This window comes from Xanthobacter sp. NM-59, from assembly GCF_021401125.1.
Taxonomy (GTDB): Bacteria; Pseudomonadota; Alphaproteobacteria; order Rhizobiales; family Xanthobacteraceae; genus Xanthobacter.
On sequence record NZ_JACBFQ010000014.1, the window covers coordinates 1 to 53449 of the forward strand.

The 53449-nt window shown below is 66.7% G+C and carries 65 protein-coding genes (1 of these 65 cut by a window edge); 43 read left to right on the forward strand and 22 right to left on the reverse strand.

Going from position 1 to position 53449, the window contains the following annotated elements; genetic code table 11:
• From L0966_RS19925 to L0966_RS19945, 5 genes are all read left to right on the forward strand, one after another.
• On the forward strand, positions 1 to 77 hold a 77-nt coding region (locus L0966_RS19925; RefSeq protein ID WP_234053936.1), incomplete at its 5' end, for a dinitrogenase reductase.
• Positions 78 to 792: 715 nt separating this feature from the next.
• Positions 793 to 1641, forward strand: coding sequence for an electron transfer flavoprotein subunit beta/FixA family protein (locus L0966_RS19930; RefSeq protein ID WP_234053795.1), 849 nt, complete (start codon positions 793 to 795; stop codon positions 1639 to 1641).
• 42 nt (positions 1642 to 1683) lie between these two features.
• Positions 1684 to 2793: an electron transfer flavoprotein subunit alpha/FixB family protein gene (locus L0966_RS19935; protein ID WP_234053796.1), complete on the forward strand. Its 1110-nt coding sequence runs from the start codon at positions 1684 to 1686 to the stop codon at positions 2791 to 2793.
• A gap of 10 nt (positions 2794 to 2803) precedes the next feature.
• Entirely contained in the window at positions 2804 to 4111 is a 1308-nt protein-coding gene (locus tag L0966_RS19940; protein ID WP_234053797.1) for an FAD-dependent oxidoreductase, read from the forward strand.
• Positions 4112 to 4285: 174 nt separating this feature from the next.
• Positions 4286 to 4585: a ferredoxin family protein gene (locus L0966_RS19945; protein ID WP_234053798.1), complete on the forward strand. Its 300-nt coding sequence runs from the start codon at positions 4286 to 4288 to the stop codon at positions 4583 to 4585.
• A 478-nt stretch (positions 4586 to 5063) separates the two neighbouring features.
• Here the strand turns inward: L0966_RS19945 and L0966_RS19950 are convergent, their stop codons facing one another.
• The 4 genes from L0966_RS19950 to L0966_RS19965 form a co-directional block, all read right to left on the reverse strand.
• Positions 5064 to 5381, reverse strand: a complete 318-nt coding sequence (locus L0966_RS19950) for a hypothetical protein (protein WP_234053799.1) — start codon at positions 5379 to 5381, stop codon at positions 5064 to 5066.
• 5 nt (positions 5382 to 5386) lie between these two features.
• Complete coding sequence (locus L0966_RS19955) at positions 5387 to 5650, reverse strand: hypothetical protein (protein ID WP_234053800.1); 264 nt, start codon at positions 5648 to 5650, stop codon at positions 5387 to 5389.
• A gap of 59 nt (positions 5651 to 5709) precedes the next feature.
• On the reverse strand, positions 5710 to 6564 hold the full coding sequence (locus tag L0966_RS19960; protein ID WP_234053801.1) for a sulfurtransferase: 855 nt from the start codon (positions 6562 to 6564) through the stop codon (positions 5710 to 5712).
• Positions 6565 to 6672: 108 nt separating this feature from the next.
• Positions 6673 to 7134 (reverse strand): hypothetical protein, encoded by a 462-nt coding sequence (locus L0966_RS19965; RefSeq protein ID WP_370640792.1) that lies wholly within the window; start codon positions 7132 to 7134, stop codon positions 6673 to 6675.
• A 390-nt stretch (positions 7135 to 7524) separates the two neighbouring features.
• On the opposite strand from L0966_RS19965, the gene L0966_RS19970 reads away from it, so the two are divergent.
• Positions 7525 to 9150: an FAD-dependent oxidoreductase gene (locus L0966_RS19970; protein WP_234053803.1), complete on the forward strand. Its 1626-nt coding sequence runs from the start codon at positions 7525 to 7527 to the stop codon at positions 9148 to 9150.
• Positions 9151 to 9202: 52 nt separating this feature from the next.
• A complete protein-coding gene (locus L0966_RS19975) occupies positions 9203 to 9667 on the forward strand; it encodes a Rieske 2Fe-2S domain-containing protein (RefSeq protein ID WP_234053937.1) in 465 nt (154 codons plus the stop codon).
• 357 nt (positions 9668 to 10024) lie between these two features.
• Here the strand turns inward: L0966_RS19975 and L0966_RS19980 are convergent, their stop codons facing one another.
• A complete protein-coding gene (locus tag L0966_RS19980) occupies positions 10025 to 10612 on the reverse strand; it encodes a hypothetical protein (RefSeq protein WP_234053804.1) in 588 nt (195 codons plus the stop codon).
• Between the two features lie 417 nt (positions 10613 to 11029).
• On the opposite strand from L0966_RS19980, the gene L0966_RS19985 reads away from it, so the two are divergent.
• From L0966_RS19985 to L0966_RS20080, 20 genes are all read left to right on the forward strand, one after another.
• Positions 11030 to 11350: an iron-sulfur cluster assembly accessory protein gene (locus L0966_RS19985; RefSeq protein ID WP_234053805.1), complete on the forward strand. Its 321-nt coding sequence runs from the start codon at positions 11030 to 11032 to the stop codon at positions 11348 to 11350.
• Positions 11351 to 11431: 81 nt separating this feature from the next.
• On the forward strand, positions 11432 to 11779 hold the full coding sequence (locus L0966_RS19990) for a NifU family protein (protein ID WP_234053806.1): 348 nt from the start codon (positions 11432 to 11434) through the stop codon (positions 11777 to 11779).
• A gap of 40 nt (positions 11780 to 11819) precedes the next feature.
• Positions 11820 to 13013 (forward strand): cysteine desulfurase NifS, encoded by a 1194-nt coding sequence (gene nifS, locus L0966_RS19995; protein ID WP_234053807.1) that lies wholly within the window; start codon positions 11820 to 11822, stop codon positions 13011 to 13013.
• A gap of 132 nt (positions 13014 to 13145) precedes the next feature.
• Positions 13146 to 13361, forward strand: a complete 216-nt coding sequence (gene nifT / locus L0966_RS20000; protein WP_234053808.1) for a putative nitrogen fixation protein NifT — start codon at positions 13146 to 13148, stop codon at positions 13359 to 13361.
• A gap of 5 nt (positions 13362 to 13366) precedes the next feature.
• Positions 13367 to 14242 (forward strand): SIR2 family protein, encoded by an 876-nt coding sequence (locus L0966_RS20005; RefSeq protein WP_234053809.1) that lies wholly within the window; start codon positions 13367 to 13369, stop codon positions 14240 to 14242.
• Between the two features lie 347 nt (positions 14243 to 14589).
• Positions 14590 to 16152 carry a nitrogenase cofactor biosynthesis protein NifB gene (nifB, locus tag L0966_RS20010; protein WP_234053810.1) on the forward strand — a complete coding sequence of 521 codons (1563 nt, stop codon included), beginning with the start codon at positions 14590 to 14592 and terminating at the stop codon, positions 16150 to 16152.
• 77 nt (positions 16153 to 16229) lie between these two features.
• A complete protein-coding gene (locus tag L0966_RS20015; RefSeq protein WP_234053811.1) occupies positions 16230 to 16454 on the forward strand; it encodes a 4Fe-4S binding protein in 225 nt (74 codons plus the stop codon).
• Between the two features lie 11 nt (positions 16455 to 16465).
• Positions 16466 to 16783 carry an iron-sulfur cluster assembly accessory protein gene (locus L0966_RS20020; protein ID WP_234053812.1) on the forward strand — a complete coding sequence of 106 codons (318 nt, stop codon included), beginning with the start codon at positions 16466 to 16468 and terminating at the stop codon, positions 16781 to 16783.
• A 34-nt stretch (positions 16784 to 16817) separates the two neighbouring features.
• A complete protein-coding gene (locus L0966_RS20025; RefSeq protein WP_234053813.1) occupies positions 16818 to 17369 on the forward strand; it encodes a hypothetical protein in 552 nt (183 codons plus the stop codon).
• Positions 17362 to 18135, forward strand: coding sequence for a 4Fe4S-binding leucine-rich repeat protein (locus tag L0966_RS20030; RefSeq protein ID WP_234053814.1), 774 nt, complete (start codon positions 17362 to 17364; stop codon positions 18133 to 18135). Before L0966_RS20025 ends, L0966_RS20030 begins: the two co-directional genes overlap by 8 nt.
• Positions 18132 to 18449 (forward strand): nitrogen fixation protein NifZ, encoded by a 318-nt coding sequence (locus L0966_RS20035; RefSeq protein ID WP_234053815.1) that lies wholly within the window; start codon positions 18132 to 18134, stop codon positions 18447 to 18449. The genes L0966_RS20030 and L0966_RS20035 overlap by 4 nt, the downstream gene beginning before the upstream one ends.
• The gene (locus L0966_RS20040) at positions 18449 to 18688 is read left to right on the forward strand and encodes a nitrogen fixation protein NifZ (protein ID WP_234053938.1); all 240 of its coding nucleotides are present in this window, start codon (positions 18449 to 18451) and stop codon (positions 18686 to 18688) included. Before L0966_RS20035 ends, L0966_RS20040 begins: the two co-directional genes overlap by 1 nt.
• A 49-nt stretch (positions 18689 to 18737) precedes the next feature.
• Positions 18738 to 19067: a hypothetical protein gene (locus L0966_RS20045; RefSeq protein WP_234053816.1), complete on the forward strand. Its 330-nt coding sequence runs from the start codon at positions 18738 to 18740 to the stop codon at positions 19065 to 19067.
• 55 nt (positions 19068 to 19122) lie between these two features.
• Positions 19123 to 19383 (forward strand): DUF6129 family protein, encoded by a 261-nt coding sequence (locus tag L0966_RS20050; RefSeq protein WP_234053817.1) that lies wholly within the window; start codon positions 19123 to 19125, stop codon positions 19381 to 19383.
• Between the two features lie 33 nt (positions 19384 to 19416).
• Positions 19417 to 20622: a DegT/DnrJ/EryC1/StrS family aminotransferase gene (locus L0966_RS20055; protein ID WP_370640791.1), complete on the forward strand. Its 1206-nt coding sequence runs from the start codon at positions 19417 to 19419 to the stop codon at positions 20620 to 20622.
• Positions 20623 to 20671: 49 nt separating this feature from the next.
• Entirely contained in the window at positions 20672 to 20989 is a 318-nt protein-coding gene (locus L0966_RS20060) for a ferredoxin (RefSeq protein WP_234053819.1), read from the forward strand.
• 636 nt (positions 20990 to 21625) lie between these two features.
• Entirely contained in the window at positions 21626 to 21850 is a 225-nt protein-coding gene (locus L0966_RS20065; RefSeq protein ID WP_234053820.1) for a hypothetical protein, read from the forward strand.
• Between the two features lie 244 nt (positions 21851 to 22094).
• Complete coding sequence (locus tag L0966_RS20070; RefSeq protein WP_234053821.1) at positions 22095 to 22862, forward strand: 4Fe4S-binding leucine-rich repeat protein; 768 nt, start codon at positions 22095 to 22097, stop codon at positions 22860 to 22862.
• Positions 22863 to 23060: 198 nt separating this feature from the next.
• Positions 23061 to 23813, forward strand: a complete 753-nt coding sequence (locus tag L0966_RS20075; RefSeq protein WP_234053822.1) for a dienelactone hydrolase family protein — start codon at positions 23061 to 23063, stop codon at positions 23811 to 23813.
• 239 nt (positions 23814 to 24052) lie between these two features.
• Entirely contained in the window at positions 24053 to 24376 is a 324-nt protein-coding gene (locus L0966_RS20080) for a hypothetical protein (protein ID WP_234053823.1), read from the forward strand.
• A 308-nt stretch (positions 24377 to 24684) separates the two neighbouring features.
• Here the strand turns inward: L0966_RS20080 and L0966_RS20085 are convergent, their stop codons facing one another.
• On the reverse strand, positions 24685 to 25176 hold the full coding sequence (locus L0966_RS20085) for a hypothetical protein (protein WP_234053824.1): 492 nt from the start codon (positions 25174 to 25176) through the stop codon (positions 24685 to 24687).
• Between the two features lie 228 nt (positions 25177 to 25404).
• Between L0966_RS20085 and L0966_RS20090 the strand changes: the two genes are divergently transcribed.
• On the forward strand, positions 25405 to 25650 hold the full coding sequence (locus L0966_RS20090; protein ID WP_234053825.1) for a hypothetical protein: 246 nt from the start codon (positions 25405 to 25407) through the stop codon (positions 25648 to 25650).
• 193 nt (positions 25651 to 25843) lie between these two features.
• A complete protein-coding gene (locus L0966_RS20095; RefSeq protein ID WP_234053826.1) occupies positions 25844 to 26083 on the forward strand; it encodes a hypothetical protein in 240 nt (79 codons plus the stop codon).
• Positions 26084 to 26124: 41 nt separating this feature from the next.
• Here the strand turns inward: L0966_RS20095 and L0966_RS20100 are convergent, their stop codons facing one another.
• From L0966_RS20100 to L0966_RS20115, 4 genes are all read right to left on the reverse strand, one after another.
• Entirely contained in the window at positions 26125 to 26559 is a 435-nt protein-coding gene (locus L0966_RS20100) for a group II truncated hemoglobin (RefSeq protein ID WP_234053827.1), read from the reverse strand.
• A 208-nt stretch (positions 26560 to 26767) separates the two neighbouring features.
• Complete coding sequence (locus L0966_RS20105) at positions 26768 to 26935, reverse strand: hypothetical protein (protein WP_234053828.1); 168 nt, start codon at positions 26933 to 26935, stop codon at positions 26768 to 26770.
• Between the two features lie 36 nt (positions 26936 to 26971).
• Positions 26972 to 27313, reverse strand: coding sequence for a DUF6156 family protein (locus L0966_RS20110; RefSeq protein ID WP_234053829.1), 342 nt, complete (start codon positions 27311 to 27313; stop codon positions 26972 to 26974).
• A 61-nt stretch (positions 27314 to 27374) separates the two neighbouring features.
• A complete protein-coding gene (locus L0966_RS20115) occupies positions 27375 to 27824 on the reverse strand; it encodes a Rieske 2Fe-2S domain-containing protein (protein WP_234053830.1) in 450 nt (149 codons plus the stop codon).
• 234 nt (positions 27825 to 28058) lie between these two features.
• On the opposite strand from L0966_RS20115, the gene L0966_RS20120 reads away from it, so the two are divergent.
• The 3 genes from L0966_RS20120 to L0966_RS20130 all read left to right on the forward strand — a co-directional run bounded on the left by L0966_RS20120 (position 28059) and on the right by L0966_RS20130 (position 29488).
• Positions 28059 to 28709 carry a glutathione S-transferase family protein gene (locus tag L0966_RS20120; RefSeq protein WP_234053939.1) on the forward strand — a complete coding sequence of 217 codons (651 nt, stop codon included), beginning with the start codon at positions 28059 to 28061 and terminating at the stop codon, positions 28707 to 28709.
• A 40-nt stretch (positions 28710 to 28749) separates the two neighbouring features.
• Complete coding sequence (locus L0966_RS20125) at positions 28750 to 29040, forward strand: aldehyde dehydrogenase (protein ID WP_234053832.1); 291 nt, start codon at positions 28750 to 28752, stop codon at positions 29038 to 29040.
• 118 nt (positions 29041 to 29158) lie between these two features.
• Complete coding sequence (locus tag L0966_RS20130; protein WP_234053833.1) at positions 29159 to 29488, forward strand: Rieske 2Fe-2S domain-containing protein; 330 nt, start codon at positions 29159 to 29161, stop codon at positions 29486 to 29488.
• 183 nt (positions 29489 to 29671) lie between these two features.
• Here L0966_RS20130 and L0966_RS20135 read toward each other — a convergent pair whose 3' ends face one another.
• The 3 genes from L0966_RS20135 to L0966_RS20145 form a co-directional block, all read right to left on the reverse strand.
• Positions 29672 to 30073 (reverse strand): DUF59 domain-containing protein, encoded by a 402-nt coding sequence (locus L0966_RS20135; protein ID WP_234053834.1) that lies wholly within the window; start codon positions 30071 to 30073, stop codon positions 29672 to 29674.
• A gap of 414 nt (positions 30074 to 30487) precedes the next feature.
• Complete coding sequence (locus L0966_RS20140; RefSeq protein WP_234053835.1) at positions 30488 to 30967, reverse strand: putative porin; 480 nt, start codon at positions 30965 to 30967, stop codon at positions 30488 to 30490.
• Positions 30968 to 31014: 47 nt separating this feature from the next.
• Positions 31015 to 31875, reverse strand: a complete 861-nt coding sequence (locus L0966_RS20145) for a xanthine dehydrogenase (protein WP_234053836.1) — start codon at positions 31873 to 31875, stop codon at positions 31015 to 31017.
• Positions 31876 to 32214: 339 nt separating this feature from the next.
• Between L0966_RS20145 and L0966_RS20150 the strand changes: the two genes are divergently transcribed.
• Together L0966_RS20150 and grxD are read left to right on the forward strand one after the other, a co-directional pair.
• A complete protein-coding gene (locus L0966_RS20150) occupies positions 32215 to 32448 on the forward strand; it encodes a BolA/IbaG family iron-sulfur metabolism protein (RefSeq protein WP_234053837.1) in 234 nt (77 codons plus the stop codon).
• Positions 32449 to 32557: 109 nt separating this feature from the next.
• On the forward strand, positions 32558 to 32890 hold the full coding sequence (gene grxD / locus L0966_RS20155; RefSeq protein WP_234053838.1) for a Grx4 family monothiol glutaredoxin: 333 nt from the start codon (positions 32558 to 32560) through the stop codon (positions 32888 to 32890).
• 634 nt (positions 32891 to 33524) lie between these two features.
• Here grxD and L0966_RS20160 read toward each other — a convergent pair.
• Positions 33525 to 34019, reverse strand: coding sequence for a hypothetical protein (locus L0966_RS20160; protein WP_234053840.1), 495 nt, complete (start codon positions 34017 to 34019; stop codon positions 33525 to 33527).
• A 219-nt stretch (positions 34020 to 34238) separates the two neighbouring features.
• Between L0966_RS20160 and L0966_RS20165 the strand changes: the two genes are divergently transcribed.
• On the forward strand, positions 34239 to 35189 hold the full coding sequence (locus L0966_RS20165; protein WP_234053841.1) for a glyoxylate/hydroxypyruvate reductase A: 951 nt from the start codon (positions 34239 to 34241) through the stop codon (positions 35187 to 35189).
• Between the two features lie 1395 nt (positions 35190 to 36584).
• Here L0966_RS20165 and lpxC read toward each other — a convergent pair.
• The 5 genes from lpxC to L0966_RS20190 form a co-directional block, all read right to left on the reverse strand.
• Complete coding sequence (lpxC, locus tag L0966_RS20170) at positions 36585 to 37517, reverse strand: UDP-3-O-acyl-N-acetylglucosamine deacetylase (RefSeq protein ID WP_234053842.1); 933 nt, start codon at positions 37515 to 37517, stop codon at positions 36585 to 36587.
• Positions 37518 to 37822: 305 nt separating this feature from the next.
• Positions 37823 to 39553: a cell division protein FtsZ gene (gene ftsZ, locus L0966_RS20175; protein WP_234053843.1), complete on the reverse strand. Its 1731-nt coding sequence runs from the start codon at positions 39551 to 39553 to the stop codon at positions 37823 to 37825.
• 89 nt (positions 39554 to 39642) lie between these two features.
• A complete protein-coding gene (gene ftsA / locus L0966_RS20180) occupies positions 39643 to 40968 on the reverse strand; it encodes a cell division protein FtsA (protein WP_234053844.1) in 1326 nt (441 codons plus the stop codon).
• The gene (locus tag L0966_RS20185; protein ID WP_234053846.1) at positions 40965 to 41951 is read right to left on the reverse strand and encodes a cell division protein FtsQ/DivIB; all 987 of its coding nucleotides are present in this window, start codon (positions 41949 to 41951) and stop codon (positions 40965 to 40967) included. The genes ftsA and L0966_RS20185 overlap by 4 nt, the downstream gene beginning before the upstream one ends.
• Entirely contained in the window at positions 41918 to 42838 is a 921-nt protein-coding gene (locus tag L0966_RS20190; RefSeq protein WP_234053847.1) for a D-alanine--D-alanine ligase, read from the reverse strand. The genes L0966_RS20185 and L0966_RS20190 overlap by 34 nt, the downstream gene beginning before the upstream one ends.
• Before the next feature lie 449 nt (positions 42839 to 43287).
• On the opposite strand from L0966_RS20190, the gene L0966_RS20195 reads away from it, so the two are divergent.
• Entirely contained in the window at positions 43288 to 44343 is a 1056-nt protein-coding gene (locus L0966_RS20195; protein WP_304945434.1) for a methyl-accepting chemotaxis protein, read from the forward strand.
• 51 nt (positions 44344 to 44394) lie between these two features.
• Here the strand turns inward: L0966_RS20195 and murB are convergent, their stop codons facing one another.
• Complete coding sequence (murB, locus tag L0966_RS20200; protein WP_234053853.1) at positions 44395 to 45375, reverse strand: UDP-N-acetylmuramate dehydrogenase; 981 nt, start codon at positions 45373 to 45375, stop codon at positions 44395 to 44397.
• Between the two features lie 264 nt (positions 45376 to 45639).
• Here murB and L0966_RS20205 point away from each other — a divergent pair, with 264 nt between their 5' ends.
• The 7 genes from L0966_RS20205 (at position 45640) to lpxK (ending at position 51610) form a co-directional block, all read left to right on the forward strand.
• Positions 45640 to 46128, forward strand: a complete 489-nt coding sequence (locus tag L0966_RS20205) for a hypothetical protein (RefSeq protein ID WP_234053856.1) — start codon at positions 45640 to 45642, stop codon at positions 46126 to 46128.
• Between the two features lie 29 nt (positions 46129 to 46157).
• Positions 46158 to 47102 carry a 4-hydroxybenzoate octaprenyltransferase gene (ubiA, locus tag L0966_RS20210; RefSeq protein WP_234053858.1) on the forward strand — a complete coding sequence of 315 codons (945 nt, stop codon included), beginning with the start codon at positions 46158 to 46160 and terminating at the stop codon, positions 47100 to 47102.
• Positions 47103 to 47281: 179 nt separating this feature from the next.
• The gene (locus L0966_RS20215; protein ID WP_234053860.1) at positions 47282 to 48148 is read left to right on the forward strand and encodes a 3'(2'),5'-bisphosphate nucleotidase CysQ; all 867 of its coding nucleotides are present in this window, start codon (positions 47282 to 47284) and stop codon (positions 48146 to 48148) included.
• A gap of 19 nt (positions 48149 to 48167) precedes the next feature.
• Positions 48168 to 48413 (forward strand): DUF4170 domain-containing protein, encoded by a 246-nt coding sequence (locus L0966_RS20220; protein WP_234053863.1) that lies wholly within the window; start codon positions 48168 to 48170, stop codon positions 48411 to 48413.
• A 154-nt stretch (positions 48414 to 48567) separates the two neighbouring features.
• A complete protein-coding gene (locus L0966_RS20225; protein WP_234053864.1) occupies positions 48568 to 49284 on the forward strand; it encodes a lysophospholipid acyltransferase family protein in 717 nt (238 codons plus the stop codon).
• Positions 49281 to 50579, forward strand: coding sequence for a 3-deoxy-D-manno-octulosonic acid transferase (locus L0966_RS20230; RefSeq protein WP_234053865.1), 1299 nt, complete (start codon positions 49281 to 49283; stop codon positions 50577 to 50579). Before L0966_RS20225 ends, L0966_RS20230 begins: the two co-directional genes overlap by 4 nt.
• Positions 50576 to 51610, forward strand: a complete 1035-nt coding sequence (lpxK, locus tag L0966_RS20235) for a tetraacyldisaccharide 4'-kinase (RefSeq protein WP_234053866.1) — start codon at positions 50576 to 50578, stop codon at positions 51608 to 51610. The genes L0966_RS20230 and lpxK overlap by 4 nt, the downstream gene beginning before the upstream one ends.
• Positions 51611 to 52604: 994 nt before the next feature.
• Here the strand turns inward: lpxK and L0966_RS20240 are convergent.
• Positions 52605 to 52832: a DUF2093 domain-containing protein gene (locus L0966_RS20240; protein WP_234053867.1), complete on the reverse strand. Its 228-nt coding sequence runs from the start codon at positions 52830 to 52832 to the stop codon at positions 52605 to 52607.
• A gap of 106 nt (positions 52833 to 52938) precedes the next feature.
• Positions 52939 to 53449, reverse strand: the final stretch of a protein-coding gene (gene xseA, locus L0966_RS20245; RefSeq protein ID WP_234053868.1) for an exodeoxyribonuclease VII large subunit. It continues 1121 nt past the right edge of the window; the window shows 511 of its 1632 coding nt (coding positions 1122-1632); the start codon falls outside the window, past its right edge — the gene reads right to left on this strand; the stop codon is at positions 52939 to 52941.

The following is a 53449-nucleotide window of genomic DNA, read 5'->3' on the forward strand; positions in this document are numbered from 1 at the left end:
TGCTCATGGAGCACGGCATCATGAAGGCCGTCGACGAGAGCCAGGTCGGCAAGACCGCCGCCGAGCTCACCGCCTGAGTGTGATGACGCCGGCCGGGACGCTCCGCGACCCGGCCGGGACGCTTATTTCAACCGGCCCCTGATATTCTTTTCCCCGTTACTCGGCTGGCCGGACTGTTCCAAAATTCTTCAAGACTTATTTCGCCTTTTCATCCGACCCCAGATTGATCCCTGGTCCCCCGCCGCGAGGCGGGGGACGTTTTTTGATCAGGGCGTTTCGGGTCACCCCCTCTGCGGCGATACCCGCAGCTGCGACGATGGGCTTTTTCCCGCCCTGCGTCGTCTCCACGACATCGCCCCTACCCCGCCATTGCACGGTGCGGTCCCGGTCCCCCTCGACAGGCCCGCTGCATCGAAATGTCAGTGCCCGCCGCGACACGACAAAGCATTGGACGCGCCCGAGCGTGTCGACCTCATTCCACGTGAAGACTTCGCGACACGGATCCTTCCGCCGGCGCACATCCACGGCCATGGTGGCGCCCCTGCCCCCCATCTTCTGTGCCGGGCCGCCAACCACGACTTGCCGCGCTCTTCCGCGGCCATGCGACAGGGCTTCTGCGAATCTGTCGCGTTCCCGACATGCCCTGTGCGCGCCCGTGGCCCTGGGGAATGGAAGATCCTTCAAAGCGCCTATCAGTTCATTGTTTTATTTCCAGAATCCGACGCGACACCACATTGGCACGGTGCTTGCTGATTGCTGTGCGGAGCCAAGGGAAGGGCTCGGAGCAATCTCATGCACATCGTCGTCTGCATCAAACAAGTCCCGGATTCGGCGCAGATCCGCGTCCATCCCGTCACCAACACGATCATGCGGCAAGGCGTGCCGACGATCATCAATCCGTACGATCTCTTCGCCCTCGAAGAAGCCATGCGCCTGCGCGACAAGTTCGGCGGCGAAGTGACCGTGCTGACCATGGGCCCGCCCTCCGCGGAAGACTCGCTGCGCAAGGCGCTCACCTTCGGCGCCGATCGCGCGGTGCTGCTCACGGACCGCTTCTTCGCCGGCTCCGACACGCTGGCGACCTCGTTCGCTCTCGCCACCGCCATCAAGAAGATCGGCGAGACGTGGGGCAAGCCCGAACTGGTCTTCACCGGCAAGCAGACCATCGACGGCGACACCGCCCAGGTCGGCCCCGGCATCGCCAAGCGGCTCGGCCTGATGCAGGTCACCTACGTCGCCAAGGTCGCCGAGTATGACGGCGCCGAAGGCACGGTGACCCTGGAGCGGCGCGCCGAGGGCGGCACGCAGGTGCTGAAGAGCAAGCTGCCGTGCCTCGTCGCCATGCTGGAAGGCACCAACGAGATCCGTCGCGGCACCATGGCTGACGCCCTGCGCGGCGCCCGCGCCGAGATCATCAAGTGGAGCGCCAAGGACGCTGGCGTCGAGGACCTCACCAAGTGCGGCCTCAAGGGCTCCCCCACCATCGTGAAGCGCGTGTTCGCGCCGAGCCCGCGCGCCGAGAAAGCCAAGTTCATCGAGGTCGCCGAGGGCGCTTCGCTGCCCGACGCGTTGATCGAAGAGATCTTCACCCGTCAGCCCGCTCTCGAGGCCGACCTGACAGAGCTCGCACGCGGGTTCTGAGGTTCCGGGACACCACGAGGCATCAAAAAGAAAGAAGCACCCATGAGTGAGCCGAAAAAAACCCCCGCCCCCGCCGCTGGCGGACGCGCAGCCACCAAGAAGGAGCTGCCGGAACACTTCAAGGCGTATAAGCACGTCTGGGTGTTCGTGGAGCAGGAACGTGGCCAGGTCCATCCCGTGTCCTGGGAGCTGATGGGCGCCGGCCGCCGGCTCGCCGACAAGCTCGGCGTCGAGCTCGCCGCCGTCGTGGTGGGTGCTGAAGGCGAGACCATCCGCAATGCGGTGGCCGAATCCTTCTGCTACGGCGCCGACCTCGCTTATGTGTGCGCCGACCCGGCTCTCACGGACTATCGCAACGAGGCCTATACGGCCGCGATGACGAACCTCGTCAACACCTACAAGCCGGAAATCCTGCTGCTGGGCGCCACCACCCTCGGCCGCGACCTCGCGGGTGCCGTCGCCACCACGCTGCTCACCGGCCTGACCGCGGACTCCACCGAGCTCGACGTGGACACCGACGGCTCACTGGCGGCGACCCGCCCGACCTTCGGCGGCTCCCTGCTCTGCACCATCTACACCCTGAACTATCGCCCGCAGATGGCCACCGTGCGCCCGCGCGTGATGCCCATGCCCGATCGCGTCGAGAAGCCGATGGGCAAGGTGATCGAGCTGCCGCTCGGCATCACCGAGGCCGACATCGTCACCAAGGTGCTGAACTTCATCCCCGATCGCGAGTCGTCCAAGTCCAACCTCGCTTATGCGGACGTGGTGGTGGCCGGCGGCATGGGCCTCGGCTCGCCCGAGAACTTCCAGCTGGTGCGCCAGCTGGCGCAGGCCATGGGCGCCGAATATGGCTGCTCCCGCCCGCTGGTGCAGAAGGGCTGGGTGACCTCCGACCGCCAGATCGGCCAGACCGGCAAGACCATTCGCCCGCGGCTCTACATCGCCGCCGGCATTTCGGGCGCCATCCAGCATCGCGTGGGCGTGGAGGGCGCGGACCTGATCGTCGCCATCAACACCGATAAGAACGCTCCGATTTTCGACTTCGCCCATGTGGGCATCGTGACCGACGCCATCCGCTTCCTGCCGGCGTTGACCGAAGCCTTCCGCAAGCGCCTTTCGGCGCACTCCCGTGACAAGCTGGCCAGCTGAGGATACTCCAATGATCGACGAAAAATTCGACGCGATCGTGGTTGGCGCCGGCATGGCCGGCAACGCCGCCGCGTACACCTTGGCCAAGCGCGGCCTCAAGGTGCTTCAACTGGAGCGCGGGGAGTATTCCGGCTCCAAGAACGTGCAGGGCGCCATTCTCTACGCCGACATGCTCGAGAAGATCGTGCCGGACTTCCGCGAGGACGCGCCCCTGGAGCGCCACCTCATCGAGCAGCGCTTCTGGATGATGGGCGACACCTCCCATGTGGGGCTGCACTATCGTTCCGATGAGTTCAACGAAGAAAAGCCGAACCGCTACACCATCATCCGCGCCCAGTTCGACAAGTGGTTCTCCTCCAAGGTCCGCGAAGCCGGCGCCCTGGTGGTGTGCGAAACCACCGTCACCGAGCTGGTGCAGGACGCCTATGGCAAGGTGATCGGCGTCAAGACCGATCGCGGCGGCGGCCAGATCCATGCCGATGTGGTGGTGCTGGCCGAAGGCGTGAGCGGCCTGCTCGGCACCCGCGCCGGCCTGCGCAAGATCCCCAAGCCCACCGATGTGGCGCTCGCGGTGAAGGAGATGCACTTCCTGCCGCAGGAAGTCATCGAGGAGCGCTTCAACATCAAGGGCAATGAAGGCGCGGTCATCGAGGCCGCCGGCACCATCTCCAAGGGGATGACCGGCATGGGCTTCATCTACACCAACCGGGAGTGCATCTCGCTCGGCATCGGCTGCCTGGTGTCGGACTTCCAGAAGGGCGGCGAAAGCCCCTATACCCTGCTGGAGAAGTTCAAGAAGCACCCGTCGGTGGCGCCCCTCATCGAAGGCTCCGAGGTGAAGGAATATGCCGCCCACCTCATTCCCGAGGGCGGCTACAAGGCGATCCCGCAGCTGTTCGGCGACGGCTGGGTGGTGGTGGGCGACGCGGCCCAGCTCAACAACGCGATCCACCGCGAGGGCTCGAACCTCGCCATGACCTCCGGCCGCATCGCCGCCGAGGCCATCTTCCAGGTCAAGTCCCGCAAGGACCCGATGACCGCAGCGAACCTCTCGCTGTACAAGAAGATGCTGGAAGAGTCCTTTGTCATGAAGGACCTCAAGAAGTACAAGGACATGCCGCAGCTTCTGCATGTCCAGTCGCAGAACTTCTTCCTCACCTATCCGCAGCTCGTCAACAAGGCGATGCAGAACTTCGTGCGCGTCGACGGCACGCCGAAGAAGGAGAAGGAGAAGCTGACGATGAAGTCGTTCACCTCCGCGCGGTCTTGGGCGGGCCTGTTTGGCGATGCCTTCAAGCTCGCCCGGGCGTGGCGCTGAGGCGGGGCTGATCGGTAAACCTGTCCGCGTCGGGCGAAACCCCCCGGCGCGGACGAGCTGGAACAGCCGGCGCTCAAACCGGTTCACGCCGGCGGCTCCAGCAGTTGTGACGACGCGTTTTCTTCTCGCGAACCGGTATCCACTTCGCTTGAAAACGCTTTAGGGGAGATGGACATGGCAAGCACGGAACCCGCGGTCCGCGTCGAGGACAAACTCTTCCAGAACCGCTATCTGGTGGACGCCGGACGCGCCCACATCAAGGTTCGGTCCCACACCGAGCCGACCCCGGCCCTGAAGGCGCTTCTGACCGCCTGCCCGGCCCGCTGCTACGAGCTGAACGACAAGGGGCAGGTGGAGATCACCGCCGACGGCTGCGTGGAATGCGGCACCTGCCGCATCATCGGCGAGCCCTCGGGCGACATCGAGTGGAACTATCCGCGCGGTGGCTACGGCGTTCTGTTCAAGTTTGGCTGACCCCGACACGGCCAGCCCCCCACAATTGCCAGACCACGCCGCGCGCCATTGAAACGTGCGGCGTGGCGTCGAGTTGCCCGATCCGCTCCTCACGGTGAGACGCCGTTATTTCAGTCTCAAACCGCAGCGGATCATATGAATTGCAATGAAACGTTCATGCATTGTTTCAGCCGCACCGGGCACCTCGCCGGGTGCGGCTGATTTTTTGCCCCCCAGGCGACGCCGAATGCGACGCCGAATGCGACGCCCAAGGCGAGACCAAAGACCACGCGGAAGACCTGGCCAAGGTGATGTTCCGCGCTCGACCATCGACGCCTTCCGCCCGCCGACACCGCGACAAACGAGACACGAAAATGCAAAGAGCTGCGACGACAAAGTCATCGCAGCTCTTTGCTGATGCAATCCCGGCCTGAAGGCCCCATGCCCGTGCGCGTCAGCGACGGCGGCCCGGCTCAGCGCACTCCGCCGCCAGCTGGCCTCACTCGATGCCTTCGGAGCGGGCGCGCCACATCATGGCGATGCGGAAGCGTTCATTGATGGCGGCGGGGCTCGCCAGAATCTCGGCTTCCGCCAGATCGAAAGCCGCCTTCACCTTGTCCGCCTCTTCCTGGGTCAGCGTCACCCGGCCGGCCATGTGGGTGGCGTCCGGCGAGACGTCCCAGATCTTGCGGCGATTGGGATGCAGCTTCACCTCCATGAGGTCGAAGGCTTCCAGGGTTCCATCCAGCATGATGGCGAGGCCGACGACCTCGAGCTTGCGTCCATCCGCAGTGGTCTTGATCAATGTAGTCGCCATGGTGATCACCCGTCTTGAATGGCCAGCCAGCTATAGCCCCCCTGGTCCCAGAGCTGAGCCAGCATCTGGTCACAGGTCCAATCTGGATATTGCGCCTTCACGGCATCAAAATCCGAACGAAAACGTTCCGCGTCCTCGCCCTCGATGGCCGCAGTCATCTGCTCCGCCTTAAAGCGAAGCACATAATGTGCCCCGTCGGCGCTGGCCTGAAGGGAATACTCCTCCCCTTCGCAAACCAGCTCCAAAGCATCACCTTGCTCGCCACTCATCTCAGCGCTCCCGGCTTGCCCATCGCTGGCTTGGATCGCGTCTTCCGTTGCCGGCGCCGTCAGGCGGCCGCCGGCGTGTCCTCGGCCAGGCCCCATTCGGCCCAGGAGCCGTCATAGACCGCTGCCGCCTTGCACCCGATCACGTACAGAGCGAGCGCCAGCACGCACGACACGGTCGCCGAGGCGCAGGTGACGACGATAGGCTTTGCCACATCGAGGCCCGCCGCCGCGAACCGCGCCGCAATGGCCTGCGGCGACACCAGCTCCCCGGTCTCGGGTACGATGAGGTCGCCCCATGGCAGATTCACGGCATTGGGAATGTGGCCGTGCTTCTTGGCCGGGAATAGATCTTCCTGGCTGCCGTCGAACTTGGCCGGGCCGCGCGCGTCCACCACCTGCTCGGTAACGGAGGCAAGGTTCGCGCGCATCTGCGCGATGGTGCGCACCAGCTCCGGCGAGAAGGTGGAGCTGAAGCTCTTGGGCTCCGGCCGCACCGGCGACATTTCGGTGGCCCGCTTCTCGGCGGTCCACTTGCCATAGCCGCCATCGAGCACGACGACCTTGTCGTAGCCGAACACGCGGAACATCCACCACACGCGCGCCGCGGCGGAACCGCCGCAATTGCGGTCATAGACCACCACGGTGTCTCCGTCGCCGATGCCCAGCAGCCCCACCTTCTTGGCGAAGTCGGCAGCCGAGGGCAGCATATGCGGCAGGCCCGTGGACTTGTCGGCCACATGGTCGATGTCGAAATGAACGGCGCCCGGCAGGTGGCGACCGCGATATTGGGTGCGGCCGTCGAGATTGGTACTCTCGTGGTGCCAGGTACAGTCGAGAATCTTGAGATCCGGGTCCGAAAGATGCTCGGTCAGCCATTCGGTGCTGACCAGGGCCCCGGGAAGTGTGGTGGTCATGAGATCACGGGCTCCTTCTCGGCGGGCCGGCACCGCGCCCTTCGCGCGCGCCGGAGATCACGACTGCAGCCGCGCCGGCCCCGAAGGGCGCGGCGCGGGACCTTGACCTCAGCGAACCTTCGGCATCTCGAAGCCGGGACGCGGATGGCTGTCATAGTAATCCGCGCGCTCCGGCCAGCCGCCTTCGGGGTTGAACTTGAAGCTCACCACCTTCACCGGCGCATTGGTGGAGACGGACACTTCGGTGAACTTGATCTCGCGCGGGCCCGGACCGCAGGAGAAATCGGCCACCACGGTGCCGTCGGCGGTGGTGGCGCGGGCGAAGCCGGGGGTGCCCACGTCATGGCCCGGAACCGGGTTGGCGACGAAGCTGGGAACCTCGGAGCCGTCCTCGGACGGGGTGTTGAAGGCCGGAGTGGCAAAGGTGAAGGTGGCGAGCTTGCCGCTGCGGTCCACCGCCATGTCGGCGGAAACGGGGCGGGCCACGGAATAGACCGTCAGGGTGCCGCCAGCCAGCAGCTCCTTGATCTCGTCCAGCGACTTCTGGGCGAATTGGGACGCGACGTTCATCTTGCTCTCCAAAGGCAAAAGGTTCGCCTTCAGATGATCAAATTCCATGCCAATTCGCCGTCGCCCCTCATGCCCACCGAGGCCGAACCAGCGCGAGCCCTTGCGCCGACAGGAGCGGACGAGGCGCGACCCGGGGCCATCGCCCGGCAGCCCCATGGCGCGGGCGCCGCGCCGGGCGCCGGAGCCATGTCGGGAAGCTGCCGCAATCCGTAAGAATACGACGTTGTCCGTGTCCGCTTGTCGCCCCTCGGCGCCCACATTGTCAGGAGCGCTCACCGGAGGCGACCTGTTTCCCTTTCGGGCGAAGGCTTTGCGCCGATTGTCCGGCCGCCGGCGCGGGTGAGCGCGAATCTTGCAAGGCTTCCAAGGACGCAATGCGAAGGACAGTCCATGCTCGACACAGCGATCATCGGCGGCGGACTTTGCGGCCTGGCCCTGGCCCGGCACCTGAAGCGGCAGAACCGCGATTTCGCCATCTACGAGGCGCGCCCCCGCCTTGGCGGTCGCATCCTCACCGTGGTTTCCGCCACCACGGGCGAGGCGCTCGATCTCGGCCCCACCTGGTTCTGGCCGGACACCCAGCCCCTTATCACCGCCTTCCTCTCGGACCTGGGCCTGCCCACCTTCGCCCAGCATGACGAGGGCGCGGTGCTGCACCTGGCCGAGGCCGACAAGGCCGCCCAGGCGCTCGCCACGCCGAACGTCCATGGCGGCGCCCGCCGCGTTGAGGGCGGCGTGAGCCGGCTCATTGCCACCCTGGCGGAGGACCTGCCCGAAGAGGCCATCCACCTTTCGCATGTGCTGGTGGCGGTGGCCGATGCCGGCGACCATGTGAAGCTCACCTTCCGCGCCAACGACGTGCTGATGGTGGTGGAGGCGCGCCATGTGGTGATCGCCCTGCCGCCGCGGCTGGTGGCGGAAACCGTGCGCTTCGAGCCCGAGCTCGATGCCGCCACCCGCGACGCCATGGGCGCCGCCCCCACCTGGATGGCCGCCCAGGCCAAGGTGGCCATCGCCTATAACAAGCCCCATTGGCGCGAGGCGGGCCAATCGGGCAACGCCTTCGTCACCCATGACCAGGCCGTGGTGGGCGAGATCTTCGACGCCTGCGATGCCAGCGGCACCAAGGCCGCCCTCGGCGGCTTCCTCTCCTTCCCCCCGGAGCTGCGCGAGACCTTCGCCGTGGGCCTGCCCATGCTCATGAAGAGCCAGATGGTGCAGGTGTTCGGCAGCACCCTCGACGGCGACGGCGAGCTGCACTTCCAGGACTGGGCGCGCGAGCCCTTCACCTGCAGTGCCCGCGACCGGGCCGAGCCGGCGGGCGAGCACGTGGCTTTCTCCAATCCCCTGCTGCGGCGCCCCCTGTGGGACGGCCGGCTGCTGCTCGGCGGATCGGAAACGGCGACCCAGGGCGCCGGCTATCTGGAAGGGGCAATCGAGGCCGCCCGGCGGATCGAGCGCTCATTGTCGCGCCTGCGCGCCGCGGAAGCGGAGGATGACGGATTGCCGACCGTCGGCGGCTCCGTCAATGCGGTCAGCCTCGCCCGGTTCGCCGCCTGGGTGGCGGGCCAGAACGATGCCGCCTTCGACGCTTATCGCGTCCGCCTCAACCGGGCGCTGGCGGCGCAGGAGCGCGACCAGCTGGCCCAGCGCGCCATCCTCGGCGCGGTCGAGGACATTTACGACCGCGCCCTCGACATGCTGGACACCCTGCCCCTCGACATGCGCGAGGTGAGCGTGGACAAGGGCCGCTCGGCGCTGATGCCGGACGTGCAGCAGCCGTTCCGCGATTTCATCCAGACCCTCATCGACGATGTGGTGGCGTTCAACCGCACCTCCTGCGCCCTGTCCAATTTCCCGGACGAGCACCACTTGTCGAAGGAGTACATGCAGACAATCTTGAGGGATATCGCCGCCGCATGGCGGGATTTCTCCCTCGCCGCCAATCGCCGCCTGCTGGCCAAGGCCGAAATGGGACGGACGGAACAGGCGGCGCGGCCGGAGCTGGCATCGTGACCCCCACGCGCCAGCACAGCCGCAAAGGATCGGAGCCGTGAACGAGGACGCAATGGAAACCGAAGTCGCACAGAACGAAGCCACAGGCGAAGTCGTCGCCTACGCCATCTGCAGCATGAGCGACATCCCGAGCCAGAGGGCGCGGGGGTTTCAACTGGTGCGCCTCGACGAGAACGGCCAGGAGCAGCCGTTCAACATCGTCGTGGTGCGCTGGGGCAAGCAGGTGTTCGGCTATGAGAACATCTGCCCCCACCAGCAGGTGAACCTGGACTGGGAGCGAAACCAGTTCATGGATCCGAACGGCATCCGCCTCATGTGCGGCAAGCACGGCGCCCTGTTCGAGATCGGCACCGGCACCTGCCTCGACGGCCCCTGCAAGGGCGAGGGCCTCACCCCCGTGCCCCTGGCGGTGCTCGACAACGACATCTGCGTGGTCGGCATCCCCCTCGCGGAGGACGTGGATGACGACGACGAGGAGGAAATCACCTCCTGCTCGGACGAGGGCGGCGGCGTCTGAGCGCCCGCGCGAACCGGATCCGGATGGGCCGCGCTCGTCCGGATCGAAGGCCTCGGCGAGGCCGTCCAGGCTGTTTCAGCGTTTCTATGAATACTGAAACCGTCGACTTTTTACCGCACTTCATTCCCGGCGCACCGGTTCCCACCTCGCTCGGAAGCATCCGCGGTCAATGTGATATCCGGCGCGAATGGCCTAAGGCCGGCCGGCATGACGGCGGCAGTGGCAGCGTCACTTCCGGTGCGGCCGCGGCCGACAGCACGCCCCTCTTTCCCAACCCCTTCGCGACACGCCGCCCAAAACGAAACGGGGGTGCCAGGCACCCCCGTCGTCCGCGTCGGAGACCGCTTTCGGCGTGGTTCAGACCGGCCGGTTCTCGTTGCGGTTCTTCACCGGCTCCATGACCGAGAGGCCCTGCTCATAGGTGATGGGCTCGAAATTGTCGCTCCAGGCCTGCGCGGCGGCCAGCACCACCTCGGTCTTGCCGGCGGTGTCGAGCTTCTTGGTGTCGTTCTTGTCGATGCTGAGGAGATCGGTCATCTCCTTCCACACGGTGGATTCATCGCACGGCAGCACATAAAACTTCTTATCGCCGACGGAAACGAGATACTTCTTCAGAAGGTCGATGTTGTTGGCGAAGATGAAGTACTTGCCGTCGGGGCCGAGCGCGTCGCCGAGCACATCGGCCACGTCCTTCAGGAAGGCGAAGTTCTGCAGGTAGCCGGCAAGCACCGGAATGGTGTCCTTGCCTTCCTCGCCCACGGTGATCACCTGCTCCATGACGGTTTCCGGCGGGCGCTTCTCATCGGCGAGCTGGGCCTGGAACTTCAGGGCGATGTCCCCACGGAAGCCGAAACGGCCCGGCTTCGTCTGCTGCTTCAGCACGGCGTTGAGCAGGCGGCCTTCCTTTTCCAGCCGGCCGAGGGGGGTTTCGTCGATCGCGGTCATGTCTGGTCTCCGAGTTGTCACGCACGACGCTTCTTGGCACAGGTGGCGCGGCGCACGGCCTGCGCGGACGCAAGCGCGATCCTCATGCAAGTGCTTTGCCGAAGCCGAATGTCGCAAAGACGAAAACGTCGCCCGCTCGCACCGGGCACCCCCTCAATCCCGCCGACGACACGGCACCACGCGGCCAACCCCTTGCCGGCTCGCGGTTTCGGGCCCGCCGCCGTCCGCGCACGGGCTGCGACATCGCGCCTCGCACGGACGCCGCGCCGCATCATCCCGGAGCTGTCCGAAACCCAACACGCGTCGGAAACGCAACAGCTGCGTTCCAAAAAATTGATATAAATCAGTTCATTGGCGAATGGCACGCGGTTTGCTTGACCTCAACCCAAAGCGTACCAAGCACCGAAGGTCGAGCCGATGATCAATTTGACCGACAGCGCACTGCATGCCGTCCGCGAGGCCATCAGCAGCGCCCCAGAACCCATGGGTGGTCTGCGCATCATGGTCGAGGCGGGCGGATGTGCCGGATACAAGTACATGATGGGCCTCGTCAATGACGGAGAGCCCGACGACACCGTGATCGAGCGCGAAGGCGTGAAGGTGTTCGTGGACATGAACAGTCACGACCTCCTGGCCGGCACCACCATCGACTTCGTGGTGGCCCTGGAAGGCTCGGGCTTCACCTTCGAAAACCCGAACGCCACCTCCAGCTGCTCCTGCGGCAAGTCTTTCGGCTGAGCCCGAACCGGCCGCCCGGCCCCGCCGGGCGCGTCCACCAGAGCCTGAACGAAACGAACCCCTTACGAAGAGGACAGTGCGATGTTGGCCGAGACCGAGGCGCTCAAGACCGAAGAGCACAAGACCAAGTCCGACCGTCAGGCCGAGCGCGAGGCGATCATCCGCGCCGTCATCGACGAGGTTCGCCCGAACTTGAAGCGCGATGGCGGCGACTGCGAGCTGGTCGAGATCGACGGCAACAAGGTCATGGTCAAGATGACCGGCGCCTGTGTCTTCTGCAAGCTGGCCAGTGAGACCATCGAGGGCATCCAGTCGAAGATCGTGGAGCGCCTGGGTGAGTTGGTGCGCCTTATCCCGGTGGCTGGCAGCCTGAACAAGCCGCTGGTGAACCTGAAGGCCCCCACCCCGGCCCCGACCCCGGCGCAGTGAGCTCCGGGCCGTCCACCGCAGGATCATGAGGGGAGTTGCCGTGTCGCCCGTCTATCTCGACAACAATGCGACGACCCGGACCGATCCGGCGGTGGTTCAGGCCATGCTGCCGTTCTTTTCGGAGCATTTCGGCAACGCCTCCTCCACCCACGTCTTCGGCGAGAAGGTGGGCGAGGCGCTGCGGGCCGCGCGCAAGCAGCTGCAGGCCCTGCTCGGCGCCGCCTATGATCACGAGATCATCTTCACCTCGGGCGGCACGGAATCCGACAATGCCGCCCTCCTCTCCGCCCTTGAGGGTCAGGAGGGGCGCGACGAGATCGTGACCACCAAGGTGGAGCACCAGGCCATCCTCGCCGTGGTGGCGCACCTGGAAAAGACGCGCGGCATCAAGGTCCACCAGATCGGCGTGGACCGCCAGGGCCGGCTGGACATGGACGCCTATGCGGCCGCCCTCGGCCCGCGCACAGCCCTTGCCTCGGTGATGTGGGCGAACAACGAGACCGGCACCCTCTTCCCCGTGAACGAGCTGGCCCAGATGGCCCATGCGGCTGGGGCACTGTTCCACAGCGACGCCGTGCAGGCCGTGGGCAAGGTGCCCATGGACCTCAAGTCCATGGAGATCGACATGCTGTCGCTCTCCGGACACAAGCTGCATGGTCCCAAGGGCATCGGCGCGCTCTATGTGAAGAAGGGCGTGAAGTTCAAGCCGCTCATCCGCGGCGGACATCAGGAACGCGGCCGGCGCGGCGGCACGGAGAATGTGCCGGGCATCATCGGCCTCGGCGCCGCGGCGGAACTGGCGCTGGCGCACTTGGAGGAAGAATCCACCCGGGTGAAGGCCCTGCGCGACCGGCTGGAACAGGGCGTGCTGCAGCAGATTCCGCACACTTTGCTCAATGGCGAACCCGGCAACCGCCTGCCCAACACCGCCAATATCGCCTTTGAATATCTGGATGGCGAAGCGGTCCTCACCCATCTCAACCGGGCCGGCATCGCCACCTCCACCGGCTCCGCCTGCACCTCCGGCTCGACCGAGCCTTCCCATGTGCTGCGGGCCATGGATCTGCCCGCCACCGCGCTCCACGGCGCCATCCGCTTCTCGCTGTCGCGCGAGAATTCGGGGGAGGATGTGGACCGCGTGCTGGAGGTGCTGCCGGACATCATCACCAAGCTTCGGGACATGTCCCCGGCATGGAAGAACCGGCAGGGCGAGCCTGCCTCCTCCCATGCCTGATCCCCTTTTCCCCTTCGCGCGCGGCCGTGCCTCCACGGGCACCGCGCGCTTCCGGAATGACCGCCAGGGGCGCGCCGCGCGCTCCGGCCATGGTCGCAGCGGCGAGTTGAACTCGATCCAGGAGCCCAACGTATGAAAATCATGATTCGCCGTTCCCCGGAGATGGGTCTGTCGATCTATGTCCCGAAGAAGGACCTCGAGGAGCCGATCGTGGAGAGCGAGCACGAAACCCTGTGGGGCGGCTGGATCAAGATCGCCAACGGCTGGGTGCTGGAGCTGCCCGAGATGGCGGCTGACACCTCCCTGCCGATCACCGTGAACGCCCGCAAACGCGGCGAAGACGAGTAAGCACCATGAACCTGCCCCTCCCCCCCGGGGACATCCTCAAGCTCGCCGATGCGGAAGCGGTTCTCGCGGACGTGGCGCGCGAGCTGCCTTCGGGCAACATCGTCCCCTATCTCGGCCCCGCCATCAGCGAGGGAGTCAATCCGGCCGTCCCCATGACTCCGGACGCCCTCGCGGCCTTCTTCGCCACCAAGGTGGCTCTGCCGAAGCGCGCCAAGGGCAACCCCTGGGCCTCGGCGCAGCACATCGAGGGCACGAAGCTCCGGGCCACCGTGGTCGCCTTGATGACGGAAGCCTTCACGCCGAAGGTGGAGCCCACCGCGCTCCATCGCCTTCTCGCGTCGCTGCCGCTGCCGGTCATCGTGGACACCTGGTATGACGGGACCATGCGCACGGCGCTCGCCGGGCGCTCGGACTGGGGTGAGGTGCAGGGCATCAGCCGCGCCGGCATCGGCGAGGACCGCTGGTATCGCTTCTACGATGCCGCCGGCGCCGAATCCAACCGCGATGCCGCCGAGAGCTGGAGCACCATTCTCTACACGCCCCACGGCAGCGTCGCGCCCGCCAAGAACTACCTCATCTCCGACGCGGACTATGTGGAAGTTCTGACCGAGATCGACATCCAGACGCCGATCCCCGACATCATCAAGCACCGCCGCACGGAACGGACCTTCCTGTTCCTCGGCTGTCGCTTCCACGACCAGATGCTGCGCAACTATGCGCGGCAGATTTCCAAGCGCTCGCGCACACCTCACTTCGCGCTGGTGAACCCGGACGAGCTCACCAAGAACGAATTGAAGTTCCTGCTGGAGTACGCCATTACGCCCATCGCCGTTCCCACGCCCCGCGCCATCGAGATCATCATCGAAAACGCCAAGGCCTGAACGCGAAGCTTCCATCGCGGGGCCCGTCTGCGCAGACGGGCCCCGCTTTCTTTTGGCGCCTGCCCTTCGGGCCCCGCCGGCCGCCTCCGTATTTTCCCGGAATGGCGGCGGGCCTTGCGATGAAGTAGAGGGTGCAGTGTCGTGCGCTCCGTTCACTTCCGACGCACGTGTAACTTTTCCAACATGTCATGACCGCCCTGCCCCGCTGTTTGGAACGCGACAGAGCCGCATTGACATAACCCACTGACAATTTAGACGAATTCTCCGCCGCCCAAGCTGGCACGCGAGTTGCTCCACAAGGCCCAGGATAAGTTTTTGGGATCCTGCTGAGAGCAAGGAGCAGAACCATGGACGCGACGACACAGCACGAGGGCGATGCCATTGGCATGTCCGACAAGCTCGCGGAGATCATGCAGTCGAAGGCCGAGCACCAGGGTTGCGGCACCTCCGGTGGTTCGGGCAAGGCCAGCTGCGGCTCGTCCGCCGGCCAGGGCGACCTGCCCACCGAGATCTGGGAGAAGGTGAAGAACCATCCCTGCTACTCGGAAGAGGCGCACCATCACTACGCCCGCATGCACGTTGCCGTGGCCCCCGCCTGCAACATCCAGTGCAACTACTGCAATCGCAAGTATGACTGCGCCAATGAGAGCCGCCCCGGCGTCGTCTCCGAGAAGCTGACCCCTGAGCAGGCCGCCAAGAAGGTGCTGGCCGTGGCCTCCACCATTCCGCAGATGACCGTGCTCGGCATCGCCGGCCCGGGCGACCCGCTCGCCAACCCGGAAAAGACCTTCAAGACCTTCGAGCTGATCAACAAGACCGCTCCGGACATCAAGCTCTGCCTCTCCACCAACGGTCTGGCCCTGCCTGACCATGTGGAGACCATCGCCGGCTTCAACGTCGACCATGTAACCATCACCATCAACATGGTGGACCCGGAAGTCGGCGCGAAGATCTATCCGTGGGTGTTCTGGAAGCACAAGCGCTATACCGGCTACGAGGCGGCCAAGATCCTCACCGATCGCCAGCTTCAGGGCCTGGAAATGCTCACCGAGCGTGGCATCCTGTGCAAGATCAACTCGGTCATGATCCCCGGCATCAACGACAACCACCTGGTTGAGGTGAACCGGGCCGTGAAGTCGCGCGGCGCCTTCCTGCACAACATCATGCCCCTCATCTCCTCGCCCGAGCACGGCACCGTGTTCGGCCTCAACGGCCAGCGCGGCCCGACCGCCCAGGAGCTCAAGGCGCTCCAGGACCGGTGCGAAGGCGAGATGAACATGATGCGTCACTGCCGCCAGTGCCGCGCCGACGCCGTGGGCCTCCTGGGCGAGGACCGCTCGGCCGAGTTCACCACCGACAAGATCATGGCCATGGAGGTCAATTACGACCTTGAGAGCCGCCAGGCCTACCAGGCCCTGGTGGAGGAAGAGCGCGTCGCCAAGGTGGCCGCCAAGCAGCAGGAGCTTGAGAGCCTCGCCGGCGAGCAGAGCGACATCAAGCTCCTGGTCGCGGTCGCCACCAAGGGCTCGGGACTGGTGAACGAGCACTTCGGCCACGCCAAGGAGTTCCAGGTGTGGGAGCTCTCCACCGCCGGTGCCAAGTTCGTCGGCCACCGCCGCGTGGACCTCTACTGCCAGGGCGGCTACGGCGAGGAAGACTCGCTGGAGACCATCATCCGCGCCATCAACGACTGCCACGCGGTGTTCGTGGCGAAGATCGGCGGATGCCCGAAGGCGGACCTCATCAAGGCCGGCATCGAGCCCGTGGACCAGTTCGCCCACGAATTCATCGAGAAGTCGGCCATCACCTGGTTCAAGGACTACCTGGCCAAGGTGAAGAGCGGCGAGATCGAGCACACCGTGCGCGGTGACGCCGAGATCCGCCAGGGCGCCCTCATCAGCGCCGCCTGAAGCTTCCCATCGGATCGGACCGGGGCATTCCGCGCGAATGCCCCGGCTCCAGCGCAAAGCCAACAGAGGACCAAGCCATGGCGCTGAAGATCGTCGCCTCGCAATGCACCAGCTGCTCGGCCTGCGAGCCGGAATGCCCCAACGTGGCCATCTTCGAGAAGAACGGCACGTTCGTGATCGATCCCGCGAAGTGCACCGAGTGCATCGGCCACTATGACGCGCCCCAGTGCGCCGCGGTGTGCCCCGTGGACGACACCTGCATCATCGACAATTCCTACCCCCGCTATCAGCCGCCCGCATAGGATCCGCGCCGATGAACTTCTCTCTCACGCCCGCCGCCAAGCGCTTCATCCGCCTCATGATCATGAGCGACGGCGGCCCCGGCGCCGGGTTCCGCATGGCGGTGTCGCCGGGCGGATGCTCGGGCCTCAATGCCGAGATCGCGGTGCTGCCGGAACCCACCCCGGGCGACGCCGTGGTGGAGCGCGAAGGCCTCAAATTCTTCCTGCCGGCCGAAAGCCGGCTGCTGCTGGACGGCGTGACGGTGGACTTCACCGACACCCCCGCCAAGACCGGCCTCGTGTTCCACGACCCGAAGGCCACCGGCACCTGCTCCTCGCACGCGCACTGAGCGCGGCGGGATCAGCGGATCGACGAGGATGGGGATGAAGGCGGCCGAGTTGGACGACGATCCGGACGCCCTCACCCCCGAGGCGCTGCTGGCCAGCGCCGTGATGGGTGGGGGTCTGCCCGCCGCGGCGCAGGAGCACCTGGAACAGGCCGGGCTCTCCTACCAGCACTCCGAGGTGGCGCTGCGCCATCTGATGGCGGCGCAGGACATCGCCCCGGATCATGCGGCGGTGCTCATCGGGCTCTACCGCTTCTATTTCTACAAGGGCCGGCTGCAGGAGTGCCTTGGCGTCGCCCGCCAATGCCTCGCCAAGGCTCAGCGCGAAACCAACCTGCCGGCCGACTGGCGCGACATTCGGCCGACGGACGCGGAGTTCAACCGGTATGACCGGCTGATGCCGCGCTTCTTCATGTTCACGTTGAAGGGCTACGCCTACCTCAACATGCGCCTGGGTGAGCTGGAGGAAGGTCGCGCGGCGGCCGAGAAGCTCCTGGAACTCGACCCTTCCGACAAGATCGGGGCCCGCCTGTTGATCGACGTGCTGAACCGGGCCGAAGCCGCCCGAGCGGAGCAGGACGATGACTGACGACATCGACGAGGCCAAGAACTGGCTCGGTGACGACATCGACTGCGCGCGCTGCGCCCATGTGGACATGGTGGCCACGGGCAAGTGCCGCCTGAAGCACGCCTGCGTCAATGACCGCTACGCCCGGCGCATCGACCGCTTCTTCAACTGGAACCCCGAGCTCGCCAACGGCTATGTCCGGCATGAGCATTTCGAGGTGCGCGCCATTTCCGCCAAGCATGCGGACGTGTTCGTGCTGCCGCCCTTGCTGGACGACCCCGAGGAGACGGTGCGCTGGAACGCCGCGCGACGTCTGCCCAAGCGCCTGATCCTACGCCTGCGCAACGATCCGCACCGCGAGGTGCGCATTCGCCTGGTGTCCCTGCTGGAAGATTCCGAGCTGATCCCCATGCTGGCGGATCCGGATTACTATGTGCGCCTGGTCGTGGCCCGCCGCGTCGCCCCGCCTCTGCTCTCGCGCCTCATCAATGACGAGGAGGAGCAGGTACGCAAGGTGGTCGCCCAGCGCCTGCCAGCCGAGTGGCTGCCGAACATGATGACGGACCCCAATCCCATGGTCCGTCTGGAAGTGGCCCAGCGCCTGCCGGCGGACCTTCTCTCCGGGCTGATCCGCGACCCCGATTGGCGGGTGCGCCATGAGGTGGCCAACCGCATCGGCCTCGACCACATCGAGCCGCTCCTGGAAGACCCCGACGATTTCGTTCGTGAAGTGGCCCGCACGCGCCAGGCCGGCGGGCAGCCACTGATGAAGGAGATGCCACGATGAGCAATATTGTTCGCGACAGCGACGTTGTGGAGATTTCCGAGCCGCCTTACTTCTCCTTCGGAGAGAAGGTCAAAGCCAAGCGGGTCATCCGCAACGACGGCACCTATGCCGGAAAGGAGATTGGCGAGATCCTCGCGCGGAAAGGCGAGATCGGCTACGTCGTCTCCATCGGCACATTTCTCCAGCAATTCTACATTTATGGCGTTGAATTCACCGAGAGCGGCAACCGCGTCGGCATGAAGCGCAAAGAGCTTGAGCCCACCACCCCGCGGGATGAAGAAGACATTCCCCTGCCCGGAGTACCCAGCGCATGATGTTCGACACCCGCCTTCCCAAGTATGACTGGGGCATGAAGGTCAAAACCCTCATCGAGCTGCGCAATGACGGTTCCTTCCCGGACGCCCCGGCGGATGCGCTGCTGGTGGGCCTTGGCTCCGTGGGCGAGATCGTCCAGGTGGGCAACCATACGGAAACCAACACGCCCATCTACCTGGTGGAGTTCAACGAGCACATGGTGATCGGCTGCCTTGAGGAAGAGATCGAGCCGGCGTGAGCGGCCGATCCCCTTAAGCGCACCGCGAGAGAGGCGCGAGAGTGCGGCCATGACGCAGTCCCCTCATCCCAACGATTTCGATCGCCGGAGGATCGAGCGGACGATCCAGGGCCGCAAGCGCTACCGCTATGTGGAACCGCGCGTGCTCGCCGTGGCCGAGGGCTACCGCATCGAGAGCGCCTGCTGCTCGCGCAACGTGGACCCGGAGGGCGGTGTCGTGGACATCGCCCTGCTCCGCTTCGATGCCGACAACGGCACTTGGCATCTTTTTCGCAAGAACCACCAAAGCAAGAGTTGGGAACTCGACAGCACCCATGCGCGGCTCATCGAGCTGCTCCAGCTCCTGAACGAAGATCGTGAGCGCAAGTTCTGGCAATAGGCGCGCCGCCTGTTGCCATCCGGCGGCTTTCCCCGCCACAGCGGAGTGTTGGGACATGGCAGTGAGCGACACCGATTTGTCGGAAATCGAAAAGGTGCTGACGGCGGAGGAGCTCACCGCGTCCGCCTTCTCCGAGCTGCGCCAGCGCCTGCCCAAGCTCTCCTGGACCCGCTGCGACGCCACCGACGTGACCGAGGAGCCGTTCCGCAGCTTCCCGGTCTACGACATCCACCTCATCGACACCGCCGACCATTGCGTGGTGCTCACCACCGATCCCAGCCGCGCCACCGGCGTCATCCTGGCCAAGAAGAACTGACAATAAAAACGGACAAAGGAGACCGGTGCGATGATGGACATGGACGACGATCTTGTCGCAGACCTGACGGACGACACCGAGGAGAGTGGCGCGGAAGCCGCCGCCATTCCGCTGTCGGACCCCGACATCACCGTTAGCGAGCTGGAGGCGGTCAATCTCGCGCTGCAGGCGCCGCGCCTGTCGTCCGGCCCCACGGTCGAGGCGTTCGAGCACGCCTTTTCCTCCTATCTCGGCCGCAAATATGCGGTGGCCGTGCCCAGCGGCACCATGGGCCTGCTGCTGACCCTGCACGCCTATGGGATCGGGCCCGGCGACGAGGTGATCGCCTCGCCCTATTCCTTCCGCGAGACCACCCACGCCATCAGCCTCGCCGGCGCGCGGCCCGTGTTCGCCGACATCGACTACTGGGCCGGCACCCTGGTTCCTGAAAAGGCCGCGGCGCGGATCACCGAGAAGACCAAGGCCATCGTCGCCTCCAACAATAACGGTCATCCTGCCGCGTGGGACGGGCTGAAGGAGCTCGCCAAGGCCAACCATCTCATCCTGATCGAGGATTCCACGGAGGCCATCGGCTCGCGCTACAAGGACGCGCTGGTGGGTACGTTCGGCGACACGTCGGTGTTCGATTTCTCCCAGCCCTCGCCCCTCATCTGCGGCGAAGGCGGAATGGTGGTGACCGACGACATCGACGTGGCGGTGGCCCTGCGGCGCTATCGCTCGCACCGCCTCGACGAGCGCTCCTCGGTGGTGGTGAGCATGACGGCGCCATACCAGGCGCCCATGAGCAACATCACCGCCGCCCTCGGCCTGGCCCAGCTCGAGCGCCTGGAAGAAATTCTGGAGCGGCGGCGCTATGTGGAGCACCTCTACTACAAGTATGTGCAGTCTTTCGAGGGCATCAAGCCGCCCTTTACCGCCCCCGAGGTGACCGAGGTGCATTGGTTCCTGTTCCTGGTGCACCTGGGAACGCGCTTTTCCAAGTCCAGCCGCGACGCCATCGTCGACGACCTGAAGGTCGAGAAGGTGGAATCCGCGGCTTATTCCAACCCGCTGCACCTCCAGCGCCACTATTTCGATCTCGGCTATCGCCGGGGTGACTTTCTCGTCACGGAAAAGGTCGCGGACCGCGCCATCGCGCTGCCGTTCCACACCCACCTCACCGAGGACGAAATCGAGTTCATCGTCGCAACGATGAAGGATGCCTCAATCAACGTAGGGGCGGGATCCGCCATCTACTAGGCACCAACAACACGCACCCAATAATATTTGGAAATGACAGGAGTCGTTGATGTCCAGCGTGAGCATTAAGGTTATGCCCCTCGGAAAGACGGTCGAAGCCACCGAAGGCGCGAACCTGTTCGAGATCCTCGCCACGGTCGAGCCGCGCCTGCTCGACCGCCAGAAGGATGACAAGGACGGCAGCTATTCTCACGTCTTCGTTCAGGAGGGCCGCAAGGGCCTCTCGAAGACCAGCCGCGAAGAAAATGAGAAGCTGGACACCATCGTTGGCGTCGGCTCCAAGTCTCGCCTCGCCTCGATGATCACCGTGCTCGGCACCGAGAATGTCACGGTGGAGCTGCTCGGCTTCGACTACGCCGGCCTTTGAGTCCGGCTCTCCGACAGGCCAGCCGGCGGACGCCGAAAGCGCCCCCGGCTGAGCCGGATGGCTCCCGATCGGGGCCGCACGCTACTTGACATGACCGCCTCGCGCCGCAGGCGCCCGGTATCCAGGAGCGGGACTCCTATGGGGCCCCAAGCTCCTGGCGCCGGACCACATCCGGAGTCGAGCCCCCCGGACAAACGTCGGCGCGCATTCAGCTTCGCCGCCATCGCCCTGGTCTAGATTTTGCTTGGAATTCTTCTGCGGGACCGACCGCTGCCCGTCCCTACGGGCCGTCGCATTGCTGCTTCACGAGTGAAACGAAGGTCGAGAGCGTTTTGCTTCAGCGCCCTTCGCGTCAGGAGCTTTGTTCGCGTCAGGAACTTGCTTCGCGTCAAGAACCTGAGACGTTCAGGAGGCGCAAACCCCGCGGCCGCGCCACGCATATTTTAAGACCGCGGACCGTCACCGGGATGCTTGCACCCGCCGGCCCATCTGAACCCCGGAGGCTTCCGAGCGGGCGTTTTTTGGAAAGCGCCGAAACCTGACAAGGCCTTGGCCGCATCGAGACAAACCACACCTCCGTACCGGAGGCATGTACCAAAGTCTACACCCGTCGAACCACCACCACGGAGACGACACATGGACAATCAGAAGGTCATCATCCACGCCCGCTTCAACCCGAGCGGCGTCGTCATCGAGATCAGCGAGCGCCCCGAGGCTCTCTCGCCGCAGGATTGGTTCAACTACCTCTCCGAGCACGCTGCCCTGAGCTATCAGGCCCTGGCCGGTGGCCGTGGCGTGTTCCGCCTGGATCCGGCGCAGCTTGCGGAATTCAAGTCCCCCTTCGACTCAAAGGCCGCGTGAGCGTACGCTCCGTTGTTACGGCACCCCCTTAGCCGAAACAATCCGGACAACTACGTAGGCTTCGCCCCGCCCCCAGGCGTGGGGCGAAGCCCACCATCACCGCCCCCGTCACGCTTTCGCGATCACATGCTGAGCCGGCAACCCTGGCGCTTTGACGAAACCGTGACTAGCTTTGCTGTGAGGAGGCCCGGATGCGGTCGCTCGCAGAAGGCGGCCCTCCGGAGTGACGGAGGAGGTTCCGGCGATGGTGGCCAGCAGCGAAATGCAGGTCGAGGCCCTGGATTGGCAAGGGCGGCCCTTGCGGTGCCAGGATTGCCCCCATGAGGATATTCGCGCCGAGGGACGATGCGACCTGGGCGTGGTGTGCGTGGCGGATCGACGCCACAAGCGCATCGACAATTTCTTCCGCCGCAACAACGAATTAGCCGCCCGCTATCTGACCCACCCCTATTTCGAGGTGCGGGTGCTGGCGGCCAAGCATGCCAGTGTCTTTGCCCTGCCCGCGCTTCTCGGCGACACCGAGCCTGATGTGCGCGCCATGGCAGCAAGCCGCCTGCCGGTGGCCCGCATCGCGCCCCTGAAGGCCGACCCCGACCCCGCCGTGCGCATCGCTGTGGCCCACCGGCTGGAAGGCGCGGCCCTGGTTCCATTTCTCTCTGATGAGGACTACCGGGTCCGCATGGCCGCCGCTCAGCGCGCGCCGCTGGACGCGTTGACCTTCTCGCTGCGCGATCCGGAAACGGAGGTGCGCCGCGAGATCGCCCGCCGCGTGGAAGAGCCCTCGCTTTCCCGCATGGCTGCGGACGAGGACCCCATGGTGCGCGTGATCGTGGCCGAGCGGCTGGCGCCCGCTCGCCTGCATCTGCTGCGTGATGATCCCGACATGCGCGTGCGCTTCGCCGTCGCGGAGCGTGCCGGCAACGCGGATCTCGAACACCTCAGCAAGGATCCCGTCCCCGAGATCGCGGAGCTGGCCCGCCTGCGGCTGGATGCACCGCAGGCTGAAGCGTAGCCATTCCAGACGTTTCATGCAGAAAAAGAAGATATTTTCCGTCTGACATATCTGAATACGTAACCACATCTTCACGGGAGCGCCCTGTCGGCGCTCCCGTCTTGCTTTGGCATCGTCTCTGCATCGGCACATCAGTGCTGAATGGCAGACCGAGCGGACCTGCCCCTTTCCCGATTCCGCTCGAGAAACGAGGATGCCATGATCCAACTCTCCGCCGGAGATGAGAGCTTCTCCGCCTATCGCGCCGACCCAGCCGGGCCGCCCAAGGGTGCCGTCATTGTTCTTCATGACGTGTTCGGCGTGGACGACCACATCCGCAAGATTGCCGATGACCTCGCGGCCGCCGGCTATGTGGCGATCGCCCCCGCTTTGTTCGACAAGGTGAAGGCCGACACCACCCTTTCCCCCGCGCAAGAAAACGATGGCCGCGCCCTCGCCGCGCAGGTGGGCACCGACTGGTCGCTGAGCGCCATCCAGGCCGCCGTCGATGCGGCGAAGGCCGCCGGCAAGGTGGCTGTGGTGGGCTATTCCTGGGGCGGCTATCTCGCCTATCACTGCGCGAACCGGGTGAAGGGCGTGGCCTGCGCCATCGGCTATTATGCGGACGGCGTGCTGGATGGCTCCCGCGAGAAGCGGCGGGTGCCGACGCTGCTGCACTTCGCGGAAGAGGACGCACTGCTTCCGGAAGGCGACATCGACCAGTTCCGCGCGGCGCGGCCGGATGTCTCCACCTATCTTTATCCCGGCACCACCCACGGCTTCTTCTTCGGCCCAGCTTATGATGCCGATGCCGCCCAGCTCGCCCAGGAGCGCACTCTGTTCTGGATTTCCCAGCACGTGGTGGGCCAGCCGCCGGTGCAGCTGAAGAATGCCGGGGCCTATGCCCAGTCGAAAACAGAACGCAAGGCCAAGAAAAGCGCAGGGGAGGATGTCGGCCCACCGGAATCCTGACGGCGAGCCCAGGACCACCCGCCCCTCTCCGCCCCCTCGGGGAGGGGCTTTCGGATGCACGAAGCCCGCGCGGGCCCTTTTGGCCACGCGGTCGCACCAATCATTGGCCGGCTTGATTTCGGCGGAACGCGATTTTACCGTGTCGGGCGTGCAACGCACAAGAACTGGCGCCCGCGTTCCCGGCGGCGGACAGTTGTCGCGTTCTGCTTTTCATTGGATGCGCTTCAGCGAGGCCTGACATGAGTGTGATCACGCATGACTTCGGCGCCGACAAGCGCCGCACCACGCGGCGGTTCCGCCAGCTTCTGAGCCTGGATGCCCTGCACGAGGCCAATGTGCAGGCCAATCCGCTACCTTATCTCGAGCGGGCGAGCGAGCGCATCTTCCAGCTGGAAAAGGCCCTCTTTGAAGCTGTCTTGGCAGGCCGCTCCGCCCCGGGTGAGACCCCGAGCGGCAAAACCATCACCGTCGATGCGGATGAATACCGGCGCCTGAAGGCCGCCATGGCGCTCGTCGAGGAGGCGCACGACCAGTTTTCCGGGACGGATGAGGAGAACGTCTGAGACCCCTTCGCAGGATGCGGCGATCTTTCGCGAAACCCGCGCGGCGCTCGAGCGCCGCCGTGGAACCGGTCGAGGAGCAAGGCCCATGGTCCGAATAAAAAGGCGGCGCGGAGCGCGATCGAGAGCTCCGCGCCGCGAGGTGCGCGCCACCTGGACGGCACCCCCGCCCAGGCATTGGATGAACAGAACTCCGGCGAACCGGAGCCGCGCGACATCCGGCTACGCCACAAACACATCCCGTCGTCCGCCGGCGAGGCGGAGCCGGCCGGCCACCGCCCGAACCCGGCGCGCGGTCATCGCCACAGCGCTCATTGCGCGGTGTCCTTCGCGGCGGACGGCGTCCATTGATAAAGGTCGCCCCAGCCGCTCAAGGCTGTGATTTCGTGGGTGAAGCCCTGCTCGCCCAGCGCCGCGGCAAAGCCCTGCTGCTCCCCCGCCTTCACGCTGGCGAAGACCGGCACCCGCCGCCCCTTCACCTCGCCAAGCAGGCGGGCGAAAAGGTCTGTTTGCCGGAAGCTCGGCGCCATGGCGGCATAGGCCACGTGGATCGCGGGGCTGTTGCGCAGCCCCCATTCCAGGTCGTCCCGCCGCGCCAGCAGCGCGCCGACGATCCCCCGCTCATTGTCGATGGCGATGGGCGAAAGCCCCGACGTGCAACACGCCATCAGCTCCGACAGGATGCTCTCCTGCTCGCCCTCATTGTCGGCGGCGAAGGGAACGTCCTGGCAGACCTGGCGCAGCAGGCCCCAAATGCCATTCACATCGGCGAGGCATGCCATGCGCTGAGTCAATTCAGCCATCACGCGCTCCCAACAATTCCAAAAAATAATGCACGCAAGCTAAGCCGCAGGCCACGCTCTTTCAAGATCAAAAATTTGATTTGTCGCAAATCAAAAGGTTTGATGTAGACTTTCCACCTGTGACGAAATGAACCGCGGCTCACCCTCTCCGTGCCCGCATATGGCAAGAACCTTGCTCCGCTCCGCAGATCCGGCCCGCGGGTGCGGGCATTTTTCTGGAGAAGGTGCATGTCGAACCCGGAAGGCTTCTTTGTGGATTGGGACGGCAATGTCCGCAGCACCGTGGACCCGGGCGGCGGCTATCTGTGCGAAACAGACACCGTGGCCCGCTATGTGGCCATCACCACCAAGACCGGCACGCTGGTGCACGAAGCCACCTTCTACAAGAGCCTGGGCGATGTGGAGAAGGCCGGCATCCGCGCCACTCTGGTGCCCGGCTCGCACCCCTGGGGCAAGCGCGAGGATGGATTCTAGCCCCCTGCGGGCAAAACGGAATTCCGATTCCCGAAGCCCGCGCGCCTGAAAGCGGCGCGTGACATTATCCGCCTCCCGGTCGGCGCCAGCGAAAGCTTCGCACCGGGAGGCACGGCACAATGGAGGAGATGCGGCGGATCAGCCCCGCTTGCGCCCTTCACGCGGCGAAAGCCGCCCAGCACAGAGGTGATCGATGCTCCCGACGACCATTCTCATCGACGAAGCGCCCCGGTGCGTCGTGCGCCCCAACGACATGAAGGCCCTCAACCGCTTCATCAAAAACGGCCGAACCTTCCTGCTCGCGGAGAAGCCCGACGGCAAGATCACCCACCGCAGCGCCTCCGAGCCGGAAATGGCCAAGTGGCAGGAGGCATTCGCACTGCATAAGGCCTGGGGCGGCGAGGATGAGGACTTCTTCGGCGTGCCCCTGTAGCGCACGCCCCAGCCGCCGGCCCGCCCCATCCCGGCGCGGCGTCAGGGATGCGCGGCGTGGCCCACGGTGTCGTGCGGATTGCCTTCCTGGTTCCGCATCCAGTCGGCCAGTTTGGCAATGGCGCCATACAGTTCGTCACGCGCGCGCGTGTCGGCCACGGTCTCGTCCAGTGCGCCGCGCATGCACAGCAGCCAGGCATCACGCTCGGCATTGCCGATGGGAATGTGCATGTGGCGCTGGCGCATGCGGGGGTGGCCCTTGTGGGGCGAATACAGCTTGGGGCCGCCGGTCCATTCGGTGAGATACTGCTTCAGGTCCACCTTCAGCGGACCCAGGTCCGGAGCGTGCAGCCGGCGGATGTCGCGGGCCTCGGGCAGCCGGTCCATGCGTGCGTAGAATTCCTCCACCAGGCGGTCGATGGCGACCGCGCCGCCGATGCGCTCGAACATGGTGGGGGTCGCGACAGCTTCGGACATCTTGCTCCTCGACCTTTGGGCGGGGACCAGCCCCGGTTGGCATGACGAAACCAGCTCCCGCGCCAAGGCGCAACTCCGGCGCAACTCCGGCGCCAGCGGCCCGGCGACGCAGCGGCGCGCGGCCGCGTCTCGACCGTTTCAGCTTTTCGCGGGCACGCCGAAACAATCTATCACTTTGCTTTTGCGACATCTTTCACGCGCAAGCGCTCTATTCTTCCATATTGGGCAGCAGGATCACTTCCGCCGGCGCGCCCGGCCCCTGCCCGTCCACGAAATCCAGGGCGCTAACGAGGGAGAGGCCCCCATCCGCCTCCATGAGCACCACCGCCTCGGCCGGCATCCTGGCCAGGGCCTCGATGAGCTGCGCAACCGTCATGGCCAACTCCCTGGCTTGTCCCGCTGCCCCTCCCTCTCAGGCGGAGAGGGGCGCGCCCGCTTCGTCGAAAGCGAGGATCACCGTCTCCTCGTCCATGGTCACCTCGGCGCGGCGCAGGACCCCATTGGGGTGGTAGTCATAGCGGTGCGCCAGCTCCACCTCGCCATACACCATCTTGTCGAAGCCGCTCAGCTGGCCCGCCGCATCAAAATAGGCGCGGATGAAAGTGTTGCGATGGGTGAGATGCTCCTCGGCTATGGGTTCCACCAGCTTGAAGGGCAACTTCACGCCAGTATAGGTGATGAAATAGCGGCAGGTGGGCTCGCCGCCCGCCGTCTCCTCCGGCGCATCGGGCGCCGTCGCGTCGCGTGAAGTCATGAATACCTGCATCGCCAGTTGAAGTTCCAAAACGCGCGCGTCGCGCGCCGCGGCAGCGCCTTCAATCGGGCGAGATCATGATCTCCATGGTGTCGTCCAGCTCGTCATAGGGGAAGGGACGGTTCTCTTCCTCCACCAGCGCCACGCCGCACAGGCAGACATCGTCGCCCACCACCACCAGCGCGATCGGCTCCAGAGCCTGGTCCTTGCACGGCCCCTCGGTGCAGGCGCCGCTTTCGATGTCGAACAGGGCGCCGTGCCGGCCGCAGCGCAGCATCGTGCCATCCTTGTTGAAGAACTCGCCGCTGCCGACATTGAGCCAGGTGCCCTGGTGGGGGCATGCGTTCACATAGCCCACCACCTCCTTGGCGCCGGTGCGCACCACCACGATGCGGAAGGGCCGCGCCTCCCCATCCTCGCCCACGCGGGACAGGTTGAAGGCTTTCGCCTCGCCCGGGTCGATATCCTCGACCTCGCAGATGGCATAGACCTCGATTTCATCAGCCGACATGGTGCCCGTCCTGCTGTTCTTCTTGTCCGCGAGACAGAACTTCCGCACCCGATCCCGTGGCGATGGCTGCGGCAATCTTGTCGTGAATGGAACAGCGATGTCGGGTTGTGATCCCGACAAGCTGCGGAAACTCCGAATTGCCCCGATATTTGCATGAACCATGCCGCCGGACAGGAGCGGCGGCCGCGGCCGCCTTCGCCCCCGGATGAAAGCAGGACAGGCCCCATGGCGAATATGAAGTTCTACATGACCCCCGGATCATGCTCGACGGCGATCCACATCATCCTCGAGGAGCTGGAGGAGGTGTTCGAGGCCCATATCGTCAACCTGCCGGCGGGGGACCATTTCAAGCCGGACTATGTCGCCATCAACCCCAAGTCGACCATTCCCACTTTGGTGCGGCGCGACGGCAGCGTGCTCACGGAGATGGTGGCCATCGGCTTCTGGCTGGGCAAGAGCCAGCCGCGCGCCGCCCTTTGGCCGGCCGACCTGGAGGCCGAAACACGCGCCCTCGAAACCATGGCCTATGTGGTGAATACCGTGCACGGCCAGGGCTTTGCCCGCATCTTCGCAACCCCCAGTTTCGCTGGCACCACCACCGACCAGGACCGCATGAAGGCGCTCGGGCGCGACATCGTCACCCAGGGCTTCGGCATTCTCGACAAGGTGCTGGAGGGCCGGGACTATGTGGCCGACACCTTCTCGGTGGCGGACCCGTTTTTGTTCTATGTGGAGTTCTGGGCCGACAAGACCCAGATCCCCCTGCCCCCCAACGTCGCCGCCCATTATCGCCGGCTGCTGGAGCGGCGTGCCGTGCAGCAGGTGCTGCGCGAGGAAGGCTACAACACCGCCAATTTGGGCGCCGCCGCCCGCGTGCTCAACTGAGCCCGGCGAAGCCCATTCACCGCAGCAAGGATAGCCCACCATGCCACAAGCCGAACTTCTGGTGGTCGACGACGCCAACCGGGACGACCTCTCCCGCAAGGCCGGGATCTTCCTCTACATCGACACCCAGCTGTGGCTGGAGGACGGGGTGGTGCATCGCGCCGATGGCCGCGCCCTCCTCTCACCCGACGGGGTCGAGCGCTGGTACCTGCACGGCAGGGAGCTGACGCGCGCGGTGAAGACGCTGTTCAGCCAGCAGGGCTGGCCGCTCGCCTGCGGGCTCGACACGGCGGCAAAGCAGAGCGCCTTCAACGCCCATTTCGCCCTGTGACGCCAAAGGCCTGTGACGTGAGCTCGTGAGTCTTTCGCCCCCCTGCGCGGGGTTCGAGCCCGCCCATTGACAGCCGGCCGAAGACCGAGAGTGATGGCCCGACCCGAATGAGGCCCTGATGTATGTGAAGCTGTGTGATCTGGCGGACCTGGAAGAGGGGGCCATGCTGCCGGTGGGCATCGGCTACACGCTGGTGCTGGCGGTGTGGCCCCTGGGCGGAGAACCCCGCGCGCTGCAGGGCATCTGCCCCCATGCCGGCCATCTGCTGATGGACGCGCGCTTCGACGGCCGTCACCTCACCTGCCGCGCCCATGACTGGGTGTTCGATTCCACCAACGGCCTGTGTACCGTGGGCGGGCTGTGTACGCTGGTGGAGTATCCCTCGCAGGTCCGCAACGGCGAGCTGCACGCGGACCTCGATGTCCACCCCAACCGCCTCTATCGCTGAGGTTCGCGCGCCCGGCGCAAGGCCGAGCAAGCGGCCGCCGCCCCTGCGGCGGGGCACACCTAAGGGGGAGACTGCCCCGAGCGTCATCCGGCACAGTGGCGCCGTATCGCGCGAAGGCATGCGGTCAACGTGGTGAGCCAAAGCATTTCCCCATTGGCGTGCAACGGGGCGATGCTCCCCCTGTCAGAGCAGGCCGAGTTCCAGCTGCACTTCCTCGGACATGCGCGACTTGTCCCATGGCGGATCGAACACCAGGTTCATCGTCACGCCGCTCACACCCTCGACCTTGCTCACAGCGTCCTGCACCCAGCCCGTGAGCGTGCCGGCCACCGGGCAGCCGGGGGCGGTCAGCGTCATGTCGATTTCCACCATGCCGTCCGCCTTCAGGTTGATGCGGTAGACGAGGCCGAGATCGTAGATATTCACCGGGATTTCCGGATCGTTGACCGTGCGCAGCGCGCTGACGATGCCCTCCAGGCGTGTCGCGTCCGTCGGCGCGAAATCAACATAGGCTTTCGCCTCTCCCTCCGCATACAGCGCCGGAGCGGAAGGGGCCTCGAAGCCGTAATCAATGTTCTCCGTCATCTGACAGTCGCCTCCAGCAACCAATCCAGTCACGGGCCTGCATCATCCCTGCTGATGTAGGCTTTCACGCATAGCTGCGACAGAGGCCCGCCCCGCCACATCGCGCATTTGCATTCCCAATGCCGCGAGGGTGCGCCCACCCACGGCCAAGCCGGTCATTGCGGACGCACGCGCCCTTGCCGCCTCAAGGTCCACGACCTGAGGCCGCCCGCCGCATCGCCCGCTCGTGAAGCCGCCCCCGGGCCGGCAGCGCGCCTGCCGAAGGCAAATGGAATCCTCTTATCTCTGCGCCGCTTCGCTAATGCGACGCAATCGTCATACGACTTTGCGCACAATTTGCGACCCTCGGGCCATGGGAGAGCCTTACGGCGGCCCTCCCCTTCAGCCGTGCAAGCGCGGTGCCAATGGCGGATATCAGGCAAGGCCCTCGGCCAGGGCCGCCACCACCGGCCAGCCCACGGCACCGCTCGGGTCCAGAACCTTCAGGGCCTCGAGCTTCTCGGCGGCGGCCGACGGCAGGTTCTGCCGCAAGTGGATGAAGGCGAGCGCTTTCAAAGTATAGAGCGCGAAGCGGCCGGCCCCGTCCGGAAACGGATCTTCCGGAACCCAATTGTGCCAGTCCGTATCCCAGCCGGCCTGGATGGCGGCTTCCTTCAGCCCGCCTTCGGCGGCGCGCTGGGCCTCATCCAGATTCCCCTGGTAGGTGTGGATCTTGTAGAGGCAGAAATAGGTGGGCAGCTCGTGCGGCGCCGCCGCCAGGGCCTGGCGAAACAGCTGGTCCGCCCGCTCCCGATCCCGCCGATAGGCAATCACGCCTTGCTGAAGCAGGGCATTGATGCCGGGGGGAAGGTCACCAAAATTGATGACGTCGGTGTTGGGAAACAATTCGATCATGAACGACGGCCTCTGTGGCGACCGACGGACACAGAGACGAAGGCCCCTCACTTCACGGGAAGCGAAGCCCCCCTCTCCGCCGGCTTGACTTTACGGAAGGACAAGGCCCGCGTGACCGCCTTCGCGATGATGAGCGCGCGGGCATCGAGACCCGTCCAATTGGCGTTGCGGCCGCGCGGATCCAGCTCCAGCAGCTTCACCCCCGCGGGCACCTCGGTTCCGTCGCGCACCACGCCGCGCACCACGCCGTCGAACGGCGCGCGCACCGTCTCTCCGCCGAGCTGCCCGACGAGGAAATCCTTATAGACACGGGTGCCGATCTCGATGGCCGTGTGCCAGCGGCCCGGCACTTCCGCATGCACGAAGCGCTCGGAGCGGCTGTTGCCGAGGGGGCGCGCCACGCCGTCCGGCGCGTCGGTCGGGCCATGCTGGATGATCCGCCCCTCCTTGCCCGGCCGCGTCTCGATGGCAAGGTCGCAATTGGCGCCGCCGCTGAAGCCCGGACCAAGGCCGATGGTGACACCGGCGAGACGGCGCAGATCGGGCGTGACTTGATACTTGTTCATCCGCGCATCCACCAGCAGGTCGATGCTACCGATAACGATGAGATCCAGCAGGCCGAGATTGGTGACCATCACGCCGTCGCGGCGCGCAAGGCCGCTGCGGATGGACATGGAGCTATCCGCCAGCGTCGCAAAGACGCCATCCACCTCCACCAGATCGTCGAAGAGGGCATCGTGAAAGGCCATCTTGCGGCGAATGACGGGCGGGACGGGATCGTGAGACAAAACAACGCCGTAGCCGGAGCGATGCAGATGCACCGCCACCGCCGAGGCAATCTCATTGGTCCCGAGGATGACCGCGAAATGCGGTGTCCGGCGAGGGCCCTCGTGTCGTGTTTCGCTCATGATCCGTCTCTCATCACGGAAGCTGAGACTGGTAAGCAAGAGCTGGGCCGATTTCAACGAACCGCCACATTTTCCCCACCACATCCGCAACGGGCACCATGAGCACCTGGGAACACCCGCGCACCGGCGCGAGCGGCTTCGTCCGTTGAAATCCCGGCCCGGCGACCCAGCGACGCGGCCTGTCGCAAAGGTGACAGGATGGTTGGCGCGAACGCGCCGGTTCACCCCCCTTCACTCCGTCCATCTCCCGCAGCCGCGCGGACGAAACTCCTGTGAACACGAGCCGACGCCACTTGGTGCCGACCTTGCATGAGGGCCTGCGAAAGAGGAGCACAGACCATGGCCATGGACGGAGCCGAAATCGAACGGCTGGTGAAAGTCGCCCTTCCGGACGCCCACGTTGTGATCGTGGACCTTGCCGGAGACGGCGACCATTACGCCGCCCGCGTCACGTCCGAAGCATTCAAGGGCAAGAGCCGCGTGCAGCAGCACCAGATGGTTTACGCCGCCCTTCAGGGACAGATGGGCGGGGTGCTCCACGCTCTCGCGCTCGAGACCATCGTTCCGAAATAAGCCGTTCCCCGCGCCCACCGCCGCCCCTTCCCCGGCCCGGCGCAGCCCCAAAGGCGGGACCGCCCGCCCTCTCCCCTGTCAACGCCTGATCACCGCAAGGATCGCCCCGATGGCCAACACCGCCGAACGCATCAAGGATCTCATCGAGAATAACGACGTCGTGCTCTTCATGAAGGGCGTGCCGCAGGCGCCGCAGTGCGGCTTTTCCTCTGCCGTGGTGCAGGTGCTGGCCCAGGTCGGCGTGCCCTACGCCGCCGTGAACGTGCTGGAGGATCCCTTCATCCGCGAGGGCATCAAGGCCTATTCCAACTGGCCGACCATTCCCCAGCTCTACGTCAAGGGCGAATTCGTCGGTGGCTGTGACATCGTGCGCGAGATGTTCCAGGCGGGCGAGCTGGCCACGCTGCTCAGCGAAAAGGGCATCCTCGCCCCGGCCTCCTGAGCCCCCTCGCGCCCGGCACCCGGCGCGCACAGGCCAACCAAACCCGCGCGCCCAGCACGCGGGCCGCAGGGCTAGACCGCTTCAACTCCGTGTAGAAACACGGAAGCGGTCTAGCCTTTTGTTTTTACACATTTCCTTCACCCGCATGGCCCCCGCTCCGCCGGGAAACGCTCCAGCCGTGTGCCCGCCTAGTGACGCGCGTCGAGGGGAATGCAGCGCACCGAAAGCGGTCGCCGCTCCAGGGAAGCGAACAGCCCCGTAGAAACAGCATTCATTCAATGATTTAAGCAGTTGCCAGGTTCTACGGAACAGGCGCAGGCGCCCTTGGCCCGCAGCCACCGCCGTCTCTGCACCGAAAGCGCGCGCCCGCGCGTGCCCGGGCCCATACGCCCTTGCGGCATGCCGAAGTCGGAAGAAGCTCAGGCGGTCCGCGCCTGCGATCCGCCACGCTTTCGCACAAGGGCCTGCCCCACGGCGGACGCCTTGATCCCTGCGAAAAGGTGGGGCCACGCGCCGAGCCTCACCCGGTGAAATTGCTTCACCGGGCGCCCGACAATCGCCCGCTTTCACATCGCCAGCCCGCCAAGGGGTTGGCGATGTCTCTGCGACGCACGATCTCAGTTCGCGCGAAAGCTCACTTCGCCTGGGCGGCGGTGGTGACCACGCCGGCCAGCCATTCCTGCTGGCTCACGCCACCGGCGCGGGCCTTGGCATTCACCGCGTCCACGACCGACGGCGGCAGCGTCACGTCGAGAATGATCTTGTCGGCGGATTCCAGCGCATAGACCAGACGCACGGTGCGGGCGGCGAAGGCCTGCATGCGGGCGGTCTTCTGCTCGTCCGTATAGGAGGCGCTGGCCGCCACGGTGGGGCAGTAGGCGCTCATGAGCCCATCGATGATGAGGGCCGGACGCAGGCCGCTGGCCTTGAGCTTGTCCACCGCGGCGTTGAGCACCGGCGGGTTATCGAGGGGATCGCCCGCCGCGAGAAGGGCGGCCACCTCGGCAGACGGCTTCTGCCCGGCCGGCAGCCAGGCGCATTCGAATTTTCCGGTCTGCGCCAGACCCATGCGGGGCATCGCACAGAGCGCGAGCGCGGCGACGGCAGCGAACAAAGACGCTTTCTTCATGACGAATCCTGCCCATGGAAGCCAATCGGCCAAATCGGGCAAAGCTCTGGCACGCCGCACTCACGAATGCAACGCGGCGGATGCGCTCGCCACCGCGCGGAACGCCGACGAACCGCGTGCAACACCGCCCGAAGCGGGCTGCGGCCCGGTCCGGTTTGTGACAATGTGGCCGGCCTCGCGGCGGCTCAGACGGCCCCGCCTTCATTTTCGGGATTCCCTATGGCCCCTTCGTCCGCCACCCCCGTCATGCTCTGGGCCTGCACCGACATTGACCCTGCACCGTGGCTCGCGGTTTTCGCTCAGGAGATGCCTGAGCTGGACATCCGCCAATGGCCGGACATGGGGCGGGTGGAGGACATCACCTATGCCTTCGTATGGAAGGTTGCGCCGGGCGTGCTCGCGGGCCTGCCGAATCTCAAGGCGGTGTTCTCACTCGGCGCCGGAGTGGATCGGCTGGTCGCGCCCCAAGTGGTGCCGCCCCACCTGCCACTGGTGCGCATGGCCGATCCGGGTCTGAAGGCGGGCATGAGTGAATTCGTGCTCATGCAGGCGCTTCACTATCATCGTGCCATGCCGAGCTTCGCCGCGCAGCAGGCCCGGCGCGAATGGCGCGAGCTGGCGGTGCCCCTGGCGCGCCATCGGGTGGTGGGCCTGATGGGCCTGGGCGAGCTGGGGCGGGCCTGCGCGGAGCATCTGCTGCGCCTCGGCTTTTCGGTGCGCGGCTGGTCCCGCTCCGCCCGCGCGCTGCCGGGCGTCACCGGCTTCCACGGCAGCGAGGGCTTCGGCCCCTTCCTTTCGCAAACCGAGATCCTGGTCTGCCTGCTGCCGCTGACCCCGGATACGCGCGGCATCCTGAACGCCCACACCTTCGCGCAAATGCCGAAGGGCGCTCACATCATCAATGTGGCGCGCGGCGGCCATCTGGTTGACGAGGATCTGCTGGCGGCCCTGGCGAGCGGCCAGATCGCAGGCGCCAGCCTCGACGTCTTTCATGAAGAGCCGCTGCCGCCGGAGCACCCGTTCTGGGCCCATCCGCGCATCATCGTCACCCCCCACGTCGCGGCGCCCACATACCCGGAAACGGCGGCGCCCATGGTGATCGAGGGCATCCGCCGCCACCGCGCCGGCCTGCCGCTGTTGAACGTGGTGGATCGCGCCACCGGCTATTGACGATCCGCCGGGCGCCGTTGCCCTGGCTTCGGCCCCGCGGGGCACAAGGCGACGCAAGCCAGGCTCCGACGCAGCCTCGCCAAGCATCCGGTGGAACCCGGCCCTCAGCCGCCGCCGCCCGCACATCGGAAAGCCGAGCCGGGAATCGGCGGCAGGTGCACCGATGCATTCAGGCGACGACGACAGCCGCAGATCCTTTGCGAGAGAGCAACTGATCCCACGCCTCGCTCGCCGTGGGATCAATAGACATTCGAGAGACACGGGTGCCCCGCTGGGCTCGTTCCCTCGCCCGCGAGCGGGAGGGCGGAGGAGCCGTTCGTGCCTCTCAGATGCAGGATCTCGCCTCGTTCCCTCGCCCGCGAGCGGGAGGGCGGAGGCGTGGCGAGAACCGCCCTTGTGTGCGGAAAGCGGCTTCAAGGCGCCGGCCTTCCCGCGGAGGACCCTTCAGCGCCGCTGCAGAATCCCCAGGCTCAATATTCGTCCTCCCCCGCAAGTGGGAACGGGGCGGCACCAGCACCCCGGTGGCGGAACATGGGCCGCGCTCCATGCGCTGAATGGCGATGAACCTTGGAGCGTTTTCGAACGAGCCGGAGACCGGCAGGCGAACAAAAAGCGACTCAGCTCCGGGGACTAGGAGCTACCGACATCCAGCGCACGGGGCGCGGATATACCCCACCACCGTGGTCCTCATGGCGCGGCCCCATCTCCCGCTTGGGGGGGATGGCTGGGGTGGGGGCAAAATGTCGGGTAGGTGGCCCCGGCAGCGCAGCGAAGGGCAACGCCTCGAAAGGCTCAAAAGCCTTGCATCCCCTGGCTCTGCACCACTGGGCGGTGCTGGCCCAGCTGCGGTCCCGGCCCAGCTGCGGTCCGGGCCAAGGTTCGGTCCGGGCCAAGGCGGCCCTGCCTGCCCCCTCACCCTCCCCCGCAGGCCGGAGAAGGACCGAGTCGCCGGCAAACCGTGCCTCTTAAATGTCGATCGGGCGTCGAGCGTGTTCCTGCTCCCAGGCGGGAGGAGTCGTCTCAAAACAGAAGTACCGACGGCCCGGACAGGGCACGCAGTTGCGTTGCCCTGTTGATTGGCATTCCGCGGGGCGCGCTCACGCGCCGCCGTGCGCCGTGGTGCGAGGTGGCCGGTGTCGTGAATAAAGGAAACACGCCCGAATGGGCTCGGGCCTTTGCCGCCCTATTGCGCGGGGCATTCCGGCCCCTCGCGGCAAGTCCTTTGGCACACGCCACGGTGTCCGATGCCGCAGCCAGCCGTGGACGACCACGTGCCACAGACCGACAGCACACCGCGCAAAACACAAAGCCCGGCAAAGCGCTTGCGCCAGCCGGGCCATGGCAAAATCTCGATTTCAGCTCGGCCCGAAACAAGCGCTCCGGGTCGCGAAAGCCTCACAGATCGGGAGCGAACACCGGCACCGGGGTGGCACCGGCGATTTCGGCGCCCACGGTCTCGCGCACCGGGCGGGCCTCGTCCACCACCGCATAGGCGGAGCGGTCGGCCAGCAAAGCGTTGACCATCTGGAAATTCAGCTTGTGGCCGCCGCGGAAGGAGCGATAGCGGGCCAGCAGCGGCAGGCCGGCGAGGGCGAGATCACCCACCGCGTCGAGGGCCTTATGGCGCACGAACTCGTCGGAGAAGCGCAGGCCGTCCGGATTGATGACGCCACCCTCATCCAGGCACACGGTGTTTTCCAGCGCGGCGCCACGGGCATAGCCGGCGGCGCGCAGGCGCTCCACATCCTTCAGGAAGCCGAAGGTGCGGGCCTTGGCCAGCTCGCGGCGGAACACCGAGGGGGACATGGTGGCGGCGAAGCGCTGGCGGCCGATGGCCTCGTGGGTGAAGTCGATTTCCACTTCCAGGCGGAAGCCGGCGTCATAGGGCAGCAGCTCGCCGAAGGCAGCGCCATTTTCCACCCGCACGGGCTTCAGAATCTTGAGATACTTGCGACGGCCATTGAGGGTGGAGATGCCGGCGGCGTCGATGGCCGCGACGAATTCCACCGCGCTGCCGTCAAGGATCGGCACTTCCGGCCCGTCAATCTCCACCACAGCGTTGTCGACACCGAGGCCGTTGAAGGTGGCCAGCAGGTGTTCCACCGTCGAGACCAGCGCGCCGGAGCGGTCGCCGAGCACGGTGGCGAGGTCGGTAGCCTGCACGGACTTATGGGAAACGGTGGCCTTGCGAGGGGCGCTGTCGGCGAAGGAACGAACGAAGACGATTCCAGTGTTCGCGGCTGCCGGCTTCAGAGTGAGGGTCGCCTCGACCCCGGCGTGAACGCCGGCCCCCTTCAGGGCAATCTCGCGAGCCAGAGTGGTCTGCATAATCGGTGTCGTCCCATGCGCGGGGGCGCGGACCACGAAACGGTCCCCAACCTTCCCCCAAAGCTCCACCTTGCCTTCCCACTTTCGCCGCGGTTGTCCAAAGAAACTGTCAACGCGCAGCGTGTGGGTCGATCAGGATTGGGGGCACCCTAGTCCCCGCGCGTGGCTGCGCCAAATCACGCTTGCTTACCGCCTGTTACTGTCCTGAAATAGGTTATTTTCCTTATTTAACAAAAGCTTAAGGCCGGCCATGACGGCCGGCCTTAAGGCTCTTGTTACAGGGTCGGAGCGCGTTCCGGCGCGACTCAGTTGGCCTGGCGGCGCAGGAAGGCGGGGATTTCGAGGTGATCGTCCTCATCCCCACGCTGCGGCGCGGGACGGGTGGGCACCTCCATCACGGGCCGGCTCTGCGGGCGCTTGGCGAACTCGGAAACCGCCTCGCCGGGATGACCGCCGACCACGGGGCGCTGGTCCTGGTAGCCGCGCGGCTGATCCTGGTAGCGGGGCTCCGCGGGGCGACGCTCGGGAGCGCGCATGCTGGGCTGGTCACGACGCACCGGCTCGGGTTCCGGCTCCTCGCGGCGGCCCACATGGGCGAGACGCTGAAGCAGGGTCATGCGCTTCTTGTCGGGCTGGGCCTGCTCCACCGGCGGCTCGCCGCGCTGGGCGCGGATCTGGTTCTGGGCGGGCAGCGGCAGCTCGTCCACGCGCGGCATGCGGGTGGTGCGCACGCGCTGGCTCGGCGGCGGGATATAGGGGGCGAAGTCGTCCTCTTCCTGCACCTGGGCGGGCGCGGGAGCCGGCTCCGGCTCGGCCAGATAGGACTGGCGCGGCGCGGCGGCGCGAATGGTCACCTCGTCGATGGCCACGGGCTCTTCCGGCATCGGCGCGGGCGCCGGCTGCTGGGAAACGGGGGCGAAATCCTCGAGGCCGATGAGGTCCTCGGCGGAGATGGAGGCCACCGCCGAATGGATCTGCGCCTCACGGGCGGCTTCCACGGCCACGCGGCCGGCATTGGACATCTTGCGCCCGCCGAGATCGGCCGGCGGCTGGATCTGGTCCGGGATGGAGAGCGGATCGATGCCGGTGGCCACCACGGACACGCGGATGATGCCGTCCAGCATCTCGTCGAAGGTGGCGCCGAGGATGATGTTGGCGTCGGGGTCCACTTCCTCGCGGATGCGGGTCGCCGCTTCGTCCACCTCGAACAAGGTCATGTCCTTGCCGCCGGTGATGGAGATGAGGAGGCCGCGGGCCCCCTGCATGGAGGTTTCGTCCAGCAGCGGGTTGGCGATGGCGGCCTCGGCGGCCTGCAGCGCGCGCTTCTCGCCCGATGCCTCGCCGGTGCCCATCATCGCCTTGCCCATGTCGCGCATCACGGCGCGCACGTCGGCGAAGTCGAGATTGATGAGGCCTTCCTTCACCATCAAATCGGTGATGCAGGCCACGCCCGAATAGAGCACCTGGTCGGCCATCGCGAACGCGTCGGCGAAGGTGGTCTTCTCATTGGCCACCCGGAACAGGTTCTGGTTCGGGATGACGATGAGGGTGTCGACGCTCTTCTGGAGCTCGGTGATGCCGTGCTCGGCCACGCGCATGCGGCGCAGGCCCTCGAAGTGGAAGGGCTTGGTCACCACGCCCACGGTGAGGATGCCGAGCTCGCGGGCGGCGCGGGCCACCACGGCGGCAGCGCCGGTGCCGGTACCGCCGCCCATGCCGGCGGTGATGAACACCATGTGCGAGCCGGACAGGTGGTCACGGATCTCGTCGATGACCTCTTCCGCGGCGGCGCGGCCGACTTCCGGCTGGGAGCCGGCGCCGAGGCCTTCCGTCACCGCCACACCCATCTGCACCACGCGCTCGGCCTTGGTGAGGGTGAGGGCCTGGGCGTCGGTGTTCGCAACCACGAACTCCACGCCGCTCAGCCCCGAGGCGATCATGTTGTTGACAGCGTTGCCACCGGCACCGCCCACACCGAACACCGTGATCCGCGGACGGAGCTCACGAATGTCGGGCATCTGAAGGTTGATCGTCATGTTTTAGCTCCGTCGAACCCGCTCGGCTCAGACCGCCTGTCGATGAATCCCGTTGACCACTTTGTTACTGCTGATTTGGTTAACCATGTCTAAAAGCTGTCCTTCAGCCAGCGCCCAACGCGGCCGAAATAACCCTGGGGCTCGGCGCCCACGGCCTGCCGCCGGCGCGGCTCGAAGTGTTCAAGGCCAGCGGCTTGCGGGTAGACGAGCAGGCCCGCCGTGACCGCAAACGCCGCCCCGCGCGCCGCTTCCGGCAGGCGCGAAACTCCTAACGGACGGCCGATGCGCACCTGCGGCCCGATCACCCGCGCCACCAGGTCCGCGAGCCCCTGCAGCTGCGCCGCGCCGCCGGTGAGGACGATGCGCCGGCCGGCATCCCCGGCATGACCGGAAGACTTCAGTCGCTCGCGAATCAATTCCACGATTTCTTCCGCGCGCGGACGCACGATGGTGACGAGGCGCGATTTGGGCACCATCTGCGCCTGGTCGCGGGAATCTCCCGAGAGCGGCGGCACGGTGAGCATGTCGTGCTCGTCGGAGGAGACGGCCACCACCGCCCCGTGCAGGGCCTTCAGGCGCTCCGCGTCGGCCAGGCGCGCCGGCAGGCCGCGCGCGACATCGTTGGTGATGTGGTGGCCGCCGAGGGCGACCCCGTCCACATAGACGCAGTGCCCGCCATCCACGATGGCGAAGGTGGTGGTGCCGGCCCCCATGTCGATGAGGGTGACGCCCAGCTCCATCTCATCATCGGTGAGGGAGGAGAGCGCGGCCGCGTAGGGCGCGGCCACCATGGCCTCGATGGAGAGGTGGCAGCGCTCCACGCACAGCACCAGATTCTTCAGCGCCGTGAGGTCGGCGGTGATGACGTGCATGTCGGCGCCAAGCTCGCGGCCCAGCATGCCGCACGGCTCGCCGATGCCCGAGCGCCCGTCCAGGGAATAGCCCACCGGCAGCGCGTGCATCACGGCCCGCCCGTCGCCCACCGCATAGGTGGACGCGGCCTCCAGCACGCGGCGGATGTCGAATTCCTCCACCGCCGGCGCGGTCAGGCGCACCGCCGCTTCATAATGTTGCGAGGCGAGCCGGCCGCCGGAAACGCCCACCACCACCGAGGCGATCTGCACGCCGGAGGCGCGCTCCGCCATGTCCACGGCTTGGCGGATGGCGAGCTCGGCCTTGGCCATGTCCACCACCGCGCCGCCCTTGATGCCATAGGCGCGGGTGTGGCCGATGCCGAGAACGTCGATGGAATGGGTGCGCCGGCTCAGCACGTCCGACGCGCCACGGGGCTTCAGCTTGGCGATGGCGCACACCACCTTGCTGGTGCCGATGTCGAGCACGCCGACAATGCCACCCTTGCGCGGCGGCAACGGACGCATCTTCGGCGCGAACCCCTGGGCGAGCCGGGACCTCATGCGGGGCCTCCTTTTTTGGCCTTGGCCTTCGCCTTCAGCATTTCATCGCGGGCGGCGGCGGCGGCGTCCGACAGGCGCACCGCCACCCGATCGGGCAGGCGCATGTCGATGATGGTGATGTCTCGGGTGAGCAGCTTCTTGTCCCGATCAAGGGCGACCAGCTGCGTCAGCGCGCCTTCCATGCCCTTTTCGGGCAGGCGCACGTCGATGCCGTTGTGCATCTTCAGGGTCCAGCGGCGCTCGGCCACCAGGATGGCGGCGCGCACCTGGGCCTTCAGGTCCGGCAGGCGGGCCAAGGCGTCGACGATCTCGCCCACATGCTTCTGCGCGCCCTCGCCCACCACGATGGGCAGCTCCACATAGCGCGGATCGTCCGAATAGGGGGCGATGGGCGTGCCGTCACGGGAGATCACCTTGATCTCGCCATTCACCTGCCAGAGGGCGAAAGCCTGGCGCTCGACGACGGCGATGTCGATGCGGTCGGGAAACTGCTTGCGCACGCTCGCCGACTGAATCCAGGGCAGCTCCTCCAGCTTCACGCGCATCTCGTCCGCGTTCACGAACAGGATGGAGGTGGAGCCCTTGATGCCCGCCGCATCTAGGATCTGCTGCGGCGTGACGTGATTATGACCCGAGAGATTGACCTCGCGGATCTTGAAGCCGGCCACGTTGGCGGCGGCGTCGGCGAGGTCCATGCCCACGCCTTTCGCCTCTTCCATGTGGCCGCCGAGGGCGATGCCGTAGGCGGAGAAGCCGCCGATGACCACCGCCGTCAGCACCCCCGCGCCATGCCGGCCCAGCCGCGAGGCGCCGAGGCGCACCGTGAGCCGCCGCAGCAGGATGGCGGTGCGGCTCGCCGGGCGCGGCTCGACGGGCAGGCGCTTGTGCCGGCCGGGCGGCGGCGCGACCTTGGGCGTCGCACCATGCGGCGCCGTCCCCTTGCGGGGCCCTACCGATCCAGCGACGCGTCCTCCACCATCCATGTCACAAGCTCGCCGAATGAAATGCCCGCGTGGGCCGCCATGTCGGGCACCAGGGACGTCTCGGTCATGCCAGGCTGGGTGTTCACTTCCAGGCAGACGAGCCCGGAGGCATCGCCCTTGGAAACATCGAAGCGGAAATCCGCGCGAGACACCCCCCGGCAGCCGAGAGCTCGGTGCGCCGTTAGGCTTAACATCTGCACCTGCTCGTAAATTTCAGGTAAAATCCGGGCCGGAAGAATGTGACGGGAGCCGCCGGGCGCATACTTGCTTTCGTAGTCGTAAAACGGCTGCACCGCCTCGACCTCAATGACTCCCAAGGCTTTGTCGCCCATCACGCCGCATGTCAGTTCCATGCCGGGGATGAATTCTTCCGCCAAAAGGGTCTCGCCGAAGGCCCAATCTTCCCTGTGGAGTTCCTGGGGTGGATGGGCCTGCCCCTCGCGCACGATGAACACGCCGATGCTGGACCCGCCGACCACGTGCTTCAAAACATAAGGCGGCTCCATCACATGGGCCTTGGCCGCCTCCGCGCGGCTCACGCTGCGCCCCTTCGCCACCGGCACGCCGGCCGCCGCCAGCATCACCCGCGCCTGGGCCTTGTCCATGGCCAGTGCGGAGGAGAGCACGCCCGAATGGCTGTAGGGAATGCGCAGGATCTCCAGCACGCCCTGAATGGTGCCGTCCTCGCCGGGATGGCCATGGAGCACGTTGAGCGCCGCATCCGGCTGCAGCCGCGCCAGCACCTCGGCCACGTCCCGCTGCACATCAACCCGGGTGACGCGATAGCCCGCGCCCTCCAGCGCCGCCGCGCAGGCAGCGCCCGAACGCAGCGAAACCTCCCGCTCGGACGACCAGCCGCCCATCAGCACCGCCACATGTTTCGCCATGATCGCTCACTGCTCCTGAAACCCCGCCCGGAGCGGCGGGGTGTAGCAAAAATCCGGTCGCCGGCGCCAGGGTTCGCGCCTGCCGCACAGCGCGGCCAGTGAAGACCGGCTTCGGTGTGCAATTCCCTAAAGCCATGCCCATTCTTTCAGCACCTGCCGCAGGATTGTCCTGCAAAGACGCCGCCCCGCCGCCGCCCGCGCGCCTGCCACCCGCCTAAGGCGACCCCCGCAGACTGCCTCCTCCATGGGTTGCCGCGACTTCGGCCGGCCCGCCGCAATGCGAAAGAGTCCTGTGGTGGTAAGGACATAAGCTTAAGCCTCACCGTCTCAAAACCGTAGCGGTATGGGGTTAACTCCGTGCCCCCAGGGGTCCGCCTGCCCCCTCGCCGAGATCTGGCCCGGCTCTTGCTGGCGATCAATTCGTCAGCCTCCCTTACTGAGGTGGTCAAATGAGCGCAGAACCGGAACGGGTGGTGATGCTCTCCGAGCACATCGGCACCATTGCTCACGAGAAGATCGCTCTTATCAACGGCGTCACGCGGGAAACGCGAACCCTGGCTCTCAACGCGCTGATCGAGGCGGCGCGGGCGGGGGATGCGGGGCGCGGCTTCTCGGTGGTCGCCAACGAGGTAAAAGCGGTTTCGCAGCGGATCCAGGACATTTCCAGCGCCTTGTCCAGCGACCTTTCCCAGTCCATCGTCGAACTCACCGAGATCGGCCGCCGCATGGCCGAGCAGGTGCGCGGCCAGCGGCTGGCGGACCAGGCGCTGAACATGATCGAGATCATCGATCGCAACCTCTATGAACGCTCCTGCGACGTGCGCTGGTGGGCCACCGACAAAGCCGTGGTGGACTGCCTGGAAGCACCAAGCCCCGAGAACAGCCGCCACGCGGCCGAACGGCTCGGCGTGATCCTGCAGAGCTACACCGTCTATCTTGACCTCTGGATCGTCGACGCCGAAGGCCGGGTGGTGGCCAATGGGCGGCCAAAGCACTATCCCGGCGTGGTCGGCACCGACGTATCGCGGACCGAATGGTTCCGCGCCGCCATGGCCACCCGCTCCGGCGAGGACTTCTCGGTGGCGGACGTGGACACGGCGGGCCCGCTCGATCGTGCCCAGGCCGCGGTCTACAGCGCGGCGGTGCGCGCCGGCGGCGCGGTGAACGGCCGCCCGCTGGGCGCGCTCGGCATCTTCTTCGATTGGCGCCCCCAGGCCGCGGCCGTGGTGGGCGGGGGGCGGCGCAGCGACGATGAGCGCTCGCGCACCCGCTGCCTGCTGCTCGATTCCCATTACCGGGTGATCGCCGCCTCGGACAATGTGGGCATTCTCTCGGAAACCTTTCCCTTGCGGGCATCCGGCGAGAGTGGCCATTACACCGACGAAAACGGCGCCATGGTGGGCTTCGCCCTGACGCCGGGATACGAGACCTATCGCGGCCTCGGCTGGTACGGCGTCATCGTCCAGAACCGTGCCGGCCCGCGCAAGGACGCTGCCAGTCACTGAGGACCCCGCCAGTCACTAAGGGCCTCGCCCGGCTTCTCCGGCCGGGCGACGTCAGCGGGCGGGCAGGCCGATGCGCTTGATCTCCCACTGGAGCTCGATGCCGCTATGGGCCAGCACCCGGCGGCGCACCTCCTCGCCCAGCCCCTCGATCTCGGCCGCGGTCGCGCCGCCGAGATTGACCAGGAAATTGGTGTGCAGCTCCGACACCTGCGCCCGGCCCAGGGTGAAGCCCCTCAGCCCGGCCGCATCCACCAGCTTCCATGCGCTGGTGCCGGGGGGATTCTTGAAGGTGGAACCGCCAGTCCGGCTCTTGATGGGCTGCGTGGCCTCGCGGCTCTGGGTGATCTTGGCCATCTGCGCGGCGATCTCTTCCCGGTCTCCGGGCCGCCCCTCGAACACCGCGCGGGTGAAGATCAGGTCCGCCGGGGCATCGCAGTGGCGATAGCTGAAGCCCATGTCGGCGGCCTCGAGCACGACCTGCCGCCCGCCGCGCGTGACCGCCTCGGCGCGCACCAGCACGTCCTTAACCTCGCCGCCATAGGCGCCGGCATTCATGCGCAGCGCCCCGCCGATGGCCCCGGGAATGCCGCGCAGGAAAGCGAACCCGTCAAGCCCCGCATCCGCCGCCGCGCGGGCCACCTTCACGTCCGGCGCGCCGGCCCCGGCCGTGATGCGATGGCCCTCGACCTCGATCTGGGTGAACCCCTTGCCGAGCCGGATCACCACCCCGGGCACGCCGCCGTCGCGCACGATAAGGTTGGAGCCCAGGCCGACGACCATCACCGGCAGCTCGGCCGGCAGCGCCGCCAGCAGGGCCGCGAGATCCTCCGCGTCCGCTGGCTGGAACAGCACCTGGGCGGGGCCGCCAACGCGAAACCATGTCAACTCCGCCAGCGGCGCATTGGCCTCCAGCCGGCCGCGCAGGCCGGGAATGCGGGCCTTGAGCTCGGGAACAAGATCCGCGAAGGGGGCCACGGAGACCTGCTCCGTTGCCTTCGGCCCTGAGGCCGGCTGCTGTTCCGCTAAGCTCATCCGCATCATCCGGGTCGCAAAATCTCCGGCCCGCCGCCGGCCGGGCCGCTGCCTGTCCCACACGAACGCCGCCAGGGCAAGGCCGCGCAACAACGCTGACCTATCGGAAGACTCGCTCCCATGGAAGCAAGCTGTTAGGAGTCTCCTGACATGCTGCCGTTGCGTCCGCCGGCATTTCCGTCGGCTTCGCCGCGATATTGCCCCATGTGTGCGCTCTGTATATCTAGAGCCCGTCAGGGGCGGACAAGAAGAGGGCTGTGTTCGATGCAGAAGACGACGCTCAAGATCGCGATGGTCGCCGTCGTGAGCGCCCTGTCCATCGCCACCGCGTGGGCGGATTGCCAGAGCGACGTCACCGCCGCGCGCGCCGAGCTGGAGGAAAAGGGCAAGGCTTTGAACGAGGCCGGCAAGAAGAAGGCCGACCCGCAGACCCTGTGCCCCCTGTTCCGCGCCTTCTCCACCGCCGAAGCCAAGTGGGTGAAGTTCCTCACCGAGAACAAGGACTGGTGCCAGATTCCCGAGCAGGCCATCAAGCAGGCCGCCGCCAGCCATAAGAAGACCAACGAGGTTCGCGACAAGGTGTGCCAGGTGGCCGCCAATGGCGGCGCCGGCCCCAGCGGCCCGGCCAAGCCCCCGGCCCAGGGCTCCCTGTCCAGTGCGCTCGGCATCACTACCGGCTATTCCGCCACCAAGGCCTCGGACGGCAAGAGCGGCGTGTTTGACACCCTGAGCGGCAACGTTCTGCAGAAATAGGCCTCGCCTTGAGCACACAGCAGGGGGCCGTGGGTCCCACGGTCGCCGATGCGCCGCCGGACAATTGGGTCGATCGCCACGCGCCGGCCCCGGTGCGTCCCTATCTGCATCTGGCGCGGCTTGACCGCCCCATCGGCTCCTGGCTGCTGCTTCTGCCCTGCTGGTGGTCCACCGCGCTCGCCGGCATCGCCGCCGGCTCTCCCTATCCGGACCCCACGCTGCTCATCCTGTTCGCCATCGGCTCGGTGGCCATGCGCGGGGCGGGCTGCACCTGGAACGATATTCTCGATCGCAAGATCGACCGCGCGGTGGCCCGCACCCGCTCGCGCCCGCTCGCCTCCGGTGCCGTGAGCCTGCCCGGCGCCTTCGCCTTCCTTGCGCTCCAATGCCTCATCGGGCTCGCCGTGCTGCTGAGCCTGCCGCGCTTCGCCGTGGTCACCGGCATCGCCTCCCTGGGCGTGGTGGCGGTGTATCCGCTCATGAAGCGCATCACGTCGGTGCCGCAGCTCACCTTGGGCATCGCCTTTTCCTGGGGCGCGCTGATGGGCTGGGCGAGCGTGTTCCGCACCATCTCCGACCCCGCCTTGCTGCTGTTCGCCGGCTCGGTGCTGTGGGTGTTCGCCTACGACACCATCTATGCTCACCAGGACAAGGAAGATGACGCCATCGTCGGCGTGCACTCCACCGCGCTCCTGTTCGGGCGCAGCACCCGCCTTGCGGTGGCGGTGTGCTACACGCTGGTGGTGGCACTGTTCGCGGGCGCCTTGATGCTGGTGCCGGCGGGCCTGTTCTCCGTGCTCGGCCTGATCGGCTTCGGCCTGCATCTGCGCTGGCAGGTGGTGAATCTGGACATCGACGATTCCGCCCGCTGCCTGGCTTTGTTCCGCTCCAATCGCGATGCCGGCCTCATCCTGTTCGCCGGCCTGAGCCTCGACATGGTGGTGCCCGCTTTGCTGCAGGTGCTGCTGCCTTAAGCAGCGCCCAATGAAGATGCAGATTGAGGCAGGGTGCGGCGTAAATTCTTTCTTCGTTGTATACCAATGAATTGCACTGTGTTTCATCGACTGGAGCGCCCTCTCCCCCTTCATTTGCGGCACCGGGCAGACGGAAGGCCCATTGCCATCGTGTCCCGGGGCTCCTATGTGGCGGGGCCATGAGCGTCGAGCCAGTCAGCGCCGCCGCCGGCGGGGCCAGCGCCCCTCACCCGGACGACGAAACCCTGGCCCGCCACCTCACCGATGTGGTGGCGGGTGCGGGCGAGCTTGCGCGCACCATGGCAGCCGCCGGCGTGAAGGCCTGGACCAAGGGCAACAATTCCCCGGTGACCGAAGCCGACCTCGCGGTTGATCGCTTCCTGCACCAGCATCTCACGGCCCTCGCCCCCGATTATGGCTGGCTGTCCGAGGAGACCGCCGACGATCCTGCCCGCCTCGCGGCCCGCCGGCTGTGGATCGTGGACCCCATCGACGGCACCCGCGGCTACATGAACGGCGCGCCCGACTGGGCGGTGTCGGTCGCCCTGGTGGAGAATGGCCGGCCCGTGCTGGCCGCCCTGTTCGCCCCCATGCTCGACGAGATGTTCCTGGCCGCGCGCGCCGCCGGCGCGACCCGCAATGGCGCCGCCCTGGCCGCCAGCTCCCGCACCGCGCTCGAAGGCGCGCTGAGCGCCGGTCCGGCCGACGCCCTCGACACCCTGGCCCGCGCCGCCGCCATCACCCGCATGCCGCGCGGCCACTCGCTGGCGCTGCGGCTGGCGCGCGTCGCCACCGGCGAAGTGGACATCGCCCTTTCCCGCGCCGACAGCCACGATTGGGATCTGGCGGCGGCGGACCTGCTGGTGGAAGAAGCCGGCGGCCGCCTGACCACGCTGGACGCCGCCCCCTTGCTCTACAATCGCGCCGTGCCGCGCCACCCCGCGCTGCTGTGCGCCGGCGGCGCGCTGCACCAGGTGGCGCTCGACGCCGCGAACGACCCATCCGCTTTTTCTGCCCAGTCCCGGGCGGCCCAACCCCGACCGTGACCATCCATCCGGACACGCCATGACCAGCTCTTCCAAACAATTGCCCCACCTCGTCTTCGGCGGCGAGCTCACCGCCCTCGACGGGTCCGAGTTCAAGGACCTGTCCAAGCTCGACATCGTCGGCATCTTTCCCGACTATGCCAGCGCCGCGGCCGCCTGGAAGGCGAAGTCCCAGCAGAATGTGGACAATGCCATGATGCGTTATTTCGTGGTGCACCTGCACCGCCTGCTGGACCCGGAAACCGGCACCACCCACGAGGTGTGACCCATCGGGACACCGCGGAAAGCCAGCCAAAACGCCCGCTGACCGAGGCATATCCGCTCCCGCCCTTTGACTGGAGCCCGAGAGCGGCTATGGATGGCGCCGTGCGCGGCCGTCCATGGCCGCGTGCCTCTCACCACAGCGAGCAAAAAAAACAATGTGGCGGCGACTGAGGACCAACCGCGCGTTCCAACTCGCGGCGGGAACGACCTTTGCTTCTTATTTCAAGCTCGTGGCCCACACCACGAGGTTCGTGATCGAACCCCCCGACGTTTTCGACAAGATCGATCCCCTGCTGCCGGCCATCCTGACCTTCTGGCACGGCCAGCACTTCCTCACGCCGTTCGCCAAAAAGCCCCACCACCGGGCCAAGGTGCTGATTTCCCGTCATGCCGATGCGGAAATCAACGCCATCGCGGCCGAAAAACTGGGTGTCGGCACGATCCGCGGCTCCGGCGCCACCTCGCGCCGGGACTTCCACCGCAAGGGCGCCGTTTCCGCCACCTATGAGATGCTGGCCACCCTGGAGGCCGGAATCAACGTCGCCATGACCGCCGACGTGCCCAAGATCTCGCGCAAGGTCGGCCTCGGCGTCGTTACTATTGCACGGTACTCGGGACGGCCTATCATCCCGGTCGCAATGGCGACCCGACATCGCATCACCCTGAAAAGCTGGGATCGCGCCAGCCTTAACCTGCCGTTCGGGCAAGGCGCGGCTGTGGTCGGAGAACCGCTCTACGTGCCGCGCGACGCGGACGAAGCCGCCCTGGCCGCCGCCCGCGACGAATTGCAGACGCGGCTCGAAGCCGTCACCAAGCGGGCGGAGGCCCTGGCCCGCGGCCGCGCCAGCTCCACCCCATCGAGGCTCGCATGAAGAAATCGCGCGCGCTGCCGATGGCCCTGCGGCTGTATCGCGGCGCCAGCTCCGCAGCCGCCCTGCTCACGCCCGCATGGCTCGGCTATCGCGTCCGCAAGGGCAAGGAAGATCCCGAGCGCCTGTCCGAGCGCCGCGGCTATGCCAGCGCGGAACGCCCCGAAGGCCCCCTCATCTGGGTACATGGTGCCAGCGTCGGCGAGGTGAGCTGCGTTCTGCCGCTGATCGAGCACCTGCGCGCCCATAATTATGAGGTGTTGCTGACCTCTGGCACCCTCACCTCCAGCAAGGTGGCGGCCCACCGCGCGCCGGAGGGCGTCATCCACCAGTTCTGCCCGCTGGATGCGGCCGCCTTCGTGCGGCGCTTTCTCGATCACTGGCAGCCTGACCTGGTGCTGCTGGCAGAATCTGAGCTGTGGCCGAACCTCCTGTCGGAGCTGAGCCGGCGGGACACGCCGGTGGTGCTGGTGAACGGGCGCCTGTCCAACCGTTCGGCGGAGCGCTGGGCCAAGCTGCCCGGCAGCGCCCGCGCTTTGCTCTCGCGGGTGGACCTTTGCCTGGCCCAGACCGAGGAGGATGCCCAGCGTTTCCGCGCCCTCGGCTCCGAGCGGGTGGAAGTGTGCGGCAACCTGAAGTTCGATGTGCCGCCCCCGGCCGCCGACCCCGCGGATTTCAGCGAGTTCAGCGAAACCATCGGCAACCGGCCGCTGCTGCTCGCCGCCTCCACCCATCCAGGCGAGGATCAAGTGGTGATGGCGGCCCATGCGCTGCTGTGCGAGCAGATCCCCGATCTGCTCACCGTCATCGTGCCGCGCCATCCCGAACGCGGCCGCGCCATCGTCGCCCTGGCCGAGGCGGGGGGCTGGGCGGCGGCCCAGCGCAGCCACGACGAACTGCCGGCACCCGATGCCGACTTCTATGTGGCGGACACAGTGGGCGAGCTCGGCCTGTTCTATCGCCTGGCGCCCGTCTCCTTCGTGGGCGGCTCCCTGGTGCCCCATGGCGGCCAGAATCCCATCGAGGCCGTGAAGCTGGGCAGCGTGGTCCTGCACGGCCCCCATGTGGAAAACTTCGCCGAGATCTACAGCCATCTCGACACCCATTACGGTGCCCTGCCGGTGAAGGACGCGGAGACGCTCGCGCGCACCACCTTCGCCCTCATGCGCGATCCCGACCTGAGGGCGCAGGCGGTGAGCCAGGGGCTGAAGACCATGGAAGCCCTCGGCGGCGCGCTGGAGCATACGCTGCGCGCCATCGAGCCCTATCTCATCCACATCCGCCTGCAGCATCGATGAGCGCCCGCGCGCCCGGCTTCTGGTGGCGTCCGCCGGGGCTCATGGCCGCGCTGCTGGCCCCCATCGGCGCCCTGGTGGGGGCGATCACGCTCCGCCGCATGGCGCGGCCCGGCGAGAGCGTACCGATTCCGGTGCTCTGCATCGGCAATCCCACGGTGGGCGGCGCCGGCAAGACGCCGACCGCATTGTGGTGCCTCGACCGGCTGACGCAGGGCGGCCACCGCCCGTTCGCTCTGCTGCGCGGCCATGGCGGCTCCGTCTCCGCCCCGGTCCGGGTCGAGCCCGATCTTCACGATGCACAGGCGGTGGGTGATGAGGCACTGCTGCTGGCGGTGGCAGCCCCCACCATCGTGGCCGGCGGAGACCGGGCCGGCGGCGCGCGGCTTGCCGCCTCCCTGGGCGCCAGCCACATCGTGATGGATGACGGCTTCCAGAATGCCAGCCTCGCCAAGGATGCAAGCCTGCTGGTGGTGGACGCGGCCGTGGGCGTGGGCAATGGCGCGGTGCTGCCCGCCGGCCCCCTGCGCGCGCCGCTCGCCCCGCAGATCGCCCGCGCCGATGCGGTTCTTCTGGTGGGCGAGGGCACTGCCGGCGACGCCGTCGCGCGGATCGCCGAGCGGCTCCGGCGACCGGTCCTGCGCGCCCGCCTCGCGCCCGCGCCGCAGGCGGTGGCCGCGCTCCGGGGCCGGCCGCTCCACGCCTTCGCCGGCATCGGACGGCCGGAGAAATTCTTCGAAACACTCACGGCTCAAGGGCTCGACCTGCGCCGCCGCACGGCATTCGCAGATCACCACCCCTATGACCGCCGGGAAATCGAGATGCTGCTGGGCGAGGCGCGGGCGGCAAACGCCACCCTGGTGACCACCGCCAAGGACATGGCGCGTCTCGGCACCGCGCCATTGAAGGACCTCGCGGCGCACATCGCGGTCCTGCCCGTCACGCTGGTACCGGAAGCCCCCTCCACCCTCGACGCCCTGTTGCGATTGGCCGAGGAGCGCGCCCGCACACGCCTTGGCGCGGCGCGGGCATAGGCGGGCGGCAGCGATCCGCCAGCAGGCGCCCACCTCCCTGCTTGCGCCTGGAGGGGCAAAGCAGCGCGAACGCGGAGCCCGCGGCGCGGACCACCTGCCCCGAAAAGCCGCAGAACCGTTACGCATGGAACGCCGATCTTCACCACCAACCGCAGCGACCGCCCCTCTAAGCGGAAAAGTGAACGCGCGCCTAGCCGCCCCTGGCGTATAGATGTCGATCCCTCTTCAGAGGCGGGCCTGGAGGGGAAAGCGTCCGGGCAGAGGCATGCGGGGCCTGCCACGCTCCTCACCCAGGCAGGCGCAAGTCCGCGCGCACGGGGCTCACCTGTCCATCGTGCGCCCACAGCCGGGAGAGCACTGGTGAGCAAGGCGGCGCAGACCGCTTCCCTGGATGGCGATCACTCACAGGGGTGGCGCCCGGAGGCGGGAAGCTCCCGTGCAAAAGACCCGGCCTGCCCTGCTGCTCACGAAGACAGGCGCAAGTCCGTGCGAATGGGGCTCGCCTAGCCATCGGTGACCACAGCCGGAAGAGCATGGTGAACGTGGGCTGCTCGGCTCGCTGACGGCCTCCCTGGATGGCGATCGCTCACAGGGACAGCGCTCGGAGGCGGAGGCCTCCGGCAAAAGGCACGCGGCCCGCCGCGCTCACCACGAAAACCGGCGCAAGTCCGCACCCATGCGGCCTGCCCTCCGGCTCACCACCGCCAGAAGAGCACTGCTGAGCGGCGCGGTTCCACGGCGTGGTCATTTCAGTCGCGGATGGCACGCCGGAGTCCGTGGCGAGAGGGCACAGTGCGCCGCGCCTTTTGACTGAGGCGCAGGGCCCCCTGCCCTTGCGGAGACCCGAGCAGCCGGCTCAGGGGCGATCCCGGACGATCAGGCACGTGAAGGGGCTGAAGGGACGCAGGACGCGCTTACGCTCAGCGCCCACGCTCGATGCCAACGGTGTGGACCCGATGCCCGCTCGCTCCCCCCCCACGCGGAACGGCCGCGCTCAGGGAACGGGGCGTCCGCGCTCCTGCATGCGCGTCTGCACGGCCTCGGGGCTGGCATAGGCCTCCTGCAGGTCCACGCTCCAATAGCGCAGGTCGTCGAGGGGGATGGACTGACCGGTCACCGCGCAGCGCACGAAACTGCCGGGACGGACAATGCGGAATTCCCCGTCGAGATAGCGCAGCTCCGCCTCGCCGTGGGGCTCGGGGAAGCGTTCAAATCGGTTCATCACTTTACGAAACGTCCTCAAGAGAGGCCTTAAGCATAATGCCTCCGTGAGGCGCGCGAAAGAGGCGCGGCCCGTTCCCGTTGAACGCGTGTCCGTCATCGGGTCCTCAATCGAACAGGGTTGGCCCCGGATCCGGCTTCTTGCGGCGGACGGGCGCACGGCGCGGCGACGGTACGGGATCAGCCGCCCCCACATCGGCGACGGGCGACACGCCAGCATGCGCGGACGCGCCTGATGTTTGCGCCCCCACCCGGCCGTCAGCGAACTCGATCTCAATGACAGCGCCGGGCCCGAGGCCGCCGGCACGGCGCACGGCGCGGCCCTCCGCATCACGCACCAGGGCGAAGCCGCGCTCCAGGACACCGTGGTAGGACAAAGCGGAGAGAAGCTGCGCCAGGCCATCCAGTCGGCGGCGATCATCCCGCAGCCGGCCCGCCATGGCACGGCTGGCGCGCAGGCCGAAGGCGGCCACCCATTCCGCGCGGCGGGCGTTCAGCTCCCTTTGGGCGCGCAAATGGGCGCCGCGCGCCAGGGCGAAGCTCTGGCCGCTGCTCCGCAGCCGCTCCTGCGCCTGCCGCAGCGTCATTCCCGCCGCCCGCGACAGGCGGCCGGAGAGC

Bases quoted from the DNA above. Each gene is read 5' to 3' on its own strand.
- L0966_RS19930 (WP_234053795.1), top strand. From the start codon at position 793: ATGCACATCGTCGTCTGCATCAAACAAGTCCCGGATTCGGCGCAGATC.
- L0966_RS19935 (WP_234053796.1), top strand. From the start codon at position 1,684: ATGAGTGAGCCGAAAAAAACCCCCGCCCCCGCCGCTGGCGGACGCGCA.
- L0966_RS19940 (WP_234053797.1), top strand. From the start codon at position 2,804: ATGATCGACGAAAAATTCGACGCGATCGTGGTTGGCGCCGGCATGGCC.
- L0966_RS19945 (WP_234053798.1), top strand. From the start codon at position 4,286: ATGGCAAGCACGGAACCCGCGGTCCGCGTCGAGGACAAACTCTTCCAG.
- L0966_RS19950 (WP_234053799.1), bottom strand. From the start codon at position 5,381: ATGGCGACTACATTGATCAAGACCACTGCGGATGGACGCAAGCTCGAG.
- L0966_RS19955 (WP_234053800.1), bottom strand. From the start codon at position 5,650: ATGAGTGGCGAGCAAGGTGATGCTTTGGAGCTGGTTTGCGAAGGGGAG.
- L0966_RS19960 (WP_234053801.1), bottom strand. From the start codon at position 6,564: ATGACCACCACACTTCCCGGGGCCCTGGTCAGCACCGAATGGCTGACC.
- L0966_RS19965 (WP_370640792.1), bottom strand. From the start codon at position 7,134: ATGAACGTCGCGTCCCAATTCGCCCAGAAGTCGCTGGACGAGATCAAG.
- L0966_RS19970 (WP_234053803.1), top strand. From the start codon at position 7,525: ATGCTCGACACAGCGATCATCGGCGGCGGACTTTGCGGCCTGGCCCTG.
- L0966_RS19975 (WP_234053937.1), top strand. From the start codon at position 9,203: ATGGAAACCGAAGTCGCACAGAACGAAGCCACAGGCGAAGTCGTCGCC.
- L0966_RS19980 (WP_234053804.1), bottom strand. From the start codon at position 10,612: ATGACCGCGATCGACGAAACCCCCCTCGGCCGGCTGGAAAAGGAAGGC.
- L0966_RS19985 (WP_234053805.1), top strand. From the start codon at position 11,030: ATGATCAATTTGACCGACAGCGCACTGCATGCCGTCCGCGAGGCCATC.
- L0966_RS19990 (WP_234053806.1), top strand. From the start codon at position 11,432: ATGTTGGCCGAGACCGAGGCGCTCAAGACCGAAGAGCACAAGACCAAG.
- nifT (WP_234053808.1), top strand. From the start codon at position 13,146: ATGAAAATCATGATTCGCCGTTCCCCGGAGATGGGTCTGTCGATCTAT.
- L0966_RS20005 (WP_234053809.1), top strand. From the start codon at position 13,367: ATGAACCTGCCCCTCCCCCCCGGGGACATCCTCAAGCTCGCCGATGCG.
- nifB (WP_234053810.1), top strand. From the start codon at position 14,590: ATGGACGCGACGACACAGCACGAGGGCGATGCCATTGGCATGTCCGAC.
- L0966_RS20015 (WP_234053811.1), top strand. From the start codon at position 16,230: ATGGCGCTGAAGATCGTCGCCTCGCAATGCACCAGCTGCTCGGCCTGC.
- L0966_RS20020 (WP_234053812.1), top strand. From the start codon at position 16,466: ATGAACTTCTCTCTCACGCCCGCCGCCAAGCGCTTCATCCGCCTCATG.
- L0966_RS20025 (WP_234053813.1), top strand. From the start codon at position 16,818: ATGAAGGCGGCCGAGTTGGACGACGATCCGGACGCCCTCACCCCCGAG.
- L0966_RS20030 (WP_234053814.1), top strand. From the start codon at position 17,362: ATGACTGACGACATCGACGAGGCCAAGAACTGGCTCGGTGACGACATC.
- L0966_RS20035 (WP_234053815.1), top strand. From the start codon at position 18,132: ATGAGCAATATTGTTCGCGACAGCGACGTTGTGGAGATTTCCGAGCCG.
- L0966_RS20040 (WP_234053938.1), top strand. From the start codon at position 18,449: ATGTTCGACACCCGCCTTCCCAAGTATGACTGGGGCATGAAGGTCAAA.
- L0966_RS20045 (WP_234053816.1), top strand. From the start codon at position 18,738: ATGACGCAGTCCCCTCATCCCAACGATTTCGATCGCCGGAGGATCGAG.
- L0966_RS20050 (WP_234053817.1), top strand. From the start codon at position 19,123: ATGGCAGTGAGCGACACCGATTTGTCGGAAATCGAAAAGGTGCTGACG.
- L0966_RS20055 (WP_370640791.1), top strand. From the start codon at position 19,417: ATGGACATGGACGACGATCTTGTCGCAGACCTGACGGACGACACCGAG.
- L0966_RS20060 (WP_234053819.1), top strand. From the start codon at position 20,672: ATGTCCAGCGTGAGCATTAAGGTTATGCCCCTCGGAAAGACGGTCGAA.
- L0966_RS20065 (WP_234053820.1), top strand. From the start codon at position 21,626: ATGGACAATCAGAAGGTCATCATCCACGCCCGCTTCAACCCGAGCGGC.
- L0966_RS20070 (WP_234053821.1), top strand. From the start codon at position 22,095: ATGGTGGCCAGCAGCGAAATGCAGGTCGAGGCCCTGGATTGGCAAGGG.
- L0966_RS20075 (WP_234053822.1), top strand. From the start codon at position 23,061: ATGATCCAACTCTCCGCCGGAGATGAGAGCTTCTCCGCCTATCGCGCC.
- L0966_RS20080 (WP_234053823.1), top strand. From the start codon at position 24,053: ATGAGTGTGATCACGCATGACTTCGGCGCCGACAAGCGCCGCACCACG.
- L0966_RS20085 (WP_234053824.1), bottom strand. From the start codon at position 25,176: ATGGCTGAATTGACTCAGCGCATGGCATGCCTCGCCGATGTGAATGGC.
- L0966_RS20090 (WP_234053825.1), top strand. From the start codon at position 25,405: ATGTCGAACCCGGAAGGCTTCTTTGTGGATTGGGACGGCAATGTCCGC.
- L0966_RS20095 (WP_234053826.1), top strand. From the start codon at position 25,844: ATGCTCCCGACGACCATTCTCATCGACGAAGCGCCCCGGTGCGTCGTG.
- L0966_RS20100 (WP_234053827.1), bottom strand. From the start codon at position 26,559: ATGTCCGAAGCTGTCGCGACCCCCACCATGTTCGAGCGCATCGGCGGC.
- L0966_RS20105 (WP_234053828.1), bottom strand. From the start codon at position 26,935: ATGACGGTTGCGCAGCTCATCGAGGCCCTGGCCAGGATGCCGGCCGAG.
- L0966_RS20110 (WP_234053829.1), bottom strand. From the start codon at position 27,313: ATGACTTCACGCGACGCGACGGCGCCCGATGCGCCGGAGGAGACGGCG.
- L0966_RS20115 (WP_234053830.1), bottom strand. From the start codon at position 27,824: ATGTCGGCTGATGAAATCGAGGTCTATGCCATCTGCGAGGTCGAGGAT.
- L0966_RS20120 (WP_234053939.1), top strand. From the start codon at position 28,059: ATGAAGTTCTACATGACCCCCGGATCATGCTCGACGGCGATCCACATC.
- L0966_RS20125 (WP_234053832.1), top strand. From the start codon at position 28,750: ATGCCACAAGCCGAACTTCTGGTGGTCGACGACGCCAACCGGGACGAC.
- L0966_RS20130 (WP_234053833.1), top strand. From the start codon at position 29,159: ATGTATGTGAAGCTGTGTGATCTGGCGGACCTGGAAGAGGGGGCCATG.
- L0966_RS20135 (WP_234053834.1), bottom strand. From the start codon at position 30,073: ATGACGGAGAACATTGATTACGGCTTCGAGGCCCCTTCCGCTCCGGCG.
- L0966_RS20140 (WP_234053835.1), bottom strand. From the start codon at position 30,967: ATGATCGAATTGTTTCCCAACACCGACGTCATCAATTTTGGTGACCTT.
- L0966_RS20145 (WP_234053836.1), bottom strand. From the start codon at position 31,875: ATGAGCGAAACACGACACGAGGGCCCTCGCCGGACACCGCATTTCGCG.
- L0966_RS20150 (WP_234053837.1), top strand. From the start codon at position 32,215: ATGGCCATGGACGGAGCCGAAATCGAACGGCTGGTGAAAGTCGCCCTT.
- grxD (WP_234053838.1), top strand. From the start codon at position 32,558: ATGGCCAACACCGCCGAACGCATCAAGGATCTCATCGAGAATAACGAC.
- L0966_RS20160 (WP_234053840.1), bottom strand. From the start codon at position 34,019: ATGAAGAAAGCGTCTTTGTTCGCTGCCGTCGCCGCGCTCGCGCTCTGT.
- L0966_RS20165 (WP_234053841.1), top strand. From the start codon at position 34,239: ATGGCCCCTTCGTCCGCCACCCCCGTCATGCTCTGGGCCTGCACCGAC.
- lpxC (WP_234053842.1), bottom strand. From the start codon at position 37,517: ATGCAGACCACTCTGGCTCGCGAGATTGCCCTGAAGGGGGCCGGCGTT.
- ftsZ (WP_234053843.1), bottom strand. From the start codon at position 39,553: ATGACGATCAACCTTCAGATGCCCGACATTCGTGAGCTCCGTCCGCGG.
- ftsA (WP_234053844.1), bottom strand. From the start codon at position 40,968: ATGAGGTCCCGGCTCGCCCAGGGGTTCGCGCCGAAGATGCGTCCGTTG.
- L0966_RS20185 (WP_234053846.1), bottom strand. From the start codon at position 41,951: ATGGATGGTGGAGGACGCGTCGCTGGATCGGTAGGGCCCCGCAAGGGG.
- L0966_RS20190 (WP_234053847.1), bottom strand. From the start codon at position 42,838: ATGGCGAAACATGTGGCGGTGCTGATGGGCGGCTGGTCGTCCGAGCGG.
- L0966_RS20195 (WP_304945434.1), top strand. From the start codon at position 43,288: ATGAGCGCAGAACCGGAACGGGTGGTGATGCTCTCCGAGCACATCGGC.
- murB (WP_234053853.1), bottom strand. From the start codon at position 45,375: ATGAGCTTAGCGGAACAGCAGCCGGCCTCAGGGCCGAAGGCAACGGAG.
- L0966_RS20205 (WP_234053856.1), top strand. From the start codon at position 45,640: ATGCAGAAGACGACGCTCAAGATCGCGATGGTCGCCGTCGTGAGCGCC.
- L0966_RS20215 (WP_234053860.1), top strand. From the start codon at position 47,282: ATGAGCGTCGAGCCAGTCAGCGCCGCCGCCGGCGGGGCCAGCGCCCCT.
- L0966_RS20220 (WP_234053863.1), top strand. From the start codon at position 48,168: ATGACCAGCTCTTCCAAACAATTGCCCCACCTCGTCTTCGGCGGCGAG.
- L0966_RS20225 (WP_234053864.1), top strand. From the start codon at position 48,568: ATGTGGCGGCGACTGAGGACCAACCGCGCGTTCCAACTCGCGGCGGGA.
- L0966_RS20230 (WP_234053865.1), top strand. From the start codon at position 49,281: ATGAAGAAATCGCGCGCGCTGCCGATGGCCCTGCGGCTGTATCGCGGC.
- lpxK (WP_234053866.1), top strand. From the start codon at position 50,576: ATGAGCGCCCGCGCGCCCGGCTTCTGGTGGCGTCCGCCGGGGCTCATG.
- L0966_RS20240 (WP_234053867.1), bottom strand. From the start codon at position 52,832: ATGAACCGATTTGAACGCTTCCCCGAGCCCCACGGCGAGGCGGAGCTG.